The 57,671-nt window shown below is 73.6% G+C and carries 34 protein-coding genes and 1 pseudogene (1 of these 35 running past the window's edge); 17 read left to right on the top strand and 18 right to left on the bottom strand.

The genetic code is table 11. The annotated features are described in order from the left end of the window. Together NQO67_RS36320 and NQO67_RS36315 are read right to left on the bottom strand one after the other, a co-directional pair. Positions 1-264, bottom strand: the 5' end (the start) of a protein-coding gene (locus NQO67_RS36320; RefSeq protein WP_255954720.1) for an ABC transporter substrate-binding protein. Its footprint begins 1,068 nt before the window's first position; only the first 264 of its 1,332 coding nucleotides appear in the window; the start codon lies at positions 262-264; the stop codon falls past the left edge of the window. Between the two features lie 2 nt (positions 265-266). Further along, positions 267-1,628, bottom strand: a complete 1,362-nt coding sequence (locus NQO67_RS36315) for a cellulase-like family protein (RefSeq protein WP_255954719.1) — start codon at positions 1,626-1,628, stop codon at positions 267-269. Positions 1,629-1,955: 327 nt separating this feature from the next. Here NQO67_RS36315 and NQO67_RS36310 point away from each other — a divergent pair, with 327 nt between their 5' ends. The 3 genes from NQO67_RS36310 to NQO67_RS36295 all read left to right on the top strand — a co-directional run bounded on the left by NQO67_RS36310 (position 1,956) and on the right by NQO67_RS36295 (position 7,947). Next, positions 1,956-4,025, top strand: coding sequence for a glycoside hydrolase family 2 protein (locus tag NQO67_RS36310; RefSeq protein ID WP_255954718.1), 2,070 nt, complete (start codon positions 1,956-1,958; stop codon positions 4,023-4,025). After that, entirely contained in the window at positions 4,012-6,576 is a 2,565-nt protein-coding gene (locus NQO67_RS44010; RefSeq protein ID WP_305126700.1) for a discoidin domain-containing protein, read from the top strand. The genes NQO67_RS36310 and NQO67_RS44010 overlap by 14 nt, the downstream gene beginning before the upstream one ends. Before the next feature lie 174 nt (positions 6,577-6,750). Next, a complete protein-coding gene (locus NQO67_RS36295) occupies positions 6,751-7,947 on the top strand; it encodes an endonuclease/exonuclease/phosphatase family protein (RefSeq protein ID WP_255954717.1) in 1,197 nt (398 codons plus the stop codon). 211 nt (positions 7,948-8,158) lie between these two features. On the opposite strand, the gene NQO67_RS36290 is transcribed toward NQO67_RS36295, so the two are convergent. From NQO67_RS36290 to NQO67_RS36270, 5 genes are all read right to left on the bottom strand, one after another. Then, complete coding sequence (locus tag NQO67_RS36290) at positions 8,159-8,482, bottom strand: Rieske (2Fe-2S) protein (RefSeq protein WP_255954716.1); 324 nt, start codon at positions 8,480-8,482, stop codon at positions 8,159-8,161. 2 nt (positions 8,483-8,484) lie between these two features. Beyond that, positions 8,485-9,759, bottom strand: coding sequence for an NAD(P)/FAD-dependent oxidoreductase (locus NQO67_RS36285; RefSeq protein ID WP_255954715.1), 1,275 nt, complete (start codon positions 9,757-9,759; stop codon positions 8,485-8,487). Positions 9,760-9,761: 2 nt separating this feature from the next. Next, a complete protein-coding gene (locus NQO67_RS36280) occupies positions 9,762-10,184 on the bottom strand; it encodes a Rieske (2Fe-2S) protein (protein WP_255954714.1) in 423 nt (140 codons plus the stop codon). Positions 10,185-10,359: 175 nt separating this feature from the next. Beyond that, entirely contained in the window at positions 10,360-11,079 is a 720-nt protein-coding gene (locus tag NQO67_RS36275) for an iron-containing redox enzyme family protein (protein ID WP_255954713.1), read from the bottom strand. A 158-nt stretch (positions 11,080-11,237) separates the two neighbouring features. Beyond that, positions 11,238-12,917 (bottom strand): hypothetical protein, encoded by a 1,680-nt coding sequence (locus tag NQO67_RS36270; RefSeq protein WP_255954712.1) that lies wholly within the window; start codon positions 12,915-12,917, stop codon positions 11,238-11,240. A gap of 300 nt (positions 12,918-13,217) precedes the next feature. Between NQO67_RS36270 and NQO67_RS36265 the strand changes: the two genes are divergently transcribed. Together NQO67_RS36265 and NQO67_RS36260 are read left to right on the top strand one after the other, a co-directional pair. Continuing rightward, positions 13,218-13,787: a RidA family protein gene (locus NQO67_RS36265; protein WP_255954711.1), complete on the top strand. Its 570-nt coding sequence runs from the start codon at positions 13,218-13,220 to the stop codon at positions 13,785-13,787. Continuing rightward, positions 13,784-15,331 carry an MFS transporter gene (locus NQO67_RS36260; RefSeq protein WP_255954710.1) on the top strand — a complete coding sequence of 516 codons (1,548 nt, stop codon included), beginning with the start codon at positions 13,784-13,786 and terminating at the stop codon, positions 15,329-15,331. Before NQO67_RS36265 ends, NQO67_RS36260 begins: the two co-directional genes overlap by 4 nt. Here NQO67_RS36260 and NQO67_RS36255 read toward each other — a convergent pair. Continuing rightward, on the bottom strand, positions 15,282-17,018 hold the full coding sequence (locus NQO67_RS36255; RefSeq protein ID WP_255954709.1) for a helix-turn-helix domain-containing protein: 1,737 nt from the start codon (positions 17,016-17,018) through the stop codon (positions 15,282-15,284). The genes NQO67_RS36260 and NQO67_RS36255 overlap by 50 nt on opposite strands. Before the next feature lie 211 nt (positions 17,019-17,229). Between NQO67_RS36255 and NQO67_RS36250 the strand changes: the two genes are divergently transcribed. The 9 genes from NQO67_RS36250 (at position 17,230) to NQO67_RS36210 (ending at position 28,106) form a co-directional block, all read left to right on the top strand. Continuing rightward, the gene (locus NQO67_RS36250) at positions 17,230-18,624 is read left to right on the top strand and encodes an aldehyde dehydrogenase family protein (protein WP_255954708.1); all 1,395 of its coding nucleotides are present in this window, start codon (positions 17,230-17,232) and stop codon (positions 18,622-18,624) included. After that, positions 18,624-19,073, top strand: coding sequence for a GlcG/HbpS family heme-binding protein (locus NQO67_RS36245; RefSeq protein WP_255954707.1), 450 nt, complete (start codon positions 18,624-18,626; stop codon positions 19,071-19,073). The genes NQO67_RS36250 and NQO67_RS36245 overlap by 1 nt, the downstream gene beginning before the upstream one ends. 774 nt (positions 19,074-19,847) lie before the next feature. Then, positions 19,848-20,912 carry an Lrp/AsnC family transcriptional regulator gene (locus NQO67_RS36240; RefSeq protein WP_255954706.1) on the top strand — a complete coding sequence of 355 codons (1,065 nt, stop codon included), beginning with the start codon at positions 19,848-19,850 and terminating at the stop codon, positions 20,910-20,912. Then, complete coding sequence (locus NQO67_RS36235) at positions 20,909-21,823, top strand: polysaccharide deacetylase family protein (RefSeq protein WP_255954705.1); 915 nt, start codon at positions 20,909-20,911, stop codon at positions 21,821-21,823. Before NQO67_RS36240 ends, NQO67_RS36235 begins: the two co-directional genes overlap by 4 nt. Beyond that, entirely contained in the window at positions 21,820-23,145 is a 1,326-nt protein-coding gene (locus NQO67_RS36230) for an MFS transporter (protein WP_255954704.1), read from the top strand. Before NQO67_RS36235 ends, NQO67_RS36230 begins: the two co-directional genes overlap by 4 nt. Continuing rightward, the gene (locus NQO67_RS36225) at positions 23,142-24,029 is read left to right on the top strand and encodes an SDR family NAD(P)-dependent oxidoreductase (RefSeq protein WP_255954703.1); all 888 of its coding nucleotides are present in this window, start codon (positions 23,142-23,144) and stop codon (positions 24,027-24,029) included. Before NQO67_RS36230 ends, NQO67_RS36225 begins: the two co-directional genes overlap by 4 nt. After that, the gene (locus NQO67_RS36220; protein ID WP_255954702.1) at positions 24,026-25,051 is read left to right on the top strand and encodes a ketopantoate reductase family protein; all 1,026 of its coding nucleotides are present in this window, start codon (positions 24,026-24,028) and stop codon (positions 25,049-25,051) included. The genes NQO67_RS36225 and NQO67_RS36220 overlap by 4 nt, the downstream gene beginning before the upstream one ends. Next, positions 25,048-26,244, top strand: coding sequence for a M20 family metallopeptidase (locus NQO67_RS36215; protein ID WP_255954701.1), 1,197 nt, complete (start codon positions 25,048-25,050; stop codon positions 26,242-26,244). The genes NQO67_RS36220 and NQO67_RS36215 overlap by 4 nt, the downstream gene beginning before the upstream one ends. Positions 26,245-26,408: 164 nt before the next feature. Then, the gene (locus NQO67_RS36210; RefSeq protein WP_255954700.1) at positions 26,409-28,106 is read left to right on the top strand and encodes a right-handed parallel beta-helix repeat-containing protein; all 1,698 of its coding nucleotides are present in this window, start codon (positions 26,409-26,411) and stop codon (positions 28,104-28,106) included. Positions 28,107-28,272: 166 nt separating this feature from the next. Here the strand turns inward: NQO67_RS36210 and NQO67_RS36205 are convergent. The 4 genes and pseudogenes from NQO67_RS36205 to NQO67_RS36190 form a co-directional block, all read right to left on the bottom strand. Then, positions 28,273-28,779, bottom strand: a pseudogene (locus tag NQO67_RS36205) (class I SAM-dependent methyltransferase); the annotation flags it as partial. A 38-nt stretch (positions 28,780-28,817) separates the two neighbouring features. After that, positions 28,818-29,249: a TIGR03668 family PPOX class F420-dependent oxidoreductase gene (locus NQO67_RS36200; RefSeq protein ID WP_255954699.1), complete on the bottom strand. Its 432-nt coding sequence runs from the start codon at positions 29,247-29,249 to the stop codon at positions 28,818-28,820. Next, positions 29,249-30,073 (bottom strand): LLM class F420-dependent oxidoreductase, encoded by an 825-nt coding sequence (locus NQO67_RS36195; protein ID WP_255954698.1) that lies wholly within the window; start codon positions 30,071-30,073, stop codon positions 29,249-29,251. Before NQO67_RS36195 ends, NQO67_RS36200 begins: the two co-directional genes overlap by 1 nt. A gap of 163 nt (positions 30,074-30,236) precedes the next feature. Next, positions 30,237-31,472, bottom strand: a complete 1,236-nt coding sequence (locus NQO67_RS36190; RefSeq protein WP_255954775.1) for an ROK family transcriptional regulator — start codon at positions 31,470-31,472, stop codon at positions 30,237-30,239. Positions 31,473-32,084: 612 nt separating this feature from the next. Here NQO67_RS36190 and NQO67_RS36185 point away from each other — a divergent pair. Together NQO67_RS36185 and NQO67_RS36180 are read left to right on the top strand one after the other, a co-directional pair. Then, positions 32,085-33,611, top strand: coding sequence for an APC family permease (locus NQO67_RS36185; protein WP_255954697.1), 1,527 nt, complete (start codon positions 32,085-32,087; stop codon positions 33,609-33,611). Next, positions 33,608-34,543, top strand: coding sequence for an ROK family protein (locus tag NQO67_RS36180; RefSeq protein ID WP_255954696.1), 936 nt, complete (start codon positions 33,608-33,610; stop codon positions 34,541-34,543). The genes NQO67_RS36185 and NQO67_RS36180 overlap by 4 nt, the downstream gene beginning before the upstream one ends. A gap of 153 nt (positions 34,544-34,696) precedes the next feature. On the opposite strand, the gene NQO67_RS36175 is transcribed toward NQO67_RS36180, so the two are convergent. Then, positions 34,697-35,266, bottom strand: coding sequence for a hypothetical protein (locus NQO67_RS36175; protein ID WP_255954695.1), 570 nt, complete (start codon positions 35,264-35,266; stop codon positions 34,697-34,699). A gap of 301 nt (positions 35,267-35,567) precedes the next feature. Between NQO67_RS36175 and NQO67_RS36170 the strand changes: the two genes are divergently transcribed. After that, on the top strand, positions 35,568-36,674 hold the full coding sequence (locus NQO67_RS36170) for a CapA family protein (RefSeq protein ID WP_255954694.1): 1,107 nt from the start codon (positions 35,568-35,570) through the stop codon (positions 36,672-36,674). Between the two features lie 77 nt (positions 36,675-36,751). On the opposite strand, the gene polX is transcribed toward NQO67_RS36170, so the two are convergent. The 5 genes from polX to NQO67_RS36145 all read right to left on the bottom strand — a co-directional run bounded on the left by polX (position 36,752) and on the right by NQO67_RS36145 (position 57,452). After that, on the bottom strand, positions 36,752-38,479 hold the full coding sequence (gene polX, locus NQO67_RS36165; protein ID WP_255954693.1) for a DNA polymerase/3'-5' exonuclease PolX: 1,728 nt from the start codon (positions 38,477-38,479) through the stop codon (positions 36,752-36,754). A gap of 68 nt (positions 38,480-38,547) precedes the next feature. Next, positions 38,548-40,149 (bottom strand): condensation domain-containing protein, encoded by a 1,602-nt coding sequence (locus tag NQO67_RS36160; protein WP_255954692.1) that lies wholly within the window; start codon positions 40,147-40,149, stop codon positions 38,548-38,550. Continuing rightward, positions 40,146-54,635 carry a non-ribosomal peptide synthetase/type I polyketide synthase gene (locus tag NQO67_RS36155; protein ID WP_255954691.1) on the bottom strand — a complete coding sequence of 4,830 codons (14,490 nt, stop codon included), beginning with the start codon at positions 54,633-54,635 and terminating at the stop codon, positions 40,146-40,148. The genes NQO67_RS36160 and NQO67_RS36155 overlap by 4 nt, the downstream gene beginning before the upstream one ends. A 174-nt stretch (positions 54,636-54,809) precedes the next feature. Further along, positions 54,810-56,297, bottom strand: coding sequence for an MFS transporter (locus NQO67_RS36150; RefSeq protein ID WP_255954689.1), 1,488 nt, complete (start codon positions 56,295-56,297; stop codon positions 54,810-54,812). Between the two features lie 126 nt (positions 56,298-56,423). Beyond that, positions 56,424-57,452 carry a glycoside hydrolase family 113 protein gene (locus NQO67_RS36145; RefSeq protein ID WP_255954688.1) on the bottom strand — a complete coding sequence of 343 codons (1,029 nt, stop codon included), beginning with the start codon at positions 57,450-57,452 and terminating at the stop codon, positions 56,424-56,426. Positions 57,453-57,671 lie beyond the last annotated feature (219 nt).

Below are 57,671 nucleotides of genomic sequence, written 5' to 3'. Positions count from 1 at the left end.
GGCATGCATCTTCTGGTAGCCGCCGGACGTGCTGGCGGGCACGATCTGGAGCTCCACCTGGATGTCCGGGTGGGCCTTGTTCCAGACGTCGACGACGTTCTGAATGGGTATCCAGGTCCAGAAGACCAGCTTGACCCGCTGACCGGGGCCGCGCCGGGTCTGGGCGCTCATCCGGACGGCACCGGGGGACTCCGCGCAGCCGGTGAGGGCGGCCGGCGCTGCGGACGCGGCGCCCCATGCCAGGACCGTTCTTCGCTTGGGCATGTTCACCTCCGTACCTCTCCTTGTCGGTCATGAACTTCGGCGCCCGCAGCCGCCCCCGTGATGCGGGCGTTCACCCGGCGCATCCAGGCCGCGTCGGTGCGCCACGTCGGGTGGTGCGGCGCCGCGTTGGAGGTCAGGACGGTGCCGTGGAAGCCGGCCGCCAGGCAGCGGTCGACGACGTACTCGGCGAGGTCCTTGCCGACCGGGTCCTCCTCGAAACGCGCCAGCCGTGGCGTGTAGCCCAGCACGCCCTCGCCGAGCACCGCGGGCACTCCGCGGCGGCGGGCGAGGCCGGCCACGGCGTCGATCCACAGGTCCAGCGTCTGGCGCATCGCCGCACGGTGCGGCAGGTAGTGCTCGTACAGCCACAGGTCCCAGCGGTCGGGGTCCACCCAGTCGTGGACGTAGAACAGCTCGCGCGGGATGCCGGTCGCGGCCAGCTGCCAGGCGTCGTCGGGCCGGTGGTCGGCGAAGGCGGGGGCGTCGGGGCGCAGCATGGCCGCCAGCTCCGGAGTCGGCCACGCCGCCGCGTCCGGTGCCGGTTCGCTGCCGTGACCGAGCCCGACGGCCCGGTACAGCGCGCCCAGCACCCCGTACACGTAGAAGTGGAAGTGCGCCACCTGCGCCTGTTCCGGCAGGTCGGCGAGGTCCAGGGGGTCGGTCTCCGCGATGGAGTAGCTGGCGGGGATGTGCGGATGGCGGGTGCGCAGCAGGTCCAGGGCGCGGGACAGCGGGCCGTGCAGCCGTGCGTAACGGCTCTCGCCTTCGGCGCGTGGCGTCGACGGGTCCGCCGGGACCAGCGCGCAGTTGTCCACCTCGTTGTGCACCTCCACGTAGGCCACCCGGTCGGCGAGGCCGTGCGCGGTGAGGTGGTCCAGGAGCGCGGCGAGCGCAGCGGCCATCGCCTCGGCGCGTTCCGGGCCCGGCACGGTGGCCAGCGCGCGGTGCCAGCCGTCGGTGTCGGCGAAGCACGGGGACTGCTGGTACTCCCAGGAAGACACGATCACCCGGCAGTCGTGCCGGGCCGCGGCCTCGAAGAGGTCGGTGAGCCGGCGCAGGCCGTCGAGCCGGTAGCCGCCGCGCACGTCGTACCAGCGGGTGCGCTGCCCGAAGTCCGCGCCCAGACCGCGGATGTGCACCGCGTCCGGGTCCGGGACGCGCCCGGAGAACAGCAGGAACGGCATGGCGCAGATCCGGACGGTGTTGAAGCCGCGTTCCACGGCCTCGGCGAAGGCCCGGTCGAGGTCTTCGAAGGGTTCGCCGGGCCCGGCCCTGGTGTACCAGCTGAAGTCCCACAGCGAGATGGCGAGTCGGTCGCCGAAAGGGCCGCTGGCCTGGTCGGCGGTCGGGTGGTGCGCGCTCATGTGTCACCTGCCGGGTCGTCACGAAAGGGCATGAGAAGGGGCAAAGCCGAGGGTGCAACCGAGGGCGTAGCAAGGGCCTGACGGGGTGTACGAGAATTACTTTATTACTAATACTTCTTGACAGGGCCCTCTCATGCCCGAATGCTCATGGCGCAAAACACATGCTTCTTCAGGCCCCCCTCGGTGCTCCCTCGGTGCTCCCTCAGCGCTCCTCCGTGCTCCCTCCAAGCCGCTCCCTCCAAGCCGCTCCCTTCACGCCGCTCTCTACGCCACTCTCTTCACGCCCCTCCGCCCACCCGGTCGTCGTGTCGTCCTCGGGGAGGATGTATGGCACTCCGTGAAAACCCCAGCTCAGGTGCGGGTCTGACGCGCCGTCGTGCCCTGGTGGCCACCCTGGCCACGGGAGCGATCGCCCTGCCGGTCCGGCCGCAGGCAGCCCGGGCCGCCGACCGGGCGCCCGATGCCGCCCCGGACGCGCCGGTCCTGGACACGCACCCCGCCACCGAGCCGTCCGGCACCACGGTGCGCCGGGTCGGCGGGATCGGCGTGGTGTTCCAGTACGGCGCCGTGCTGCCCGCCTTCGACGGATGGCGCACCCGCGAACCCACCCGGGACTACCTGGCGCTGGACGGCCGGTGGCGGTTCCGCTTCGACCCGGACGGCACCGGACTCGCGGCCGGCTGGCAGACCCCGGACCACGACGACCACGCCTGGGACCCGATCGCCGTGCCCGGCACGTGGGACCTGCTCGACACCCCCGGCTTCGGGTCACTGGACGGTGAACGGTTCGGCGCGGGCACGGCGTTCACCGACGGATACGCCTGGTACCGCACCCGGGTCCGGCTGCCGGCGTCCTGGCGCGGCCGCCATGTGCGGATGAACTGCCTCGCGGTCGGCTACAGCGCCGAGATCTGGCTGGACGGTGTCCACCTCGGCAAGCACGAGGGCGCCAACTCGCCCTTCTCGCTGCCGGTGCCGCCCGAGGTGGCCACCGGCCCCCGGACGATCGCCGTCCGGGTCTTCCGCCGGGCCGGTTACGTCGACTACACCGCCGTCCCGCCACAGCCGGTCAGCGACGACCACGAGATCCCGTACAAGCCCGTCGACTACTGGCCGTACGCCGGCATCACCCGCTCGGCATGGCTGGAGGCGGTGCCCGAAGTCACCCTCGCCAAGCTGCTGCTGACCACCGCCGACGGCACGCTCACGGCCCACGCGGTGCTGGAGAACCGCACCGCGGCCGACTTCGCGGGGCGGCTGACGGTGGCGCCGGGCCGGGGCAGCGGGGCGGCGGCGGGCACCGTGGAAGCGGCGGTGCCGGCCGGGTCGGCCGCAGTGGTCGCGGTGCGGATCCCGGTACCGCACGCGCCGCGCTGGCAGCCGTCCGACCCGCGGCTGCTGACCGCACGCGCCACTCTGACCGGCGCCGGCGGCCAGCGGGTCGACACGCTCTCCGGCGGCTACGGGGTGCGCGAGGTGTCCGTGGTCGGCTCCGAACTGCGGCTGAACGGCGTGCCGCTCTTCCTGAAGGGCATCAACTGGCACGAGGAGACCGCGGCGCACGGTCGCGCCATGACGCCGCACGAGTACGACGCCGAACTGGCCCCCGCCCTCGACCTCGGCGTCACCCTGCTCCGCAACTGCGTCTACAACCGCCACCCGTACGCCTACGACTGGGCCGACCGGCACGGCGTGACGATGCTGGACGACATCGACACGATGTGGCTCAACACGGCCCAGCAACGGCTCCAGACCGAGCAGTACGGGCTCGCCCGCGCCCTCGCCCTGACCATGGCCTGGACCCAGCACAACCATCCCTCGGTGATCCTGTGGGGACTCCAGAACGAGTCCGAGATCGACCCCGGCGGCGCCCCGGTCTACCGTGCCTGGCTCGCCGACCTCAAGGCGGCGATCCGCTCCGTCGACCTGGCCGCCCGGCCGGTGACCTGGGCGTCCTCCAGCAGCAACGACCCGGCCTTCGACCTCGCCGACGTGATCGGGTTCAACGAGTACTTCGGCTACTTCTACGGCGCCGACGCGGACCTCGGCACCACCTTGGACGCGGTGCACGCGAAGTACCCGGACCGGCCGATCCTGATCACGGAGAACGGCACCTGGTCGATCGCGGGCACGCACGGCCCGGACACCACCGAGGGCACCGAGGAGTGGCAGGCCGCGTCGCTGCGGGCGCACTGGTCGCAGGTGAGCGAGCGCGCCGCGTTCGTGGCCGGCTACACCTACTGGCTGCTCAAGGACTACAAGCAGCGCGCCGGTTACAACCAGGAGTACAACGGCGTCTCCGTGATGGGCCTGACGAGCTTCGCCACCCGCCGGCCCAAGCTCGCGTACGACGCCTTCCGGCAGGCCGCACCGGGAGCACGACATGAGAAGGGCTGAGAACGACATGACACGGCGCCGTCGCACACCCCGGATCCCCTCCGTACTCGTGATGCTCGCGGCGCTCGCGGCCGGTCTGCTCGGCGGTCCCCCGCTCGCCGGCCCCGCGGTCGCCGGTCCCGCGCTCGCCGGTCCCGCGCTCGCCGGTCCCGCCGAGGCCGGCGCCGGTGCCGGCGCGGGTGCTGCGGCCGACCCCGTCCGCATCCCGGTCGACGGCGCCGGTCCCGGCCGGGTCTTCGACGGGGTGGGCGCGATCAGCTCCAGCTCCTCGAAACTGCTGTACGACTACCCCGAGCCGCAGCGCAGCCGCATCCTGGACGCGTTGTTCCTGCCGCACCACGGGGCCTCGCTCCAGGTGCTCAAGGTCGAGATCGGCGGTGACACCAACTCCACCGTGACCTCCGAGCCGAGTCACGAGCGCACCCGGGGCGCCGTCGACTGCGACCGCGGCATCGAGTGGTGGCTCATGCAGGAGGCCCACCGGCGCAATCCCGCGATCCGGTTCGCGGGACTGATGTGGGGCGCGCCGGGCTGGTTCGAGGGCGGACTGTGGTCGCACGACCAGGTCGGCTACACCGTCGACTGGCTGGACTGCGCGGCCCGGCACGGCCTGGACATCGGGTACGTGGGCGGGGTCAACGAGTCGTACACCCCGCCGCCGTCCGCCGCGTTCTTCAAGGACCTGCGCAGGGCGCTCGCCACCGCCCACCCGGAGACGAAGATCGTCGCCACCGACGAGCACGTACCGCCGGACTACTTCGCAGCGGCCACCCAGATGAAGGCCGATCCGGACTACGCCGCAGCCGTGGACGTACTGGGCGAGCACGACGTGTGCGTCTGGCGCTCGCTCTACCAGCACTGCCACGCCAACCAGGACGCCCTGGACAGCGGCAAACCGCTGTGGAACAGCGAGCAGAGCACCCAGACCGCGCACGACGGCGCAGGACCGCTGGCGCGCGCCATGAACCGCGACTACCTGGACGCCCGGATCACCGGCAACCTCAACTGGGCCCTGGTGGGCGGCTTCTACGGCGACACGGCGACCGGCGGCACCGGCCTGCTGCTCACCGAATGGCCCTGGTCGGGCCGTGTCACCCGGTCGGCCAGCGTCTGGGTCGACGCGCAGACCACCCAGTTCACCGCACCGGGCTGGCGCTACCTGGACCAGGCCAGCGGATACCTGCCCGACGGCGGCAGCTACGTCACGTTGCACGACCCCGCGACCGGTGACTACACGATCGTGGTCGAGACCCTGGACGCGACCGCCACCGACACCGCGCGCTTCGACGTCTCCGGTGGGCTCTCCGACGCCACGCTGCACCAGTGGTCCACCGACCTCACGTCGGACGACGACGCCGACTGGTTCGTGCGCGGCGCCGACGTCCGCCCCCACGACCGCGCCTTCACGGCCACGTTCCGACCAGGCCGCGTCTACACCCTCAGCACCACCCGCGGCCAGCACAAGGGAGAGCTGCGCACGCCCCCGGGCGTCGACGCCGACTCCCGTCTCCCGCTCCCGTTCCGGCAGGACTTCGAGCACCTCGACCGGACCCGGATGGCGCCGTACTTCCTGGACCAGCAGGGCGCGTTCGAGGCCGCGCCGTGCCGTGCCGGGCGCCCCGGCACCTGCTACCGCCAGGTGATCACCACCCCGCCGCTGAAGTGGCACGCCGGCGGCAAGCAGCCGACCAGCGTGGTCGGCGACCCCCTGTGGTGGGGCGACTACGAGGTGGCCGCCGACGCTCTGCTCGAACAGCCCGGTGCCGTCGAAGTGGTGGGCCGGATCGAGAACTACGACGCCGTGTCCACCTCCGGCTACCACTTCCGGATCGACGACAGCGGCGCGTGGAGCGTCTACACGGAGGACAGCACCGGCAAGGACACCACCCTCGCGTCCGGCCAGGACGCCGCGTTCGGCGTCGACCGGTGGCACCGGCTGGCGCTGTCCTTCCACGGGGACGCGATCGTGCCCTCGGTCGACGGCCGGGCGCTCGGCACGATCCACGACAGCACCCACAGCTCCGGCCAGGCGGGCATCGCCGTCCCCTCCTACCAGCACGCCGAGTTCGACGACGTCACCGTCACGGCCACCGCGCCACAGCCCCGTCTCGTGCCCCGCCAGGAGATCACCGCCACCGCCAGCAGCGAGCACGCGGGCGTCTACCAGCACCACCGGTACCTGGCGGCGTACGCGGTCGACGGCGTCGTGGAGAACCAGTGGAAGAGCGACTTCGACCCGAAGGCCGCCCTGCCGCAGTCCCTCACGCTGGACCTGCACCGCACCCGCACGATCGAAGGGCTGCTGTACAAGCCGCCGTTCACCGCGGGCGGCGCCCCCGACGCCATCACCGGATACACCCTGTCGGTGAGCCGGGACGGCACGCACTTCACCGACGTCGCCTCCGGCGTCTGGCCGTCCACCACGGCCACGAAGACGGTGCGGCTACCGAGCCCGCAGGACGTCCGGTACGTGCGGCTCACGGCGGCGTCCAGCACGTCGGGCAGCGCGGCGGCGAGTGAGGTCGGGGTGCTGGTGCCGGCACCGAAGTGACGCGCCCCGACGCGATCGACGCACCGGTGCGCAGGCCCGACACCGTTACGTCGAGGCGCTCTTGACCGCGCGCGTGCCGGCGCGACACACTGCCGCGCCGGCCCGCGGAGCCGGTGCCGCGCCGACCCGTCGCGCGGGCACGCGGAGTTCGATGCACGGCGAGGGGAGACGTCGGTGACCGATGAACGAGGCTCGAACGGACTGGCGGCGGTGCTGAGCCGCGCCACTGCCCTGCTGGCGGTGCTCGCGCTGGCCGCGCTCGGACTGGTGGCCACGCCGCTGGCCACCCCCGCCGGCGCGGTCACGGCGACCTCGTTGAAGGTCCTGGACTGGAACGTCCAGGGCGGCCAGGGCACGGACGGCGTCATCGACTTCGACCGCATCATCTCGGTGATCAAGCAGGAGAACCCGGACGTCATCACCCTCCAGGAACTGCACGACAACAGCAACATCGGCGGGGACAACCAGTGGCAGCTGCTGCTCGACGCGTTCCCCGGCTACTACGCCCACTACGCCCGCAGTGACGACAACGCCTACGGCGGCTCGGCCGGCAACCTGATCGTCAGCAAGTACCCGATCCTGGAGAAGCTGACGTACCTGCTGCCGCAGTACCCCGCCGACACCACCGCGGTCCGCCGCAGCCTGGGCGGCGCCCGGATCAACGTGGGCGGCACCGACGTGCGCATCTACACCACCCACCTCTCACCGGGGCTCGGCACGGAGGCGACCGAGCGGCGCAACCGGCAGGCGCAGGCCGTCATCGACAAGATGCCCGCCGACCTGATGGCCACCCCGATGCTGCTCACCGGCGACTTCAACGTCCGGCCCGACGACGAGATCCGCCCCTGGTTCGCCGCGGCCGGCTGGCTCGACGCCTGGACGCAGGTGAACGCCAACACCGGCCCGGACTCCCAGACCCACCCCGGCGACGGCGACGACGCCCGCATCGACTACACGTACGCCACGCCCGCGTTCGACGTCACCAGCGCCCACACCGTCCAGACCAGCGCCTCCGACCACCTGCCGGTGGTCACCCAGCTGACGGTCCACTCCACCGCCGTCGACACCGCGGGCGTCGCGCTCGCGGGCACCGCGTCGCGTGCCGGCGCGGCCCACGTCACCGGCTACACGGACGGCAGCGTGGCGCTGCGGGTCTGCGACGACCTCGCGGACGGTTGGGGAGTACGCGGTTATGTCTCGACGACGTCGGGCGGGACGGCCGTGCTGACCGGGGCGGATGGCGCGTACGCGGACAAGTGCGGGACGTTCCGGGCGGCTGCCGGGACGGCTACCGCGCCGTATGTGCGGGTGTGCCTGTATCAGGGGACCACGGAGAAGGACTGCGCTACGGCGCACGCGACGCGCCCCTGAGGGGCGCCGAAGGCGCTTGATGAGGGGCGCGGGGAACTGCGCGACCGGCCACGACGCGACCTTGCAGGTCGCCACCGGCCTAAAGGGGCTGATTCCGTCGTGTCCGGACCTCCCCCACTCTCGACTTCGCTCGAGCGGGAGGTACCCCCATGCCGGTGGCCGGTTGCTCGCGCAGTTCCCCGCGCCCCTATGGGGCGCCGTCGCCGGCGCGTTACGGCGCTTCCGGGGCCTCGAAGCCCACGAAGATCTCGCCGGCCACCTCACGCGCCGGGTACACCCGGATCGGCTTCACCGCCGGAGGCGACAGCGGCTCACCCGTCGCGTAGTCGAAGACGCTGCCGTGGCAGGAGCAGAGCAGGCCGTCCTCGGTGACCTTGCCGGAGGAGAGCAGGCAGGCGAGGTGGCTGCAGTAGTTGGTGCTGATGTGCACCTCGCCCTCGAAGCGTGAGACGGCCAGCTCCAGGTCGTCCAGGAAGAAGCGCCGCACGACGCCCTCGGGGACCTGTCCTGAGCGTGCCAGGCGGTGGAACTCCATGGTCAGTTGCCTCCCACCGGCACGGCGCCCGCGTCGGCGTCGGCGTCTGCGCCGGTCTCGTCGAGGAGTTCCGCCAGCTCCACGTCCTCGTCGGCGAGCAGCCGTGGATCGGGCGCCGCGCCCCGGGCGAGCAGCTCCTTGACGGCGAAGACGTCGCCGCCGCGTTCGACCGCGAAGGCCGCGGTGAGGACGTCACCGTCCAGGTAGAAGGCGATGAAGTCGCGCTCGTCGAGGGAACCGCGCACCACGAGCCGGTCCCAGCGGGCCGCGTGGCCGCAGTGCTGGAGGTTGAGGCCGAACTGGTCGGACCAGAACCAGTGCGGCTCGTCGTGGACGGCGCTCCGGCCCAGGATGTTCTTCGCGACGACCATGCCCTGCTTGGTGGCGTTGTCGAAGTGCTCGACGCGGATCCTGCGATCGTGCCGGGGATGGTGCTGGTTGGCCACGTCGCCGGCCGCGTAGACCGCGGGGTGGCTGGTGCGGCAGCCCTCGTCGACCAGGACGCCGTCGGACACGGCGAGCCCCGACCGCCGGGCGACGTCGGTGTTCGGCACGGCGCCGACCGCGACCACCACGGCGTCGCCCTCGACGCGCAGCCCGGCTTCGGTGGTGACGACCACGCCGTCCGCGCTCTCGTGCACCGCGCTGACGGTCTGCCCGGTGTGCAGCTCGACACCGCTCGCACGGTGCAGGCGGGCGCAGAAGCCGCCCATCTCGCTGCCCAGCACCTGCCCGAGCGGCACCTCGGCCTGCTCCAGGACGACCGGGTGCACCCCGGCGGCGAGCGCGGTGGACGCCACCTCGGACCCGACGAAGCCGGCGCCCACGATCACCACCCGGCCACCGGGGCGCAGCAGCGCGCGCAGCCGCAGCGCGTCGTCCAGGCCCCGCAGGTGGACGACCCGCTCGCCGTCCACGCCGGGGAGCCGGCGGGCCCGCGCACCGGTCGCGAGCAGGAAGCGGTCGCCCGGGACACGGGTACCGTCGGCGAGTTCCAGTGCGCCTTCCGAGGTGTCGATACGGTGGGCCGCGGCGCCCAGACGGAGCTCGACGCCGTGGTCGGCGCACCATTGCTCGCTGAGCACGCAGACGTCCGCAGGCTGCTGCTCGCCGGCCAGCAACTCCTTGCTGAGCGGGGGCCGCTGGTAGGGCGCGTGGGGCTCGTCGCCGACGAGGACGATGCGCCCGTCGAAGCCCCGGCGGCGCAAGGTACGGGCCGCGACGGCCGCGGTCTGGCCCGCGCCGACGGCGACCACGGTCTGGGGGATGTCCTGCATGGTCACTCCTGAACGGGCTGAACGGGCTGAACGTGTTGGACGTGTTGGACGGGTTGGACGGCGGTCTGGGGAGCCCTTGACGGCACGGGCTGCGCGGCCGCGGTGGCGGCCGGGGCGGCGGGCTCGGTCCGTACCCAGATCCGGCCGTCCGCGACGCGCACCGGGAACCCCGGCTGGCACTCCGGGCGGTCGTCGGCCTGCCCGGTGCGCAGGTCGAAGGCCCACTGGTGGCCGGGGCAGATCACCCGGCCGTTCAGCAGCGTGCCGCGGGACAGCGGCCGGCCCTTGTGGACGCAGGAGTCCTGGAAGGCGAACACCTCGCCGTCGTCCAGGAACAGCGCGATGCTCGTGGCGCCCGCGGTCACCAGTTTCTTCTTGCGCCGGGCCAGGTCCGCGAGATCGGCCACGTGCACCCAGTCGGACATGTACTCCTCCGGTCCTTCGCACCGGCTGCGGCGCCGGCTCGTTCGGGGCTGGGTCGCCCGGTGACGGGACGGCGGCGGACCGGCCGGGACACCCGCGACCGGCCGGTCCGCCGCCGTGCACGCACCGTTCCAGGGCTGTCGTCGACGGGCCGTTCAGGGACCCGTCGACGAGGCCCTAGGCGGCGAGCGTCTCCAGGTCGGGGCGTACGTAGTGGTCGTAGAGCGCCTGCGTGTAGGCGAAGCGCATCTCCGCGCCCCAGCGGACGAACTGGAGGCAACGCTGCTGGAGCTGCGGGGTGTCGGCGTGGTCGAGCACGATCTGGTAGCCGCGCTCGCCGTGCACCACGTCCGAGGTGATGTGCAGCTCGAAGAACTCGATCTCGTCCTCGCTGAACCCGTAGGTCTCCCGCAGCGGGACGATCTGCTTCTTGTAGATGCTGGGCACCTGCGACTCGAGGCCGACGACCAGGGCGGCGGTCGCCACCACGAAGTGCTCCCGCATGGCGACGGCGTAGCACCAGGACTGGAGGCCGCGGGTGACCGCGTTCATGTTCGAGGGGTCCTCGATCCGCTCCCGGGTGGTGCCGCAGGCCTCCGCGAACCGGATGAGGAGGTCGGTGTGCCGGATGTCGGCCAGCTCCTCCTCGTACATGTTCTGGAGCGTGAAGTCCTTGGCGCCGGTGAATTCGTCCGGCGTGTTCCCGTAGATATAGCCGAGATAGTCGGCGAACGGGCCGACGTAGTGGTAGTGGTTCTCCGCCCAGCGGGCGAAGTGCTCGCGCTTGAGCCGACCTTCCGCCCATGCCAGGCTGAACGAGGCGTTCTTGGCCTCGCGGCCTTTTATGGCCTCCTCCAGAGCGGTACGGAATTCTTCCCGTGACAGGAGCTCTGCCATCTCCGGCCGTCCTTCCATGACGTGAATTCCCGGTGCTGTGGTTCAAAAGTAGGTCGCGGCGCCGATTGATTGGATGGCGGTTGTGCACAGCGTGCCGGGACATCTCTGTGCACAGTGCCGTGCGGGTGCCGTGCCGGCGCCGTGCGGGACGGGCGTGCTCAGAACAGCAGGGTGGACAGCGCGGCCGAGGCGGCCAGGCCCGCCAGCACGGGCAGGAAGCAGAACCGCACCACCTCCTGCACCGGGACCCGGGCGACACCCGCCACGGCGAGCAGCGAGGACCAGGCGATGAGCACGCCCCCGCCGGACCAGATGGTGCCCATCTGCCCGACCGCGGCGAGCGTCGCCGGGTCGACGTGCGCGCCGGGACCCAGCGCACCGGCGAGCGAGCCGGTCAGCGGCAGCCCGGCGAAGCCGGAGCCCTCCAGGCCGGTGACCATGCCGATGAGCAGGATGGCGAACGCCATGAAGAAGCCGTTGTCCGGGATGACGTGCTCGACCTTGGTCACCAGGTCGAACAGGAACGCCGGCGGAGTGCCGTGGGATCCGGCGATGGTCCGCACGAAGTCCGGGTTGCCGAGGAAGAAGAAGCCGGCGATCGGCACCACGACACCCATGGCCTTGAACGCGAACACCAGCCCGTCCACGACGTGCTCCGCCGCGGTGGTGAGGCCGTGCGCGCCGTCCCGGCTCAGGGCGGCGGCGAACAGCAGCAGCATGGCGACGCCGCCCACCAGTCCCGCCGTGTCGTCGCTCGGCACCTCGGGCACCGCGTCGGTGAACTTGCCCAGCAGCATGTAGACGACGATGCCGGCGAACGCGACCGGTACGAGCAGCGCGAACGCCTGGGAGCGGCGCACCGGCTCGCCTCCGGCGCGTGGCACCGCCGTGCCGCCGGACACCCCGCCGGACGCCCGGCCCGCCGCCGCCCCGGCCTCCTGCTGCTCGTCGTCCGCGCCGCCCGGCGGCGGGCCGAGCAGGGTGGCGGTCGGCGGTGCGCCGTCTCCGGCGGACGCCGCGGCTGCCGTGCCGGCTGGCGTACCGGACGTCGTACCGGTGGCCGCCGCCTCGCCGGCGGCGGCCTTGCGTGCGGTGGACCTGATGATCCGGCGGGACCCGCCTGAGCCGGCCATCGCCACCTCGTCAGCGCCCTCCACGGCGACGCTCGACGCGAGCCAGCGCTCCTCGTTGTCGTCGCTGAGGGGTACGAACGTGCGGCGGCCCTTGAGGTACACCAGGCCCAGCGCGACGATGCCGGTGATCAACGAGAGCACCATGGCCCGGTCGGCGACCGCTGCCGTGCTGGTCCCGGCGGCCTTGGCGGAGAGCCCCGGCGCGACCTGGATCACGTAGTCGCTGGAGAGCGCCATGCCCTGGCCGGCGATGGCGATCACGGCGGCGGAGCTGAGCGGGGGCAGCCCGGCGCGGATCGCCGCGGGCAGCAGGATCGCGCCGATCAGCGGAACGGCGGGCGTCGGCCAGAAGAACGCGCTGATGCAGTAGGTGACCACGGCGATGGTGAAGAAGGCGCTGGTGCCGTTGCGCATCAGCCCCCGGAACGGCCGGACCATCCGGTGCTCGGCGCCGAGCGCGCGCAGCGCACCGAGCAGCGCCGTGATGAGGGCGATGATGAGGAAGATGCTGAAGAGTTGTGAGGCGGCGGTGAGGCTGGCCGAGAAGATGGCGGTCAAGCCCTTGATCAGGCTTCCGCTGTAGACCCAGGCGGTGACGAAGGTGGCGAGCACGGCCGGGACGACGACGTTCTTCCGTCCGACCATCACGCCGATGATGACAACCACACCTGCCAGGTACGTCCAGTGCGCAGCAGTGAGTTCCACGTCCGCACTCCCTACCCGGCCCCCGGGGTGGCCCCAGGGGCCGACGTCAAGTTGATTGTCCGGCATGCTGACGAGCCGCGCTGCCACGCCACAGAGGAACAGTGCACATTGTGCGGGAGTCTAATTGTGCAGAGTGCGCCCTCGTGATTCCCCGGGTTTCCGTCGCATTTCCCTCCCATTTCCGCGCACACGCTGCGGAGTTGCGGCGCCTGTGAATTGTGCGGGACGCCCATGCATCCGCGTCCTTTCAGGTCATCGTGCACATGGTTCACGGCTGAACTCGACCTGGATACTGGACGCATGGAGTCGAGTACGGATATGCGGGGGAGCACGGACGGGGAAGTCGGGCCCGGTGGCGCGGCGACGGGGCGGGGCGGTCCGGCGGCGGGACGTGCCGCGCCGCGGCCCCAGGGCGCCTACACCGCCGCCGTCGTCGACGGCCCGCTGGCCTTCACCGCGGGCATGACGCCACGCGTCGACGGCACGCTGGTGGCACGCGGCCGGGTCGGCGCCGAGCTCGATCTGCCGGCCGCACGGGAGGCCGCCGGCCTCGCCGCCCGCAACGCCGTCGCGGCTCTCGTCGCCGCCCTCGGCGACCCGGGCCGGCTGCGCCGTTTCCTGCGTATGACGGTGTACGTGGCGTGCACCGACGACTTCCACGACCTGTCCGCCGTGGCCGACGGGGCGTCGCAGGGGCTGGTGGCGGCCTACGGCGACCTGGTGACGGGGGACGGCGCCGGACCGCCGGACCCGGATCCGCGTGCCCCTGGCGTCCCGCTGCCGGTGCGTTCCGCGATCGGGGTGCGCACCCTGCCGCAGAACGCGCCCGTCGAGGTCGAACTCACCGCCGCCGTGCGGGCCGAGCCGTGAGCGGCGCCGCCCGCAGCGCCGGCTGGGCCCTGTTGCCGCTGCTCACCGCCACCGTCACCACCACGATGGCCAACACCGTGGTCAACGTGCCCATGACCGCGATCCTCGGCGAGCTGGGCGCCCCGCTCAGCCGTGGCGTGCTGGTCGCCACCGCCTTCACGGTGACCCTGGCGGCCCTCATGCCGCTGTCCGGCTGGATCGGCGACCGGCTGGGCCGGCGCCGGGTGCTGTGCGGGGCGATGGTGTGCATGATCGTCGGCTCGGTGGGGGCGGCCACCGCGCACGGCCTCGGGCAGCTGGTCGCGTTCCGGATGCTCCAGGGGCTCGCGGCGGCGCCCGTGACACCCGTCGTGATGGTGCTGGTGGTCCAGGTGCTGGGCCCGCAGCGGCGCGGCCGGGCGATGTCGTTGTGGGCGGCGGCCAACGGCGCCGGGCAGGCGCTCGGGCCCACCACGGGCGGGTTGCTCGCCGCCGCCCTCGGCTGGCGTGCGGTGTTCTGGCAGATCGTGCCGCTCAGCCTGCTGGTGCTGGCCGGCAGCCGGCTGCTGCCCGCGGACCGGACGAGCGGCCGTGCGACGGATGGCGCGACGGACCGGACGACGGGGCGGACGCCGGGGCAGGCGGTGGACCCGGCGAGGGGCCTGCCCCGCCTCGACTGGCGTGGCGCGCTGCTGCTCACCGTCGGGGCCGCGTTGCTGATGGCGGCGACCTCCGCGGTGCCCACGCTCGGCGTCGGCTCGCCCGCCGTGTGGGTCGGGGCGGCGCTCGGCGTGGCAGGTCTTGTGGCGTTCGTGGCGGTCGAGCGCGGCAGGGCCGATGCGTTCCTGCACCCGCGGCAGCTGGTCGAGGTCCGCTATGTGCGCTCGTCGTTCGGGGTGTTCGCGCAGATGTTCGTGCTGGGGGCCACGCTGCTGGCGGTGCCGGTGTACCTGGTGCGCACCCACGGGATGTCCACCGGCGGCACCGGGCTCGCCATGCTGGCGCTGCCGCTCACCATGGCCGTACTGGCGCCCGTCGCAGGGCGGACGACGGAGCGGTTCGGCGGCCGGACGGTGATGCGCTGCGGGCTGCTGGCGCTGCTCAGCGGAACGGGCCTGCTGGCGGCCATGACCGGAGTGCGGGGAGGTCTGCCGCCACTCGTCGGCGCGCTGCTGTTGACCGGTGTGGGGATCGCCTTCGTGCAGACCCCGGCCGCGACCGGTGCGTCCCGCTCGACCGCCGGCCGCACCGGTGCCGGCCTCGGCGTCTTCAACCTGATCCGGTTCTGCGCGATGGCGCTCGGATCCGCGTGCGTGGCGCTGCTCGGCACCCGCCCGGAGCAGCTGGTGGTGGTGTTCACCGTGTGTGCCGCGGTGGCGCTCGCCTCGTACGCGTTCACCTATGTGGGCACCGACCCCGTCGACCCGCCGCCGGCCGGGCACGACCACGCGCGCCCGGCGGCGCGCCGGGGGGCGGCTCCGGGGCGCGGCGGGCTCGCGACCCGGGCGACGGGCCTCAGGCCGGCGGGGTCAGTTCCGAGCGGAGCACCTGGAGGGAGTCGTTGAGCGTCTGGATGCGGTGCGCCAGCCACACCGTGAACTGGGTCTCCGCGGAGCGCACGTCCATCTGGAGGGCGCGGGAGGCGCGTTCCAGCTTGTAGAGCATGGTGTTGCGGTGCAGCTGGAGGCGGCGCGCCGCGGCGTTCAGGTTGCCCGACTCCGCGATGTACGCGAGGACGACCTGTTCCAGGTTGCCGGTCTGCCCGTCGGCCCGGCGCAAGGGCCCCAGCACCTCGGCCGCGAACGCCTGCGCCTGCGCCCCGGCCGCCGCCTCCTCGATGGCGGCGAAGACCCGCAGCTCGTCGTATCCGCACACCTCCGGCACCTGCACCCGGCGGGACAGCTCCAACGCGATCCGCGCCTCCCGGAAGCTGGCCGCGACGCCCGCCGCACCGTCCGCGGCCCGCCCGTGCGCCACCTGCACGTCCGTACCGGTGCGCTCCGAGAGCACCCGGAACACCGCCCGCCCCAGCCGCCGCAGCTCGCCCTTCTCGGCCGGCGCGGCCAGCTGCGCACCGGCACCAGCGTCACCGGCCGCCACCTCCCGTACGAGCACCAGCAACTGGCCGACGTAACCGGCGATGGTGAACCCCTTGCCGGCCACGCCACGCGCCGCCATCACCGCGCGCTGCACCTGCTGCGCCCGCGCCGGACCGAGCGGGGGCAGGGCGGCCACGAAGACCGCGTGCCGCGCCCCGCAGTCGAACCGGTGGTGCCGGGAGCGGGCCTGGAGCGCGTGCGCGTCGCTGAACCGCCCGTGCACGAGGGTGTCGAGAAAGTCGTCGCGCGAGCGTTCCTCGGCCTCGGTGACCGAGCGCTGCCGCAGGATCTCCGACGCCACCAGCGGCGCCCCCTGCTCGACGATCACCCGGTGCTGCGCCAGGTCATGGGGGTCGGGCGGCAGCGCGGACTCGATCACCGCGACGCTGCCGTAGGCGTCGCCGGCGACGCTCACCGGTGTGCTGACGACATGCACCCGGCCGCCCCAGGGGGCCACCACCACGGCGTCCTGGGCGGTGGGGTGGTGGCGGCCTTCCGCGGGCCGGCCGTCCTGCTGCCCGTGCAGCACCCTCGCCAGTTCCCGCCACTGCTGGTCCGTCGCGCCGCGGTCCCGCTCGGCCCGGGCGAGCGGCTCGCCGTCCTGGTCGAGGATGAGCACGGTCGCCCCGGACAGCGTGGACATGGCCTGGGCGAGCGCCGGCAGGCCGGCACCGGAGGCGAACACCTCGCCGAGCGTGCGGTGCACCCGCACGCTGTACTCCAGCACATGGGCGGTGCCCGCGATGGCCTTGACCGCCACCAGCCGCCCGATGACGTGGTAGTCGGCCTCCGGCGCCAGGCGCACCAGCGGCAGCCGCGCGCTGTCCGCCGCCCGCATCACCGGGCCGAGGTCGACGTCGGCACCGCCCTGCGTCCGGGCGAACAGCACGGCGGCGCCGCGCCGGGCGAGCGACGTCAGCAGCGTCTTCGGGTCGCCGGCCGCGGCGACCTCGGCCGCGGCCGCGTACACCGCGATACCCGCCAGGTCCTCCTCGTCCGGGGCCTGCCCGACCGGCGTCGGCGCTATCTCGGACAGCGGCAGGCACCAACTCACCCGCCTCCGCAGGCCGGCCTTGCCGCCCAGCAGCCGCCCACGCAGCACCGGCTCGCCCAGCAGCGTCTCGACCGTCACATCGGAACCGTCTTGTGCCATCTGCCTACATCCTCCCGCGGCGAAGGTGCGGTTTGTACGAAGCCGCTGGGGCCGGGCGCCCCAAAGCTGGGTGGGGAGGACGAGCAAACCGGTCAGCGTGTGGCAGACGGCGCCGGCGCCCGATCGATCGGACCAGGAGGCCCATCTTGTCGAGAAAACGACTTGTGCGCCAGAGGGCGACAACCAGCGGCCAGCGGACGGTGGTGGTGTCATGAGGTCCACCAATCCGGCCGCCCCGTCCGAGGTGGTCACGGAACTGCCTGCCACCACCCCGCGACAGGCCGCGGAAGCGGTGCGCGCGGCGGACGCCGCCTGGGTCGACTGGGCGGCTGCCACCGCGGGCGAGCGGGCCCGTGCACTGCACGGCGCCGCCCAGGAACTGGCCGCCGACGCCGCGGATCTCGCGCTGCTGATCTGCCGGGAGGAGGGCAAGACGCTCGGCTCGGCGCGGGGGGAGGTCGCCAAGACCGTCGAGCAGTTCCGGCTCGCGGCGCAGCTCGCCTTCCTCGTCGAGGGCAGCACGTATCCCCGCGAGTCCGCGGGCGCCGCGTCCTGGACGCTGCGGGTGCCACTCGGTGTCGTCGTGGCGGTCACCCCGTGGAACTTCCCGATCTCGCTGGCCGCCCGCAAGATCGCCCCGGCGCTGGCCGCGGGCAACACCGTCGTGTTCAAGCCATCACCGGTCACCCCGGCGGTCGGTGACCGGCTGGCCGCCGCCTGCCATCGCGGCGGGATCCCGCCGGAGGTACTGCACGTCGTGCAGGGCGACGACCCCGAGGCGATGCAGGCCCTGGTGGGGGCGCCCGAGGTGCGCGCCGTGTCGTTCACCGGCTCGGACGCGGTGGGTGCCGCGCTGCGCCGCACCGCGGCGCCCGGCGCCCGGTTGCAGCTCGAACTGGGCGGCCACAACGCGGTCCTGGTCTGCGCGGACGCCGATCTGCCGCGGGCCGCCAGGGAGGTGGCCGGCGGCGCCTTCGGGCTCACCGGCCAGGTCTGCACGGCCACCGACCGGGTCTTCGTCGCACGGCACGTCCTGGACGAGTTCACCGCCCTCCTCGGCGAGCAGGCGGCCAAGCTCACCGCCGGCCGCGGCGACGACCCGGGTGCCGACGTCGGCCCGGCCGCGACCGCCGCCCAACGGGACCGGCTCACCGCCCTGCTGGACTCCGCAACGGCGGCCGGCGCCACCGTCGCAGGCCAGGCCGCGCTCGCGCCCGACACCGACCCCGACGGGCACTGGGTGCTGCCCACGGTCCTCACCGGAGTGCCCGCCGACCACCCGATCAACACCCGGGAGATCTTCGGCCCGCTGCTCTCCGTGCTGCCCGTCGACGACACCGACCAGGCCGTCACCGCCATCAACTCCGCGACGAACCGCCTGGTCACCGCGGTACACACCACCAGCCTCGGCACCGCAGGACGCTTCATGCACCGGGCACGCTGCGGCATCGTCAAGGTCAACGAGCGCACCACGGGCAACGGCGTCGCGCCGCCCTTCGGAGGCTGGGGCGCCGCCAGTTCCGGAGCCTTCCCCGAGGGCGGCCGCGGCGCGCTGGACTTCGTCACCGACACCAAGACCGTCTACTGCGACTACCAGGAGAGCTGATGTACTCCGTCTTCCGTCTGACCCTGGAGGATGCCCTGGTCATGCTGGAGGCCGCCGAAGCGGAGGCCGCCCGGATCGGCGTCAAGCAGACCATCTGCATCGCCGACGACGGGGCCCACCCGATCGCGCTGCACCGCATGACCGGCGCCCGCCTCACCGGCGTCGAGATCGCCATCGCCAAGGCGTTCACGGCCGCCGGCCACCAGCGCGCCACCCACCTCTTCAACGAGACACCGAACGGGCCGGCCCTCCCCGGCAACGAGGCGTTCGGCATCCAGCACATGCACCCGGGCCGCTTCGCCGCCTTCGTCGGCGGTTTCCCCATCGTCCACGAGGGCGAGGTGATCGGCGCGGTCGGCGTCAGCGGCGGCAACGGTGCGCAGGACAAGGCGGTGGGGGCGGCGGCGCTGGCGGCGTTCGAGGCGAAGGTGGCGGAGCGGTCCGCCTGACCGGTTTCCCGGCAGGCGGGGCCCGCTTGCGCGGTGCGGTGCGCCGTGTGCCGCGGGTGCTTTCATTACCGGGCCTGCGGCCCGGGCCCCGGTCGATGGTGCCCCTTCGGGTGGTGGTGATCTGGCGGTTTCGTTGGGGTTTGTCGCGCAGTTCCCCGCGCCCCTTTTTTCGGCGCCGCGCGTCGAATGGCCGGCTCGCTGCGGGGCCGCGTGTGCCGTGTGCCGCGGGTGCTTTCATTACCGGGCCTGCGGCCCGGGCCCCGGTCGATGGTGCCCCTTCGGGTGGTGGTGATCTGGCGGTTTCGTCGTGGCTTGTCGCGCAGTTCCCCGCGCCCCTTTTTTCGGCGCCGCGCGTCGAATGGCCGGCTCCCTGCGGGGCGGCGTGTGCCGTGTGCTGCGGGTGCTTTCATTGGCGGGCCTGCGGCCCGGGCCTCGGTCGATGGTGCCCCTTCGGGTGGTGGTGATCTGGCGGTTTCGTCGGGGTTTGTCGCGGAGTTCCCCGCGCCCCTTTTTGCGCGTCGCTCGGCGAACGGTGGCCCCGTCCACCTCGAAGGGGCGCGGGGAACTGCGCGAGCAACCCACGACCGGCCCGCTGCCTGGACATGACACGGAACAGCCCCGTTCGCACCCGTAGGTGCGGGCGGGGCCTCGTGCTTTCTCCGGGGGACCGGTCGACCCTCGGTGCCCGTGAGCGGCAAATCACTTGGCTGTGGTGACGGAAAATGTCATGGATAGACTTGCCATGGTCGTTCTCGGACATCCATGCTGTCTCGCATGCAGACGTCGAACGGGCTGGACCCGCTGGATCGGGCGATCATCGCGGCCTTGCAGCTGAACGGGCGGGCCACCTGGAACGAGGTGGGCCGGCACGTCGGTGCGGAGGCGCGCACGGTGATGCGGCGGGCCGGGCGCCTGGAAGAGGCGGGTCTGCTGCGGGTCATCGGCGTCGTCGACGTGCTGCGGTGCGGGCTCGGCGTACCGGCCCTGGTGCGCTGCCGGTGCCGGCCCGGTACCGCACCGGAGGTGGCCGCGGCGCTGGCCGGGCGCCCGCAGACGCGGTTCGTCGCCGCGGTCGCCGGCAGCACCGACTGCGTCGCCGAGCTGGTCGTGCCCGATTACCAGGATCTGGGGGAGGTGATGGGCGGCGACCTCGGGGAGCTTCCCGTGGTGGAGACCGAGTCCCTGCCCGTCATGCACACCTTCACCTCCGCACACGACTGGGACCCCGGCATCCTCGACGGGACGGCCGTCGAGGAGCTGCGCATCGCGGCCCCCGGGCCGTTCGAGGACCGCTACTGGGAGCAGGCCCCGGAGGAGCTGGACCCGCTCGACCTGCGGATCGTGCGCGCCCTCGGCGAGGTGGGGCGGATGCCGTTCAAGGAGCTGGCCGAGCGCGTCGAGTGCAGCGAGCGGACCGCGGCCCGCCGGGTGGAGTCGATGGTGGAGCGGGGCTGTCTGCGCTTCAGGACGCTGGCCGAGCCCGCGACCCTCGGCTACGGCGTGGAGTTCATGCTCTGGCTGGCCGTGGAGCCCGGCGAGCTGGACCGCGCGGGCACCCTGCTCGCCCGGCACCCCGGCACCAAGTACCTGTCCGCCACCACGGGCCGCTTCAATCTCGTCGGCCAGATCGTGCTGCGCCACTACGGCGAGCTGTACGCGTACACCACCCAGGTCGTCGGCGGCCTGCCCGGTCTGCGGGCGAGCGACGTGACGTTGCAGACCAGGGCACTCAAGCGGGCCTGGACCCCGACGCCCACCGCGGGTTCCGAAGGCCGGCCGTCCGGGCACGGCCCCCTCCCTCCGCCGGCCACGAGGAAAGACAAGGAAGGCGACCGATGACGCACACCGAACCGCACCCCTGGCAGTGGGACGAGGCCGTCTGGCGCGGCCATGTGCAGGCGATCCGCGCCGGGCGGCCGCTGCGCCCGGCGCACTGGCCGGGCGGGGCGCGGGTGGCCGTGGCGCTGTCGTTCGACTCCGATCACGAGACCATCCCGCTGCGCGACGGCGAGACCCGTCCAGGGGCGCTCGCGCAGGGCGAGTACGGCTCCCGGGTCGGGGCGCCGCGCATCCTGCGGACGCTGGAGCGCCACCGGGCGCCGGCCACGTTCTTCATGCCGGCCGTCTCGGCGCTGCTGCACCCCGACGAGGTGCGCGCCTACGCCGCCGCCGGGCACGAGGTGGCCCTGCACGGCTGGATCCACGAGCGGAACATGCTGCTCGACGAGTCCGTCGAGCGGGAGCTGGCACACCGCGCCGCAGAAACGCTTCAGCAGCTGTCCGGGCGTCGCCCGGTCGGCCTGCGCACGCCGTCCTGGGACTTCTCGGACCACACCCTGACGATCTCCCGGGAGCTCGGCCTGCTCTACGACTCGTCGCTGATGGCCGACGACGACCCCTACGAGCTGGTGCAGCAGGGCACGCCCACCGGGATGGTGGAGATCCCCGTCGAGTGGATACGCGACGACGCCCCCTACTTCATGATGGACCGCTACGGCGCCCTGCGGCCCTACACCCCGCCGCGCGGCGTGCTGTCCATCTGGCGGGACGAGTTCGACCAGGCGCTCGCCGAGGGCGGCGTCTTCCAGCTGACGCTGCACCCGCACATCATCGGCCACCGCTCCCGCATGGCCGTGCTCGACGAGCTGCTGCGGCACATCACCGCGCACGACGTCTGGTTCGCCACCCACGAGCACCTGGCCAGGTACGTCCTGGACCACGCCGCCCCGGCGCAGGAAGGGACGACATGACCGCGCACCGCACCGCCCCGAACCCGGCCACCGCGCAACCGTCGGACGCAACCGGCACCCGGCTGGGCCCTGCCCGCCGCCGGGCCATCGTGGCCGGGGCCATCGGCAACGCCGTCGAATGGGTCGACTGGGCCGTCTACACGACCTTCTCGACCCTCTTCGCCGGCCAGTTCTTCCCGTCCCACGACGAGACCACCAGCCTGCTGTCGACCCTGCTGGTCTTCGCGGTCGGCTTCGTGATGCGCCCGATCGGCGGCGCGCTGCTCGGTGCCTACGGCGACCGGCACGGCCGCAAGAAGGGCATGACGCTCACCATCTCGCTGATGGCCGGCGCCTCGTTGCTGATCGCCGTCTGCCCGCCGTACGGGGTCATCGGGGTGGCCGCGCCGGTCGTGCTCGTCGTCGCCCGGCTGGTGCAGGGGTTCTCCGCCGGCGGCGAGTTCGGCACGTCGTCGGCGTTCCTCATCGAGTCGGCAGCGCCGCGCCGCCGCGCCTTCGCCGGCTCCTGGCAGCAGGTGTCGGTCGGTGCCGGAGCGCTCATCGCCTCCCTGATGGGCACCGTGCTGACGGCGCTCCTGGGGGAGCAGGCCCTGGAATCGTGGGGCTGGCGCATCGCCTTCGGCGTCGGCGGGCTGCTCGGCCTGGTCGGGCTCTGGCTGCGGCTCAACGTCCCCGAGACCGACTCCTTCCGGCGCCTCGCCGCGTCGGACGGCACCCGGCGCAACCCGTTGCGCAGCATGCTCGTCGACCATCCGCGTGCCGCCCTGCGCGTCGTCGGCATCACCGTCGCCGGCACCCTCATCTACTACGTGTGGGTCAGCTACATGCCGTCCTACGCGCACATCGAGACCGGAGCGCCACTCAGCCGCGCCCTGCTGGCCAACACCATCGCGCTGGCCGTCTTCCTGGTCCTGCTGCCCTTCGGGGGGCTGCTCTCGGACCGGCTGGGCCGCAAGCCCACGCTGACCGCCTTCGCCGCCGGCTTCCTGGTGCTCGCCTGGCCCCTGCTGCACCTGCTGTCGGCGGGCTTCTGGACGCTGCTGGGCATCGAACTGGTCGGGATGGTGTTCATCGTCGGCTACTCGGCGAACTGCGCGGTGATCATGGCCGAGCAGTTCCCGCCGGAGGTGCGCACCACCGGCATCGGCCTGCCCTACGCGCTCGCTGTCGCCCTGTTCGGCGGCACCGCCCCGTACGTCACCACCTGGCTGAGCACGCACGGCCACCACGACCTGATCTGGGTCTACGTCGCCGCGGCAGCGCTGGTCGGCGTCGTCGTCTACACCACCATGCCCGAGACGAAGGCGAAGGAGCTGACATGAGCGAGCCGGGCCACGTCCTGGTGACCGGTGCGGCGAGCGGGATCGGCGCGGCCGTTGCCGACGCGTTCGCCGCCGCCGGGCAGCGGGTGACCCTGGTCGACCAGCGGGCCGCGGAACTGGCCGCGACGGCGGCCGGCGTGCGGCGGCGGCACGGCGTGGAGGTGCTGGACCTCGTCGCCGACCTGGCCGACCCGCAGGAGGCCGAAGCGGTGGTGGGCCGCGCCGCGGACGCCGCGGGCCCGGTGACCGCGCTGGTCAACGCCGCCGGCATCTACCCGGCGGTCCCGCTGCTGGAGATGACGCACCGGCTGTGGGACCGCGTCATGGACGTCAACGTGCGGGCGGCGCTGCTGACCACCGTCGCCTACGCCCGCGCCCGGGTCGCCGCCGGGCTGCCCGGCGCGGTCGTCAACATCAGTTCCGGGGCCGCGGTGCGCGCCCGGCCCGGCGCCGCGCACTACTGCACGTCCAAGGCCGCGCTGGAGATGCTGACCAGGTCCTGCGCCGTCGAGTTCGGCCAGCACGGCATCCGCGTCAACGCGGTCAGCCCCGGCTTCGTCACCGTGGACTCCACCGCGAACCCGGTCACCGAGGAGTACGCGGCGGCGGTCTCCGCCAACCCCCTGGGCCGCCGTGGACGCCCGGACGACATCGCCGGCGCCGTGCGCTGGCTCACCGGCGACGAGGCCGGCTGGGTCACCGGGACCGTGCTGCGCGTGGACGGCGGCGCCACCGCCGGCACCACGGCGCTACCGCTGCACTGGAGCGGCCTGACCGACGTCCAGCAGGCCTCGCTGCCGTCCGACGTCCAGCAGGCCGCCCCGCCGTCCGACGCCCAGCAGGCCTCGTCGCCCTTCGACACCACCGAGGAGAACCCCCTATGACCAGCCGTCAGTACACCGTCATCGGCGGCGGCGCGATCGGCGGCACCCTCGCCTTCCACCTCGCCGGCGCCGGGCACGACGTGCTGGTCGTCGACGCCGACGAGGCCCATGTCGCCGCCCTGAACGAGCGCGGTCTCACGCTGCGCCGGCCGGACGGCGACCGCACCGTCCCCGTCACCGCGCGCACCCTGGAGGAGGCCGACGGGCCCTGGCGGCGGGTGCTGCTGTGCGTCAAGGCCGGCGCCACCGACACCGCCGCCCGCTGGCTCGCGCCCCGCCTCGCCCCCGACGGGTTCGTCGTCTCGCTCCAGAACGGCCTCAACGAGGAGCGGATCGCCGCACACGTGGGCACGGAGCGCACCGTCGGCGCGTTCGTGAACCTCTTCGCCGACGTGGTCGAGCCCGGCGTGGTGCGGGACGGCGGGGCCGGCGCCCTGGTGGTGGGGGAGACGGACGGCCGGATCACGCCGCGCGTCGAGGAGACGGTGGCGGACCTCCAGGCGTGGGGCCCGGCCCGCGCCACCGGCAACGTGGCCGGCCATCTGTGGGCCAAGCTCGGCTTCGGCGCGATGCTCACCGCGACCGCCCTCGTCGACGCACCGATGGCCGACGTCATCGACGCCCGCCGGCCGCTGATGTACGCCCTGGCCGGTGAGGCCTTCGCCGTCGCCGGTGCCCTGGACCTGACCCTGGAGCCGTTCGACGCCTTCGACCCGGCCGCCTACCTCCCCGCTGCCGACCCCGCGGCGCGGGCCGCAGCCACCGACCGTCTCGTGGCCTGGCTGCGCACCCAGCCCAAGGACCGCAGCGGTATCTGGCGGGACATCGCCGTGCGCAGGCGGCCGGCCGAGGTCCCCCACCACTACCGGCCGGTGCTCGCCCTTGCGGAACGGCACCGGGTCGCCGTCCCCCTGCTGACGGCGCTGCTGGAGCAGCTGGCCGCCGTGGAGTCCGGCGAGCGCGCCATGAGCGAGCACAACCTCACCGACCTGGAGACGGCATGCGGCACGGCGATCCGATGACGACCCCCGACCCGGCCCAGGAAACCCCGGTCACCGCCCTGCACTCCTGGCTCACCGCCCACCACGACGACCTGATCGACGACGTGGCACGCCTGGTGCGCCGGGAGACGCCCAGCGACGACAAGGCCAGCCTGGACCGGGGCCTGGACGATCTGCTCGCGTGGCTGACGTGGCGCCTCGGCACACCGGAGTCGGCTCGCCGGATCGACGGTGGCCCGCACGGCGACACCGTCGTCCACCACTACGCCGGCACCGGGGCCCCCGTGCTGGTGCTCGCCCACTACGACACCGTGTGGCCGCTCGGCACGCTGCACGAGCGGCCGTTCACCGTGGCGGACGGCCGGATGACGGGACCCGGCGTGTTCGACATGAAGGCCGGCCTGGTCCAGGCGGTGTGGGCACTCGGCGCGCTGCGGGCCGCCGGCCTGCCCGCGCCACCCGTGCGCCTGGTGCTGGGCGGCGACGAGGAGATCGGCTCCCCCGCCTCCCGTCCGGTGATCGAGGCCGAGGCCGACGGGGCGTGCGCGGCCCTCGTCTTCGAGGCGGCTGCCGGCGGCGCTGTGAAGACGGCCCGCAAGGGCGTCGGCCTGTTCCAGGTCGAGGTGTGCGGCGTGGAGGCGCATGCCGGGCTCGACCCGGCCGCGGGTGCCAGCGCCGTCGACGAACTGGCGCGGGCCGTCATCGCCCTGCACGCCCTGACCGATCTCTCCGCCGGGACCAGCGTCAACGCGGGCGTGGCGCACGGCGGCACCCGCCCCAACGTCATCGCCGGACGGGCCAGCGCCGAGCTGGACGTCCGGGTGGCCAGCGAGACCGAGGCCCGCCGCGTCGACGCCGCCCTAGCGGCGCTGCGCCCGCACGACCCCCGGGCGTCGGTGACGGTGCACGGCGGCTGGAACCGGCCCGTCATGGAACGCCTCGACGGCACCGCCCGGTTGTACGCGCTGGCCCGTGACGTGGCGGCGCACCTGGGCGTCGACCTCGCCGAGTGCGCGGTCGGCGGCGCCAGCGACGGCAACTTCGCGGCGGCGCTGGGCCTGCCCGTACTCGACGGCCTGGGCGCGGTCGGCGACGGCGCCCACGCCCGGCACGAGTACGCCGAGACGGCGGCGCTGGCGGAGCGGGCGGCGCTCGCGGCCGGGGTGCTGAACGCGCTGGCCACGACGGGCCGGACGGGCACCGGGGCGGCGTGAGAGGCGGGCGCGTACGCGTGGGGCGCTCGAGTCCTGAACCTGCTCCGCCACCGGTCTGGGTCGCATGCGGGCTGTGAAACCTTTCAAACCTCTGGTTGTCTGGGTGTCGGCGGGAGGAGGTCCGAAGGACTTACGGCATATCTCACCAGAAGGTGGACACAACCATGTCCATACCGAACCGGGCACCACGCGCAAGGGCCGTACTCGGTCACGCCGCAGGCCTGCTGGCGGCGCTGGCGCTCACCGCCGGCGCCGCGCTCACCGCCGCCGCCACGCCCGCCGCGGCGGCCACGGGCACCACCTACTACGTCGACTGCTCCGGCGGCGCCGACGCCCGCGCCGGCACCTCGCCGGACACCGCGTGGCAGAGCCTCGCCAAGGTCTCGGCCACCACCTTCCAGCCGGGCGACAGCGTCCTGCTGAAGTCCGGATGCACCTGGACCGGCCAGCTGTGGCCGAAGGGCTCCGGCACCACTGCGGAGCCCATCACGGTCGACTCCTACGGCTCCGGCGCCCAGCCCGCGATCGCCGGAGGCGGCCGGGTCGCGGACGCCGTGAAGCTGTTCAACCAGTCCTCCTGGACGATCCGCGGCATCGACGTGAGCAACATGGCACCGGCGACGGGCACGCCCGGTGCGAACCTGGCCGACCTGCGCGGTATCCATGTCACCGGCGACGACTCCCAGCGGCTCGGCCACGTCCTCGTCGACGGCGTCACCGTGCACGACGTCACCGGCGAGGTGAACTGGATCGGCGGGGACACCGCGGACGACGCCACCGGCGTGCACTTCCAGACCGGCTGGGACCGCTCCAAGAAGACCGGCGGCATCGTCTTCGACACGACCGTCCCCGACCCGGCGAACCCGCCCGCGACGCCCACCACCCTCGACGACATCACCGTGCAGCACTCCACGATCAGCAACACCTCGTTCGCGGGCATCGTGGTCAAGCAGTACACGGGAGACGCCCCGTCGGCGACCGCGACCGGCTGGGGCACCCGCACCTCGGCCTCGGACGCGGCCTTCGCCCCGCACACGAACGTCTCGATCCACGACAACTTCATCAGCCAGGCCGGCACCGACTACGGCTGCAACGGCGTCTACCTCACCGACGTGCGCCACGCCACCGTCGACCACAACGTCGTCCACCACGCCGGCACCTCCGGCATCGAGACCTACTTCGCCGACGACGTCACCATCCAGCACAACGAGGTGTACGGGACGGTGAAGAAGGCCGGCGGCGCCGACTTCAACGGCATCGACGCCGACAAGGCGACCACGGCGGTCACCCTCCAGTACAACTTCGTGCACGACAACGGCGACGGCATCCTCTTCTGCCAGTTCGCCTTCGGCGACGTCACCGCGCGCTACAACATCGTCGCCCGCAGCTCCCGGTACCCCCTGTACCTGCACTCGGACAAGGCCGCGACGGCGCTGATCCACAACAACACCGTCTACAACGACAACGGCGGCACGTCCCTCGTCTACGGCTACGGATCCTCGCTGGCCGCGCACTACACCCTGCGCGACAACGCCCTCTACTCGACCACGGCAGGAGCCGCCCTCACCACCAGCTCCACTATTACTTACGACACCGACTTCTACGGCGGCGCGACCCTGCCGATCCCGTCCGGCGACACCCATGCGGTCAAGGGCGAAGCCCGGTTCGCCGCCCCGTCCGTGTCCGGCCCCTACGGCACCGCCGACACCGGCCCGCAACTGGACACGGCGCTGGGCTGGGCCCCCACGGCCGGTTCGGCACTGATCGACGCCGGCGCGACGGTGACGGACAACGGCGGCGTCGACTACCGGGGCACGAGCCTCTACCACGGCGCACCGGACATCGGCGCCGTGGAGTACTGACCGCACCCCGCTGTGCCGCCCGCCACCCGGCCCACCTCGCCGGCCGGTGGGCGGCCCGGTGTGCTGCCGGGGGTTTCGCCGTCTCAGGCAAGCGGCTTGCGGTAGCGGACGTACTCGTTCTGCCGCCGGTCCTGCCCTGGCGGGCCGTCCGGCATGACCGGACGAGCTACTTCTCGGGCTGGCCGTCCGAGCCGGTGGCCGGCCCTGGTGCCGCCACGACGAAGAACAGGAAGGTGGTCTTGGTGGAAAGGTCGTGGAAGCCGTCGGGGAACAGCTCGCGGGCGGCCGGGTCGGGCTGCGGCTCGCTGATGGCGGTGAGGCGGAAACCGGCGGTGGTGAAGGCGTCGGTCATCGCGTGCAGGGGCTTGCGCCAGAACCTCATCGGGACGGACTGCCCGTTGAACCTCCAGTCGAAGGTGTAGCTGGTGGTCGCGAAGTAGTCGGGCCGCGGCTCCTCGAACGTGTAGGCCACGAACGGGTGATCCACGGACGCGATCAGCCGGCCGCCGGGCCTGAGCACGCGCCGGAACTCGGCCAGCGTCGGCCCCCAGTCCGCCAGGTAGTGCAGCACCAGCGAGGCGACCACGTCGTCGAACGCGCCGTCGGCGAACGGCAGGCGGTCGCGCAGGTCGACCACGTGCAGGGCCACGTCGTCACCGAGCCGGCGCCTTGCGGGGCCGTCGTCCTAGGCCCCTGGTGAGGCGGCCGCGGCTATGACGCCCGCCATCCGGTCCACCGTGTGACCCGGACCTCCACCACCTCGCCGGTCGGTGGGTGCCCGGCGTACTGCTGCGGGTACTTCCGGACGAGCAGCTCCACGTGGTGCGCGGCGGGCGCGGACTCCTCGGCGGGCGGGAGCACCCGGGCCTGGCCGTCCGCGCGTGCCCACCACAGGCGGTCCCAGTCCTCCTCGTAGTCGTCGGCGAGCAGGCAGACGGCCGGGTTGGCACGGATGTTGGCCAGCCGCTTCAGCCGGGTGGAACGCTTGGGCTTGTGGTCGACGGCCATGATCACCAGGTCGCCGGTGACCGCGAAGACCACCGGCACCAGGTGCGGGACGCCCGCCGCGTCGGTGCTGGCGAGGCGGGCGACGCGGGATGCCGCGAACCGTGTCCGTGCCTCGGCCGCGGTCAGTGCGGGCATCAGCCGAAGCGTGCCGCGACCTCGGCGAAACGGTCGAGATGCGTCAGGGCGGCGGGCTCGGGGTCGGAGGGCAGGTAGAACAGCACCCGTTCCACGTTCAGCTGTGCATAGCGCTCGATCACCTCGGGCTTGTCGGGCACCGCGTAGACCGTCACCGGGACCTGGCGGCCGGCCAGGTCCCGCAGGTCCTGGATCATCGGGCCCAGCTCCTCGGGCGGGAGGCTGTTGGCGAGCCAGGCATCGCCGAGTTCGGCGACCCGCGGGAAGGCCCCGCTGCCGCCGCCGACGTAGATCGGCGGGTGCGGCTGCTGCACCGGCTTGGGCCAGGCGTAGACCGGGTCGAAGTCGACGAACTCGCCGTGGAACTGGGCCTGCTCCTTCGTCCACAGCTCCCGCATCGCGCGCAGGCGCTCGGTGACGAGCCGGCCGCGGGTCGCGGGGTCGGTGCCGTGGTTCGCCATCTCCTCGCGGTTCCAGCCGACGCCGACACCGAAGACGGCACGCCCGCCGGAGATCAGGTCGAGCGACGCCACCTCCTTCGCGGTGTGGATCGGGTCGCGCTGGTTGACCAGGGCGATGCCGGTGCCCACCAGCAGCCGCTCGGTGACGGTGGCGATCGCGGACAGCGCCACGAAGGGGTCGAGCGTGCGGTAGTACATGTCGGGCAGTTCACCACCGCCCGGATAGGGCGTCTCGCGGCCGGCCGGGATGTGGCTGTGTTCGGCGATGAACAGCGAGTCGAACCCGCGGTCCTCCAACGCCCGCCCGAGGGGGACCGGCCGGATGCTCTGGTCGGTGATGAAGGTGGAGATCCCGAACTTCATACGGCTCCTTTTGCCACGGCTTCCGTTCCCCGGCGGCGCGACCTGCCGTGATCCATTGTCGATGCCGGGAGACGAGGGCGGGCGTTACGGCACGCCGCGTCCTGCCTGTCGCCGACGGCGACCGCGCATGAGGCGCAGCGGGCGCCTCCAGGGCAAGACGCGCCTACCCGTGGGTGCGGGTGTCGAACACCCGCTCCCGAGCGGCTTCCGCGGCCATCGCCACCGCCCCCAGCAGCACCGCATCGTCCCCGAGCGACGACGACACGACCCGCGGCCGGAGCGGCGTCAGCTCGCGCAGCGCCTCGCGCAGCGGTGCGAGCAGCAGGTCGCCGTTGCGGCCGACGCCACCGCCGAGCACGACCAGCTCCGGATCGAGCACCGCGGCCAGCGCCGCGACCGCGTGGGCGAGGCGGACGGCCTCACGTGCCACGACGCGCCGGGCGGTCGGATCGTCGGCGCGCGCCGCCGCGAACACGTCCTTGGCGGTGCGCGTCGTATCCGCCGGCATCCCCATGGCGTGCGCCAGGCGCACCACGGCGCCGGCCGAGACCGCGTCCTCGAGCGAGCCACGCGGTACCGTGCCGTCCGCCGGCTCGCCGGCCGGCGGCGCCGCCTCGGCCGGCTCGGGCAGCGGGAAGAGCGGCAGGTAGGCGATCTCGCCCGCCGCGCCGCGGCCCCCGGTCAGCAGCTTCCCGTCGGAGACGATGCCGGCGCCGAGGCCGGTGCCGACCCAGAGGTAGGCGAAGAGCCGGGTGCCCTGCCCGGCGCCGCGCGCGTACTCGCCGAGCGCGGCGAGGTTGGCGTCGTTGCGTACGTCCAGGCCGGTGCCGAGTTCGGCGCGGAGCCGTTCGAGGAGCCCGCTGCGGCCCCAGCCGGGCAGGTTGACCGCGTACCGCACCTGGTGCGTGCCCGGGTCGGTCACGCCGGGGCTGCCGACGACGGTGTGCACCACCTGCTGCCAGTCGAGCCCCGCCGCAGCGGCGACCGCGCGGGCCAGCCGGGCCGCGTCCCGCACCATCGCGTCCGCGGTCCGGGCGGTGTTGGGCGCGTCCCGGCGGCCGACGACCGTGCCGTCCAGGTCGGCCGCGGCGACGCGCAGCCAGCGGCGGCCGACGTCCACGCCGATCACGTAACCCGCCCTGGGGTCCGCCTCGTAGAGCACGGCGGCCCGGCCGCGCCCCCGGCCGCGGGCGACCTCCCCGGTGCGGCGCACCAGGCCGGCGCGCTCCAGGCTGGCCAGCGCCGTGGAGACGGTGGGCTTGGACAGGCCGGTGGCGCGGGCCAGTTCGGCGCGCGAGGTGGTGCCGGCGGCGCGCAGGGCGTCCAGCAGGGTGCGTTCGTTGAAGCTGCGCAGGACACCGCGGTGCCACGGTCGTGCGGCCGGCACGGGCGGCCGCACGCCGCCGCCGGACGCCTCGTCCGCCGCCCTGCCGCCGGGGACGGCGCCCCTCGTCCCGGTCGGAGGCGCTTCGCCCCTCGTCCCGGTTGCGGGTAGGCCGTCCGCCGGCCCGGTGACGGATGCGCCGTCCTCGGGCCCGGTGGTCGCCCTGTCGCTCCCGGGTCCGGTGGTCGCCCTGTCGCTCCCGGGCCCGGTGGTCGCCCTGTCGCTCTCGGGTCCGTTGGCGGGCTTGTCGTCCTCGGGCCCGGTGACGGATGCGCCGTCCTCGGGTCCGGTGGTCGCCCTGTCGCTCTCGGGTCCGGTGGCGGGCCCGTCGTCCCCCGGCCCGGTAACGGGCCCGTCGTCCCCGGTCACCCCGCTGCGCATCGTCCCCCTGGCCGCCGTTCCGTGTGGTGCGTGTGGCCTGCGTAGCGGCCGCGCGCGAGGTCCAGGTTACGAGACGGGGAGTGCGGTGGCGGTGTGGGGCGGGTCGGGTCCGCCGGTTTGGGCCGGACTGTTGACCTGATTTTGTTAAGCACCTTAACTTGATGCTGGACGGGAGGACGCTTCCCGTTCTTCCCTTGACGACGATGTCTTGGCGGTGCGCTGCGGCAGCCGGAGGAGGTGGGCTCGATGGCCGGTACGGACGGCAGGGCCGATGGCGGGTCCGGGACGACCGATCCCGGGTTCGTGCGACGGATCGGCCCGTTCCAGGCGAGCGCGATCAACATGAGCCAGATGGTGGGCGTCGGCCCGTTCATCACCATCCCGGCGATGGTGCTGGCCTTCGGCGGCCCGCAGTCGGTCATCGGCTGGGTCGCGGGCGCCGTCCTCGCCCTGACCGACGGGTTGATCTGGGCCGAGCTGGGCGCCGCGATGCCCGGCGCCGGCGGCTCGTACATCTATCTGCGCGAGGCGTTCCAGTACCGCACGGGGCGGCTGATGCCGTTCCTGTTCACCTGGACCGCCATGCTCTTCATCCCGCTGATCATGTCCACGGGCGTCGCCGGCTTCGTCCAGTACCTGACGTATCTGTGGCCGTCCATGAGCAGCGGGCAGGGCGATCTGGTGGGCCTGGCGATGTGCCTGGCGGTCGTGGTGCTGCTGTGGCGGCGGATCGAGTCGATCGGCCGGCTCGCCACCGTGCTGTGGCTGATCATGATCGTCAGCGTGGCGTGCGTGATCATCGCCTCCTTCACCCACTTCCACGCCCATGACGCCTTCACGTACCCGGCGGGCGCCTTCGCGCTCGGCACCTCCAAGTTCTGGCTGGGCTTCGCCGCCGGCCTGACCATCGGCATCTACGACTACCTCGGCTACAACACCACCGCGTACCTGGGCGCCGAGGTCAAGAACCCCGGACGGGTGATACCGCGGTCCATCGTCCTCGCGATCGGCGGCGTGATGGTGATCTACCTGCTGATGCAGATCGGCACGCTCGGGGTGATCAACTGGAAGGACATGATCGACCCGGCCAACCCGGCGTCGCAGTCGGTCGCGGCCGTGGTGCTGGAGAAGGCGTGGGGGAAGACCACGGCGGACGTCATCACCGTGCTGATCCTCATCACCGCCTTCACCTCGGTCCTCGCCGGCCTGCTCGGCGGCTCCCGGGTGCCCTATGACGCGGCGCGCGACAAGGTCTTCTTCCGGCAGTTCGGCCGGCTGCACCGCAAGCACCGCTTCCCGGTGCTGGGCCTGGTCAGCATGGTGGCGATCACCGCGGCGGCATTCCTGATCAGCCGCCATGTGGGCACGTCCGAGAAGACCCCGCCGCTGACCGTGCTCATCACCCTGCTCACCACGACCATGGTCATCGTGCAGTCCTTCGCGCAGGTCGCCGCGGTGACGGTGCTGCGCAGGAGGCAGCCCGGGCTGCACCGCCCCTACCGCATGTGGCTCTATCCGCTGCCGAGCCTCGTCGCGCTGGCCGGCTGGCTCACCGTCTACGTCTTCGCCGACAAGAACAACCCCGGGCTGCACCCCATCGAGTGGTCGCTGGCGTGGGTGGCGCTGGGCGTCGTCGCGTTCCTGGTGTGGGCCCGCGTCGAACACGTCTGGCCGTTCGGACCGAAGGAGATCCGCGAGGACTTCCTGGCCGGCCCTGCCGGCGCGTCCGGGCAGCGGCCCGACACCCCGCAGGCCCCGCAGGAGATCACGTGAACGACCGGCCGACGGACTTCGTGCTCGGCATCGACGTCGGCGGGACCAAGGTCGCCGTCGCCACCGCCGACCTGCGTGGTCGCATCCTGCGGCAGACCAGGATCGGCACCGAGGCCGCACGCGGCGCACGGCAGACCGTGGACCGCGCCCTGCACACCGCCGAGCGGCTGCGTGGCGAGACCGCGGCGGCGACCGGCGGGCGCTGCCTGGGTGTCGGCGCTGCCAGCCCCGGCGTCGTGCACGAGGACCGGGTGCTGCTGGCCCCGAACATCCCCGGCTGGGAGGACCTGTCCCTGCCCGCGCTGCTGCGCGAGGGCCTGGGCATCGATCGGGTGGCCGCCGCCAACGACGTCAAGGCAGGTGGCCTCGCCGAGGCCCGATGGGGTGCGCTCCGCGACGCCGACCCCGGCATCTACCTGAACGTCGGCACCGGCCTCGCGGCGGCCCTGATCGTCGGTGGCCGGGTGCTGGGCGGCGCGCACGACGCGGCCGGTGAGATCGGCTACCTGCTGCGCGGCCCCGCCGACACGGCGGGCGTCGCCTCGGGGCGCGCGCCGCTGGAGGAGTACGTCTCCGGCATCGGGCTGGCCCGCCGCGGCGCCGAGCTGCTCGGGGGCGCGCCGACCGCCGCCGACCTGTTCGCCTCGACCGACGCGCGGGTGCAGGCGCTGGTGAACGAGGCGCTGGACCAGCTCGCGGTGCACGTCGCCAACCTTGCGACCGTGCTGGATCCGCAGCGGATCGCGGTGGGCGGCGGCATGATGGCCTCGGGGCGGCGGGTGCTGGCGGCACTGGAGGCGCGGGTGCGGGAGGCGGTGCCGTTCCCGCCGGAGGTGGTGGCCAGCGTGTTCCCCGACGACTCCGCCGTGCGGGGGGCGTTGGCCGTGATCCTCGACGACGTCGGGGCGGGGGCGGCGGCCCGGACCCGGTAGGCGCGCCCGGCGCGGCGGCGCACCCGAGTGGTGCGTGTGGTGCGTGACACGGGTGACGGCCTGCCGCGCGCCGCCCGCCACGGGTTCCGTGACGGGCGGCGGATGCGGGTGGGGCGTTGCCGCCCGCACCCCTGCCGGCCGTGCTGCGGCGGTTCAGTCGATGGAGAACTGGCCCTCGAAGGTCGCCTCTTTGAAGCCGCCGAAGGGAATGTGGAGGGTGCACTTCCCGGCGCCGCCGAACAGGTCGGTGGTGTAGGAACTGCTGAAGGTGTGGCCGGTGAAGAGGCCGGACGTGATGGTGCCGGAGATGGCCACCAGGGGCCCGACGTTGTGGCTGAACTCCAGCTCGACCGTGCTCTGTACGACGCTGCCGTCCTCGAGGACCCAGGTGATGGTCCCGGTGCCGCTTCCGGTGTCGAAGCCGCCGGCCTCGCAGCTGATCACGACGCCCTTGAAGTCGGCGCTGAGGCTCGCGGCACGGATGCCCACACCGCTGTTGTCGTCGCAGGTGCCGGTCTGCCCGTCGAACATGATGTGCTGGGGGAGCGGGAAGAGCTGGACGCCGGGGCTGAAGCGCATCTGGCCGACCGACTCGCACGAGACGGTGACGCCCGGATCGGCCTCGGCGGTCGCCGGCGCGACCAGGGCGAGCCCGGCCGCGAGACCGGCCACCGAGAAGGCCGTCGCCACACGGCGGGCGAGAGCGTGGACAGCAGTGGTCATGAGGATGCTCCTTCGGGGGAACGGGGGAACGGGGGACCGGCGGCGCCGGTCCGTGACGAGTGATCACGCAAGGCATTGCATAGCGTATGCAAATAATCACGATGTGTGATCAACGACGCGCCGGGTGCACGTTGCATGAAACGCCCTGGTGGCGCCGGTCGCGTGACGCGTCGGACGACGTTTCGAGACGCTCCTCTGCCGGGCGCCAGCGGGCTCCGACACTGCACGGCCGCAAACGGTCGCAACAACCGTGGCGGCCGCACCCGCCCACCACGAGCCACGCCGCCCGTACCGTGGAGGGGTGGACGGTGGCACCGTCACCCTGTTCGTCTGCGGTGACGTCATGCTTGGCCGGGGCGTCGATCAGATCCTGCCGTGCCCGGGCGATCCCGAGCTGCGGGAGATCAGCGTCCGGGACGCGCGGGGCTACGTCGAACTCGCCGAGGCGGCGAACGGGCCGATCCCGCAGCCGGTCGACTTCCGGTGGCCGTGGGGCGAGGCGCTGGCGGCCCTGGACGAGGCGGAGCCCGACGCCCGGGTGGTCAACCTGGAGACTGCCGTCACCGACGACGGCGGCTTCGCACCGGGCAAGGGCGTGCACTACCGCATGAGCCCCGCCAACCTGCCCTGCCTGGCCGCCGTCCGCCCGGACGTCTGCGTGCTGGCCAACAACCACGTCCTCGACTTCGGCCGGCGCGGTCTTGGCGACACGCTCGACGCGCTGGCGGACGCGGGGCTGCGGACGGCCGGTGCGGGGCGGGACGGCGCGGCGGCGCGGCAGCCGGCGGTCGTTCCGCTGGCCGGTGGCGGACGGCTGCTGGTGTTCGCCATCGGGATGATGACCAGCGGAATCCCTGTCGACTGGGCCGCCACGGCGACACGCTCCGGGGTGGACTTCGCGGCCCGGCCGGCGCCGTCCGTCGCCACGGCGCTCGCCGGGTGGCTGCGGGCGGTGAAGCGGCCGGGTGACATCGTGGTCGCCTCGGTCCACTGGGGCGCCAACTGGGACTGGGACGTCTCCGCCACCGACGTCCGCTTCGCCCACGCCCTCGTCGACGCGGGCGTGGACCTCGTGCACGGCCACTCCTCGCACCATCCGCGCCCGCTGGAGGTCTACCGCGACCGGCTCGTGCTGTACGGCTGCGGTGACCTCGTCGACGACTACGAGGGCATCGGCGGCCACGAGGAGTACCGGGACGAGCTGCGGCTGCTGTACCTGGTGTCCGTGCGGCCGGACAGCGGCCGGCTGGCCGGGGCGCGGATGGTGCCGCTGCGGGTGCGGCGGATGCGGTTGGAACGGGCGGGGCGAGCGGACGCGGACTGGTTGCGCGGGGCGCTCGAAGGAGGCGATCTCGGTACGCGGATCGTCCGCGGCGCGGACTGCGCCCTCACGCTTCGGATGCCGTGAGCCGCCCCTGGGTCCTGTCGTCAAACTCCCGTCGTTGCCCGAAGGGCCACCGGGCAGACGGGAGTTTGACGACGGGCCTAGGCCGCCCGGGCCTTCCGCAGGAAGCGCCGCAGCCTCGTCAGGGGCCACGTGTTGATGACGTCGCCCGCGGTGAGCCAGCCGCGTTGTGCCGTGCCCACCCCGTACCGCAGCTGGCCGAGGTGCGGGACGGCGTGCGCGTCGGAGTTCACCGCGAACACCACGCCGAACTCCTTGGCGCGCAGGATGTCCTCGTCCCCGAGGTCGAGCCGCTCCGGCTGGGCGTTGACCTCCAGCGCGGTGCCGGTGCGGGCGCAGGCCGCGAAGACCTCGTCCCAGTCCGCGTCGACACCGGGCCGCTTGCCGATCCGGCGGGTGGTCGGATGGCCGATGATGTTGACCCGCGGATGCTCGCAGGCCCGCACGAGACGCTGGGTCATGGCGCGCCGGCCGAGCCCGAAGTGCGAGTGCAGGGAGGCCACGCAGAGGTCGAAACCGGCGAGGAACTCGTCGGGCCAGTCCACCTCCCCGTCCGGGCCGATGTTCAGCTCCGTGCCGTGCAGCAGCCGCATGCCGCGGTGCGCGCGGTCCAGCGCCCGCACCCGCGCGCGCTGGGCCAGCGCCTTCTCGTCGGTCATGCGCTGCATGTACAGGTCGGGCGCATGATCGGTGACGGCGTAGTAGCGGTAGCCGCGCGCTGCGGCGGCGCTCACCATCTCCTCCAGCGGGGCCAGCCCGTCGGTGAGGTCGGTGTGGGTGTGCAGATCGCCCCTGATGTCCCGCTCGGTCACCACGTCGGGCAGCTCGCCGCGCAGCGCCGCCTCGATCTCGCCGCGGTCCTCGCGCAGCGTCGGGGGGATCCACGGCAGTCCGAGCCGGGCGTACACCTCCTCCTCGGTACGGGACGCCACCGACCGTCCGCTCTCCATCTCGAACAGTCCGTATTCGGAGAGCTTCAGCCCGCTGCGGACGGCGATGGTGCGGGTGCGGATGTTGTGCGCCTTCGAACCGGTGAAGTACTGCAAACCCGCGCCCCACGAGTCCGGCGGCAGCACCCGGAGATCGACCTGGACCCCCTGCACCGTGCGGATCGACGTCTTCTTCCGGCCGTGCGCGATGACCTCGGCGGTGGTCGGCAGCTCGCCGAGCGCGGCCATGAACGGGTCCGACCGCTCCGCGGCGACCAGGACGTCGATGTCGCCGACGGACTCCTTCACACGGCGCAGCGAACCCGCGTACGTGCACTGGACGCAACCGGTCAGCCGGGACAGCTCGGCGACGATCTCCTCGGCCGGGTCCATGGCGATGTGCAGCGGGATACGGCTGCCGGCCTGCGCCATGAGGTCGATGCCGTGCTGGAGGTTCTCCTGGGTCTTCCTGCCGAAGCCCTTCAGGTCGTGCAGCCGGTCGGCCCGGATGGCCTCGGCCAGCTCGGCGACCGACGAGACGTGCAGCTCCTCGTAGAGCGTCAGGGCCTTCTTCGGGCCCAGGGTGGGGATCGTGATCAGCTCGCGTACCCCGGCGGGGATGGCCGCGCGACGCTCCTCGACGACGTCGATCGTGCCGGTCCTCAGATACTCGACCACCTTGTCGGCGATCGACCTGCCGACGCCGGATATCTCCCGTAGCTCCTTGGCGTCGAGGCGGGAGACATCGCCGGGGTGGCCGCCGATCGCACGGGCCGCCTTCTCGTAGGCGCGCGCCTTGAAGGCGTCGCCTCCGGTGATCGCGATGAGGTCGGCGTACTCCTGGAGGACCGCCTCGACCTCGTCATTCGACCGGGCCACGCCCTTGAGTGTAGGAGGCGGTATGTCCGGTACGCCACACGGGCCGAGCATGATCCATAAGGCGGGCGCTAGTCCGCCACCTGCACGTACTCGCCGAGCAGCGCCGTGTAGTCGGTGGCCCAGCGTTCGGCGGTCGCGTGGCTCACGCGGTCGCTGTTGTGGAGGAGCAACAGCTCGATGCCGTCGGCGTCCGGGGTGAGCGTCAGGCAGAGGTCGGTCACGGAACCGGCGATGGGAACGTCGCGGACCTCGGCCGTCAGCCCCGGCAGGTCGAGCACCGGAACCCCCTGGCTCTCCATCACGATGACGGCCTGCGGGAAGCCGGGCCCGTGCGCGGGCCGGGCGTCCGCGTGGTCCGCGACGACCATGGCGAACGGGTACTCCTGGTGGTCGGCCGCCGCGAAGAAGGTCCGGGCGGCGGCGTCGATCGCGGCACCGATCCGCTCGCCCGCGCCGGAGACCGCGCCGGCACCCGCGGCCGCGCCGGCACCGTCACCGGCGGTGTCCGCCGTGCCCAGCCGCAGCGCGATGTTGTTGGTGAACATCCCCACCAGCGGCTCGTACTCGTGGCGTATCCGGTTGGCGACGTTGGCGGCCACCACCACCTCCGGCTGGCCGGTGAGCCGGCACAGCAGCGTGCCGTAGGCACTCAGCAGCACCGTGAACAGGGTGGTGTTCCGCGCCCTGGCGAGCGCCGCCAGCCGGTCCGCCAGCTCCCGGCCGACCCGTCGCGCCACCATGCCGCCCTCGTCCGACGACCGGTCGGGGTGCTGCCGGACGCAGGGCAGGTCCAGGGCCATCGGCGCACCCGCAAGGGCCTGCCGCCACCACGACCGCAGGCTGTCCAGCCGGGCCGCCGACAGGTGGGCCGCCATCCGGCGGGCCGCTTCGACGTAGGACACGGCGAGCGGCGGCAGGCCCGCCGCCGCGTCGGTGGGCAGCGCGGGCGCCGGCGTGCGCAGCGCCGCCGCGTACAGCGCACCGAGGTCGGACAGCAGGACGTCGAGGCCCCAGCCGTCGACGGCGAGATGGTGGACCACCAGGGCGAACGTCCAGCGCTCGGGCCCGGTGCGCAGCAGCGCGCCCCGCAGCAGTGGCGCCGTGGACAGGTCGAACGTCGCCGTCGCCTGCCCGTGCAGCCACTCCCGGGCCCGTGCCGCACGCTCCTGCGGCGGCGCGTCGCGCAGGTCGGTCACGCCGAGCTGGACCGGGACCGGCGGCATCACCTCCTGCACCAGTTCCCCGCCATACCTGGCGAACCGGGTGCGCAGCGCGCCCTGCCGGCGCAGCAGCGCGGTCAGCGCCCGGTTCAGCGCGTCGACGTCCAGCGGCCCGGCCAGCTCGATCCGGGAGGCCACGTTGTACGAGGCGGGATGGTCCGCCTCCGTGTACCTGCTGTGCATCCGGCGCTGGGCGAAGCTGGCGGGGCCGGTGGACTCCGGTTGCGGCTCGCCGGCGTGCGCGGCGAGGTGGCGCAGCAGGTCCGCCTTGTGCCGGCCCAGCAGCGTGAGCAGCTCGTCCGTGACGGTGCCGGCCGGCGCGTCGTAGTGCAGCGCGCCGCCGTCGGCGGTGAGCCGGACGTCCAGGAGACCGAGACGGGCGAGGAGCGTGGGGAGGTCGCGGACGTCGGGGGCGCCCGTGGCGCTGGAGGGGAGGTCGGCGGTGGTCACAGGGTGCCCCTTACACGTCCGGCGGTGGGGACGGTGCTCTCGGTGGACTCCGCGGGCGGGGCGGACGCGGTGGGCGCCACGGGGGTGGCGGGCGCCACGGGCGCCGGTGCCACTGGCGTGCCGGCGGCCCGGTCGTCCTGACGCTCCAGCAGTCTCGCCGAGCCGCGGATGGTGGGGTTGCGGAAGAAGTCCAGCACCGGGAGTTCGACGCCGAGTTCGGCGCGGACCCGGTTGAGCAGCCGGACCGCGTTCAGCGAATGGCCGCCGAGCTCGAAGAACGAGCGGTCCACGGCGATCCGCGGCAGGCCCAGCTCGGCCGTCCACAGGCTGTGCAACCGCCGCTCCAGGTCGCTCGCCGGGGGCGCATCGGCGGCCCCGGCCGTGAAGTCCGGAAGCGGCAGGGCCGCGTAATCCACCTTGCCGTTGGCGTTCAGCGGCAGGTCGGTCAGGAAGACCCAGGTGCGTGGCACCAGATAGGCGGGGAGCACCCGGGCCAGGTCCATGGTGATCCGGTCCCGTACCGCGCGTTCGGACGCGGCGCCGGGCACCCCGTCGGCGAGCACGACGTAGCCGACCAGGTCGGTGCGCTCGCCGGCCGTCGCGGGCGCGACGACGGCGGCCTGCCGCACCCACGGCAGCCGCCGCAGCAGCGTCTGCTCGACCTCGCCGGGCTCGATGCGGTGGCCGCGCACCTTCACCTGGCGGTCCGCGCGGCCCAGGAACTCCAGCTGGCCGTCGTTGCGACGGCGCACCAGGTCACCGGTCCGATACGACGGGCCCCTGAGCCGTGCGCCGGAACCGACCGGTGCCTGGACGAACCGTTCACGGGTCTCCTCCGGCCGGTCCACGTACCCCGCCGCCACCTGCACCCCGCCCACGTACAACTCGCCCTGCACGCCCACCGGCACCCGGCGCAGCCCGGCATCGAGCACCAGCGCGTACGTACCGCCGACCGGGCGGCCGATGGGCGGCACCCCGGCGGGTCCGTCGGCACGCCCGGCACCGCCTGCGATCGCCGGCTGCGTCGGGACCTCGGTCCAGGTGGAGGCGATGGTGTTCTCGGTCGGGCCGTAGATGTTCACGAGCCGGAACGGCGCGCCGGCCGGGGCCCAGCGGCGCAGCCGCTCACCACCGGTGATGAGCAGCCGCAGCGCGCTGCCGGCCGGCCACTCGAGCGCCAGCAACAGCTCGGCGAGCGAGGTGGTGAAGAAGGAACCGGTGATCCGCTCCCGCACCAGCCAGTCGCGCAGCCGCTCGGGGGCGGCGCGCACCGCATCGGGCACCGTGTGCACGCTCGCCCCTGCCGTGAGGTGCGCCCACAGCTCCAGCGCGGAGGCGTCGAAGCCGGGACTGGAGATCCACGAACCCCGGTCCTCGGCCACCGTGCCGAACTCGCGGTGATGCCAGTCGACGATGTTGGCGAGCCCACCGTGCCGGAGGGCGACGCCCTTGGGCCGGCCGGTCGAACCCGAGGTGTAGAGCACGCAGACGGTGTCGTCGGGCCCCGGCCTGTGGTCGTCGAACGGTACGCCGCCGTCGGCGCCCGCGTCGTCGTCGGCGCCCACCACGTCGTCGACGCGCAGCACGCGGACGCCCCTGTCCAGCAGGTCCGGCAGGGCCGGGAGAGCCGGCGGTTCCGCTGGGCCGGCTGGGTCCGCCAGGCGCGGGAGGTCCGGCAGCCCCGTCTGCGGTGCGCCGCCGGGACCGTCCGCACCGCTTCCGGTCAGCAGCACCGACGCACCGCTCTCCCGGATCATGTACGCCAGCCGGGCGGCGGGATGCGTGGGGTCGAGCGGCAGATACGCGGCGCCGGTGCGCAGCACGGCCAGCAGGGCGACGGCGGCGAGCGGGCCGCGCGGCAGCAGGACGCCGACCACGGCACCGGGGCCGCAGCCCGTCGTCCGCAGCCGCCGGGCCAGGACGGCCGAACGGTGCGCCAGGTCGCCGTAGCCGAGACGGGCACCGTCCTGCGCCACGGCGAGCGCGCCGGGCGTGGCCGCGGCGGCCCGCAGCACCCGCAGGTGCACCGGCTCGCCGGCCGTGCCGCCGCGGTGCGCGCCGGTGTACGGGGGGCTGGCCTCCGCGGCGGCCACCAGGGCACGGTCGGCCGGGGTGAGCACGTCCTGGGCGTCCTGGGCGTCCTCGCTCGTCGTAGCGGCTGCGGAGGATGGGGTGAGTGCCCGCTCGGGATGCGTCACGCCCGCGGTGAGCGTCAGCTCGAAGTAGTCCAGGAAACGTTGCGCGCTGGCGGCTTCGAACAGGTCGGTGCTGTACTCCAGCCGGCAGCGCAGCCCGTCGTCGAGATCGGTCAGGAAGAGCGTCAGGTCGAACGGTGCCTTCTGGGTGGGCACCTCCAGCGCGGTGGCGGTGATCCCGGGCAGGTCGATCACCAGCGGTGCCTCGGTCTCGTACTCGATGCACACCTGGACCACGGGCGAACGTCCCGTGTCCCGCTCCGGGTTCAGCTCCCGCACCAGCACCTCGAACGGCACGTCCTGGTGCTCGTAGGCGTCGAAAGCGGTGGCCCGAGCCCTGCGCAGGGCTTCGGCGAAGGTGCCGGCGCCGCTCAGGTCGGTGCGCAGCGCGAGGGTGTTGACGAAGAAGCCGACCAGGTCCTCGGTGCCGGCCGGGCGGTTGGCCACCGGGGTGCCCACCACCAGGTCGTGCTGGCCGGTCAGCCGCTGCACGGTCGCGTAGAAGGCGGTGAGCAGCACCATGAACGGCGTCGCGCGCGCACGCCTGGCCAGCGCCCGGACCTGGTGGGTGAGCGCGGCGTCGAGCCGGGCGTGCACCGAGCCGCCGCGGCCGGTGGCCACCGGCGGCCGGGGCCGGTCGGCCGGCAGCTCCAGATACGGGGGCGCACCGGCCAGCCGCTCACGCCAGTGGGCCAGGCCCCGGCCGCCCGCCTCGCTGGCGACGGCCGCCCGTTCCCGTGCCACGTACGCCCGTGCGTCGCCGGTGTGCGCCGGCAGCCGGGCGGGACGGTTCTCGACGGCGGCCGTGTAGTACTCGGCCAGGTCGCGGGTGAGCACGGCGGCCGAGACGCTGTCGAAGACGATGTGGTGGGCGGTCAGGACGAGGACGTGCCGTTCGGGCGAGCAGCGCAGCAGCCGGGTGCGCAGCAGGGGCCCGTGCGCGAGGTCGAAGCGGTGCGCGTTCTCCTCCTCGGTGATCCGACGCAGCGCCGTGTCCTGGTCCCGGTCGGCGACGTCCACCAGCTCCGGGCCGTCGTACGGCGCGTCCGTCACCACCTGGCGCGGGCCGTCGGGCGTCTCGCGGAACACCGAACGCAGCGCCGGGTGGCGGGCCACGGCCAGCCGCAGGGCGGTGCGCAGGGCCGCCACGTCGAGAGGGCCGTCGAGCCGGACGGCGGCGCACTCGTTGTAGGTGGTGCGGCCGGGGTGCATCCGGTCCAGGAACCACAGCCGTTGCTGGGCGTAGGAGAGCGGGGTGCCTTCCGGGTCCGGGTCCTCCGGGCCCCGGTTCGGGTTCGGGTTCGGGCTCAGGCTCGAGTCCGGGGCCGCGCTGTCGCCGGCCGGCTCCTGGTAGCGGCGGCGCAGCGCGTCCAGGTACGGCAGCCCGGCATGGGCCTGCTCCGGTGTGACCCCGAAGTCGACGAAGCACGCGATCTCGTCGACGCCGGCGGCGAGCAGCGCGTCCACCACGGGGACGGCGCTGTCGACGGTGCCGATCAGGGCGCGGTCGGCGCAGTACCGCTCGTAGGCGCGCGCGAGCAGGAACTCCAGGTCCTCCTCGGGCGTGTTCGCATAGTCGATCTCCAGGCCGAGGCTGTTGGAGACCTGGCCGAACAGGGAGAGCGAGGAGCGCATGTAGCGGCTGAACGCGGGCAGCGCCTCCGCCCGTGCGCGCGCCAGGTCGGCGCCGAGATAGCTGTGCACGAGCACGACGACGCGCCCGGCGGCCGGGTCGAGGCCCGCCGCGGCCCGCTCCTTCCGGTACAGCGCGACGTGCGCGGCCAGTTCGTCGACGGACTGCGTCATCAGGTTGGTGATCACGCCGATGTCGTGGCGGGCGGCGGCACGGTAGCTGTCCGGGTTGGACACGATCGCGGTGTAGAACGGCGGCATCTGCTGCACCGGCCGCGGGTACAGCCGCACCCCCACCGCGTCCCCGTGCCCGTTGCGGCCCGGCACCTCCTCGCCCCGCCACAGCCGGCGCACCGTGTCCAGGTGCTCGTACATGACCTCCTTGTGCCGCCCGTACGTCTCCGGCCGCAGCACGAAGTCGTTGGCGTGCCAGCCGCTGGCGCACCCGATGCCGACCCGGCCACCGGAGAGGTTGTCGACCACCGACCACTCCTCGGCGACCCGCACCGGATGGTGCAGCGGCAGGACGGCGCAGCCCGCGTTGATGCGGATCCGGTCGGTCTCGCGGGCGAGCGCGGCGCCGAGCACCGACGGGTTGGGGAAGACCCCGCCGAAGGAGTGGAAGTGCCGCTCGGGCAGCCAGACGGCGTGGAAGCCGTGCCGGTCGGCGTAGCGCGCGGCGTCCAGGACGATCGCGTATTTGTCTGCGTGTCTGTCCTGGTCCTTGCCCCCGTCCTCGTGCGACTGGTCGTCGTCGCGCGGGTAGTCGCCGAAGAAGTACAGGCTGAAGTCGGGCGCGTCGGGCGCGTCGGTGGCGCGCGGTGGGGTCGCGGGTTGCGGGGACGGACTGACGGATGGCGCGGAGGGCGCGGAGGGCGCGGATGGCGCGGTGACCGGTGGGTTCGGGACGGTGACCGGCGGGTTCGGGGTGCCGGGGCGTGGGCCGGGTGTGGCGGGGACGTCGCGTGCGGGCTCGTAGGGGGGAACGGGGCGCGGGGCGCCCTGCGGGGCGAGGTAGCCGCCGCGGCGCAGGTCGAACAGGGCGTTGCGGACGGCGTGCACCAGGAACGCCACGTCGTCCTCGGTGTGCGCGGTGGACAGGAAGAAGTTCCGCCATTCCCAGACGTAGACGCCGCGCAGCAGCAGATGGTGGAAGAACAGCTCCAGGTTGCCGCGGTACTCGAAGCGGAACAGCGAGCCGAAGCGGGCGACGCGGACGGGGAACTCCTCGTCCTCGAAGAACCGGTTGAGGGTGTCCACGAGCCGTGCGGTGGTGGCGTTCAGGCGTTCCTGGAGGCCGGGGCCCGCTTCCTTCAGATGGCCGAGCACCGCGTGCGCCGCCGCCATCGCCACCGGGTGCTGGATGTAGGTGCCGCCGAAGAACGTGGTGTCCCGCGGCGGGCGGCTGTCGTCGCCGTACCTCCAGAAGCCGCCGTCGATCCCGTCCATCAGATCGGCCCGCCCGGCGATCGCGCCGATCGGATAGCCGCCGCCGATGCACTTGCCGTACGTGGCGAGGTCCGCGGTGACACCGAAGACGCCCTGCGCGCCGCGCGGGTGCGGGCGGAAGCCGGTCAGCATCTCGTCGAAGAGCAGGACGCTGCCGTGCCGCCGGGTCACAGCACGCAGCCGGTGCAGGAACTCCCGCGGTTGAAGCCCCGGATACCGGCTCTGCACCGGCTCGACGAGCACGGCGGCGACCTGCCCGGCGAGCCCGTCGATGACGTCCAGGGAGGCGTTGGCACCGTACTCCAGCACCACCAGGTCGCCCACCGCACCGGCCGGGATGCCGGAGGACACGGGCACCGTCTGCCGCCGGCCGTCGACCGTGACCGAGCGCCCCAGGACGTTGTCGGCGTGACCGTGGTAGGAGCCCTGGAACATCACGACCGTGTCCCGGCCGGTGGCGGCGCGGGCCAGCCGGATGGCCGCGGAGTTGGCCTCCGTACCGGAGTTGGCGAACGCGACCCGCTCGAAACCGGTCAGCTCCGCGAGGAGTTCGGCGGCCCGGCCGGTCTCCTCGCCGCGCGGCCCGAGCCGCAGCCCACCGGACAGCTGGCGGCGCACCGCCTCGTTCAGGAAGTCCGGCTCATGGCCGAAGAGGAGCACGCCGAAACCCATGGTGATGTCGACGTAACGGTTGCCGTCGACGTCCTCCAGATGCGCACCGTAGGCCGCCCGCGCCGCCAGCGGGTACTGCAACTCCTTCGTGGCGCTGCGGAACCCGACGACGGCCCGGCTGTCCGCGAGCACCCGGCGGTGGCGCTGCGCGATCTCCTTCGACGTGGCGGTGCGCGCGTTCAGCCGCCGCGTCAGATCGTCCAGATGGGCGCGCTGCTGCTCGGTCAACGTCCCCGCCGCCATTCCGGACGAACGGGCGACGGTGACCCGGGGGCCGTGCAGGGCGGGGGAGGAAGAGGCCGGAGGTTCGGCGGCGGTGGGCGCGGTGCCGGGAGAGGGGGGTGCCGGGGACGTGGGGAGTGCGGTGGGCACGGGGTCTGCGGGGGGTTCGGTCCGCGTGGTCGGGGGGACGGCCGGTGAGGCCGGAGCCGGCGTGCCGCCCAGCGCGGTGAGCTGGTGGTGCATCAGCTGGGAGAACCCGGCCATCAGCTCCAACTGCCGGTCCACCAAGCGGGCGACGTCGCCGGTCAGGGGCGCGGTGGCCGGGGATGCGGCGGCGGGGGTGACCGGGGGGACAGGGGAGATGAGGGAGGCCGAGGAGGTCGGTGAGCCAGAGGAGACGGGGGAGGGCGAGGAGATCGGGGGCGGGGGCGTGTGTTGTTCGCGTGGCGTGGGTGCGAACGTCGCCGGCGTGACCGTGGGCGCGGGGGGCGCCGGCTGGCCCGGGGCGGGCGAGGCGTCCGGTGGGGTGGGCGTGGCGTCCGGTGGGGTGGGGTGGCCGGTGGCGTCCGGCGCGGCGCTCGCGGCTTCGGACCGAAGCTCCGCCGCACGCTCCGGTGTGATCCGGTCGGTGATCAGGGCGGTGAGCTGCTCCGGGCTGTCGGCGTCCTCGAACAGCTCGCGCATCGCGATCCGCACCCCGAAGGCCGTCTCCAGGCGCCGGATCATGTTGATCAGGAGCAGCGAGTCCGCGCCGAGGTCGAAGAACGCGACATCGGGTGCGACCTCTTCCACGGGCAGCGCAAGCTGGTCGGCCGCCAGCTCCCGCACCCGTGCCAGCACGACATCCGGCAGGAGGTCGCTCGACTCGGCGGCGGGAGCCTCAGGAACGGCGGGAACCTCGGGAGGCGCGGAAGCCCCGGGAGCCGCAGGGGCCGAGGGAGTCGCGGGTGCGTGCCGGGTGCTGTCGTCGATCGTCATCGGGGGGCCTCCGGCCGGCGCGGTGGGAGCGGCGGCGCTGATCCAGTAGGAGGTGCGCTGGAAGGGGTAGGTGGGCAGGGGGGCGGGGCGGCCGGGATCGTTCGGTGGGACGAGCCCGTGCCAGTCGGGTTCGAAGCCCCGGCCGTACAGCTCGGCGACGGCCCGCAGCAGCCCCGCGGTGCCTGCCGTGCCACGCGGCTGCGAGGCGAGATGGTCCGCGTCGGGCAGCGCGCGCCGCCCGATCCCGGTCAACGTGGCGTCCGGGCCGATCTCCAGGAAGGTGCCGGCGCCCTGTTCGACGCACCGGTCCAGCACGGCCGCGTAGTCGACGCGCTCGCGTGCCTGGCGTCGGAAGTACTCCGCGTCCGGCAGCCATCCGACGGGCAGCACCGTGCCGCCCAGGTTGCTGACCACGGGGATGCGCAGCGGGGCCAGGCGGACCCCGGCCACATGGTCGCGGAACTCCGCCAGCATCGGTTCCACCAGACGGTGGTGGAACGCCCGGTCGCCCGGCAGCGTCCGCACCGCGAGCCCCGCCGCCTCCAGCAACCGGACCGCCTCGGCGACGTCGCCGGGAGGGCCGGCGAGCACGTGGCTGACGGCGCCGTTGACCACCGCCAGCGCCACGCCGGGCACCTCGGCCACGACCTTGTCCACCGTCGCACGGTCCCCGAGCACCGCCACCATCGCGCCCGGCGCGCAGCGCTGCTGCATCAGCCGGCCGCGTATCGCCGTGAGATGGAGGCCGTCCTCCAGGGAGAGCGCGCCCGCCGCGGTGAGCGCCGCGTACTCGCCGACGCTGTGCCCCGCGAGGAGGTCAGGGCGTATGCCGAGCGACTCCCAGAGCCGGAGCAGGGCGGACTCGAAGGCGAACAACGCGGGCTGGGCCCGGTCGGTGGACCAGGCCCGGTCCGGGCTGGAGGTGCCCTCCTCGGCGAGGAGGGGTGCAATGAGTGAGCTGCCCCAGGTGTCCTGGTACAGCTGCTCGCAGGTGTCCAGCACCTCGCGGAAGACCGGGAACCTGCGGTGCAGTTCCCGAGCCATGCCGCTGCGCTGGGCGCCCTGGCCGGTGCAGACGAACGTCAGGCGGGGGTGGTCGCGGGGGGTGGTGGCCCGCACCCAGCAGGGGTGCCCCTGGGGGGTCGTGGCGGTCTGCGGGGCTCGTCGTGGCCGGTCGCTCCCCCACTGTCTTGAGGACGTGGGAGGTACCCCCAGTTCCCCGCGCCCCGTCTCGGGCGCCTTCGGCGCCGCGTTCGCCACGAACTCATCCAGTGCCGCGGCCAGTTCCTCCGTCGTCTCGCCGAATACCGTCAGCCGGTGCTCGTGGTGGGTGCGGCGTAGTGCGGCTGTGGTGAAGACGTCGCCGGGCAGGGGCGGGGGAGTGGTGCGGAGGCGGGTTCGGTAGGCGGTGGCGAGGTCGGTCAGTGCCTGCGGGGTGCGGGCGGAGAGGGGGAGCAGGCCGGGGCCCGTCGGGTGCGAGGGGCGGTCCGGGGTGGGGGACGGGGCCGGGGGCTCCTCGATCACCACGTGGGCGTTGGTGCCGCCGACGCCCAGCGAGCTGATGCCGGCCCGGCGCGGGGCGTCCCCGCGTTCCCAGGCCCGTCCGGACGCGGAGAGCACGAACGGGCTGCCGTCCAGGTGCAGCGCCGGGTTGGGGCGGTCGAAGCCGGTCAACGGCGGGATGCGACGGTGCCGCAGGGCCAGCACCGTCTTGATCAGGCCGGCGAGGCCCGCCGCGGTGTCCAGATGGCCGATGACCGGCTTCACGGAGCCCAGCGCGCAGTAGGCCCGCCGGTCGGTGCTCTCCCGGAACGCCTCGGTCAGCGCCTGGAACTCGATCGGGTCGCCCAGCTCCGTCCCCGTGCCGTGCGCTTCGACGTACTGGACGGTGTCAGCGCCCACGCCGGCCGCCCGCAGCGCCTGGGCGACGGCCCGGCGCTGTCCCGCGACGCCCGGCGCGGTGAAGCCCACCTTGCCGGCGCCGTCGTTGTTGACGGCCGAGCCGAGCAGCACCGCGTGCACGGTGTCGCCGTCGGCGAGCGCCCTGTCCAGGCGCTTGAGGAGGACGGCGGCCACGCCGTTGCCGCCGACGGTGCCGTCCGACGCCGCGTCGAAGGCCCGGCAGACACCGGTGCGGGACAGGATCGAGCCGGGCACGTGGAGGTAACCGGCGTGCTGCGGCACATGCACGGCGGAGGCGCCGGCCAGCGCCAGTTCCGTGTCGCCGGTCAGCAGCGACTGGGCGGCCAGGTGCACCGCCACCAGGGCGCTGGAGCAGGCCGTCTGCACACCGACCGCGGGGCCGCGCAGCCCCAGCCGGTAGGCGACCCGGCTGGCGGCGAAGTCGGCCTGGTTGCCGATGGCCAGCTGGAGCGCGGTCACCGGATCGCCCAGGTCCTGGGTGGGCACGAGGTTGTGGAGGAGATACGTCTGGAGCGCGTGCAGGCTCATGCCGGTGGCCGCGTAGACGCCGACCCTGGTGTCCCCCAGGGGGCGGGCGTAACCGCCGTCCTCCAGGGCCTGGTGACAGATCTCCAGCAGCAGCCGCTGCTGCGGCTCGATCGTCGCGGCCTCCCGGGCGCTGATCCCGAAGAACCCGGCGTCGAAGAGGTCCACGCCCTCCAACGCCCCGCCGACCGGCACCCGGTCCGGCCGGGCACGCTCCGTCTCGCTCACCCCGGCGGCGGCCAGCTCCTCCGCGGTGAAGGCACGCACCGCACGTTCACCGGATTCGATGAGCCGCCAGTAGGCGTCCAGGTCGTCGGCACCGGGGAAGCGGCCCGCCATGCCGATGATCGCGATACGCCGGTCGTCGGGGACGGCCCAGGGCGCCCCGGCCGGTGCGCCGGCACCCTGCACCGCGGCGTTCGGGTGCGTCGCGGTGCCGGCAGCGGCGCGTTCCCGAGCCGCCTCGGCCTCCGTACGGCTGAGGTGGTCGATCAGCTGGACGGCCGTGGGGAACTGGAAGAGCAGCGTGCGGGGGATCTCGTGGCCCAGGGCGCGTTCGATCCCGGCGTGCGCCCGGAGCAGCTGGAGCGAGCCGAGGCCGCTTTCGTAGAAGGCCCGTCGCTCGTCCACCTCGTCCCCGGCCGCGTCCGCGAGCGCGGCCAGCACCAGGCGGCGGATGCCCGCGGGGTCGTGAGGCGGCGGGCTGTCGGGTGGTGGGGCGGGTGCGTGCGGCGCGGGGGTGGGTGACGCGAGGGTGGGTGGCGTGAGGGCGTCGGCGGGCGGGGTTCCGGTGGTCCGGGTGTCCGCCGGCGCGGGGCTCCGGTGTCGTTCCGCCGTGACGGGGACCGTCCGGCCCCGCGCGTCCCGCAGCGGCGGCAGGGTCTGCCGGTCGGCGCCGTGCACCACCACCCGCTCCAGCGCCGCCGGGCGGTCGGGTCGGAGCAGGCCGCGCAGTGCCGGTGCGGTCTCGTCCAGGCCGACGAAGTAGCCGCCGGGCGGCTGCGCCAGCACCACCCGGGCCAGATCCCGCCCTTCGGCCGCGGTCAACGGCAGCATGCCGCGCCGGCGGGCCAGTTCCTCGTACGGGTTGTCGCGGTTCATGCCGATCCCGCTCCACAGCCCCCAGACCACGCAGTGGCCCGGCACGCCCTGCGCGGCGAGCTGGTCCCCGTACGCCTCCAGGAAGCGGTTGGCCGCCACGTAGGAGGCCGTGGCGGCGGCCGGCGTGAGCGTCAGCAGGGAGGAGAACGACACGAAGTGCGCCCCGGGCCGCTGCCGCACCAGCCCGGCGAGCCGCACCGCCCCGACGGTCTTGGCGCTCACCACGGACCACCACTGCTCGGGGTCCTCCTCGGCCAGCGGCCGTGCACCGTGGGCGCCGGCCAGGTGCAGTACGCCGTCGAGCGGCCGGCCCCAGGCACGCTCGGCCTCCTCGACGGCCGCCGCCAGGGCCGGGCCGTCGGTGACGTCGACGGCGCGGTACGCGACCTCGCCACCGGCCAGTGCGGTGAGCCGGCGCAGCGTACCGGCCGCGTCGGACCCGGGGCCGTCGCCCGCACCGCTGCGTCCGCGCTCGTCGTCCGGACCGTCGTCCCGCTCGACGTGGAGGGGCGTACGGCCGAGGACCAGCAGCCGCAGCCGGAAGCGGCGCAGCAGCCCGGACAGCACCTCGCTCCCGACGCCGCCCAGGCCACCGGTGACGACGAGACAGGAACCGTGCGCGAACAGCGGCGAAGCCGGCTCGGCGCCGCTCGCCGCCCGCGGGACCACCTTCGCCAGGCGCCTGAGGTAGGCACGGCCGGAGCGCAGCGCGATCTCCGTGGCCGGCACCCGCAGCCCCGCGTCCGAGGCCTCCGGAGGCGGAGTGCCGTTCGGGAGGGTGGCGACGGCCGTGCAGAGCGCGGCGGCGTCCGTGTCCGGGTGCTCGCCGGGCAGGTCGACGTGGTGGACCTCGGCGTCCGGCCACTCCAGGGCCAGGCACTGGGCCACCGCGGCGCTGAGCGCCCCGGGGCTGCCGACCGGTTCGGCACCGGTCACCCGGTGCACGCCCCGGCTCACCGTCACCACGCGCGGTGCGCCCCCGCCGTGCGCCCCGTGCGTCTGCACGGCGAGGACCAGCGCGGTGCTCGCGCCGGTGAGCAGGGACGCGAGCCGGTCGTCGGGCAGGCCGTCCGGTACCGGGGCGGTGTAGCCCGCAAGGTGCAGCAGCGCGGTCGGCGTTCGACCGGACGCGTGCAGGGCGGCCCACAAGGCGTCCCAGTGGTCCCGGTCGGCCAGGTCGACGGTGTAGCGGTGGGGGCCCTCGCACGTGTAGCGGGCGCCGGCGCGCACCACGACGGAGTCTTCGAAGGCGCCGCCGTGGCGGGTCAGAGCGTCGGCGAGGCCGAGGTCGTCGGCGATGACGAGCGTGGCGGCGGGGTCGAGCCGCGCCACCGGCAGCGCCGCGGGCCCGGCCACCGGCTCCCAGACGGCGCGGTGCACGGCGTCCGGAACGGTACGGGCACCGCCCTCCGCGAGGTCGAGGGCGTGCAGCACGTCGTCGAAGGCACCGTCCAGGAACCGGCCGCGTATCGCGGCGCGCTGGATCTTGCCGCTCGTGGTCCTGGGGAACGCGGCGGCGCCGACCGGCACGACCCGCCACGCGGACAGCTCGAAACGGCGCGCGAGCTCGGCCCTGACCCGGCGCACCGCGTCGACCCGGGCGGCGGCGCCGCGCTGCACCGCGGACCCGGCGTCCGGTGCCGCGTCGTCAGCCGGCACGAAGAACACCACCAACTGCTCGCTGCCCGAGTCGGCCTCGGGCACCCCGCAGGCGGCCACCGAACCCGCCGTCACTCCGTCGAGCGCGCCGACCACGTCCTCCAGCTCATGGCAGAGGTAGTGGTTGCCGTTGATGATGATCACCTCCTTGCGGCGGCCGGTGATCACCAGTTCGCCGTCATGGAGGAAGGCCAGGTCGCCGGTGTCGAACCAGTCCGTGCCACGGAACGCCTCCGCGTTCGCCGCCGGGTTGCCCAGGTAACCGGGCGTCACCCGGCCCGAGGCGACCTGGAGCCGGCCGACCCGGTCCTCGGGCAGCACCCGGTCGGCGTCGTCGCAGATCCGGAAGCGGGTGCCGAGTGCCGGCCGGCCCATGCCGAGGAACGTGGTCCGCTCGGTGGCGGGAACCTCCGCGCCGGTCCACTCCAGCGTGCCGGTCAGCGACGCCTTGCGGACGTGGTGCACGGCGCCCGGCGCGGTGAACCGCTTGTAGGCGATGGCGGTGCAGGTCTCCGCCATGCCCCAGGCGCACAGCATCGCGTCGGCGGCCAGCCCGTACGGGGCGGTCGCCGCGAGGAACTCCGTCACCACCGGCAGCGTGCACTGTTCACCGGCGTTGATGAGCGACCGCACCGACGACAGGTCCCACCGGCCGGCCGGCTGCGGCCGGTTGCGCAGCGCCTCGGCCACCAGCCGGTAGCCGAAGTTGGGCGACCAGGAGTGCGCGGCGCGGTGCTGGTCGAGCAGGTCGAGCCAGTGGAACGGGTCGGCGACGACCGACTCGGTGGGCGCGTGCACCGCCGTGCAGCCGAGCACCGTGTCCCGCAGGTGGAACATGACCAAGCCGCCGACGTGGTCGAGCGGCAGCCAGTTGACGGTGGTGTCGTCGGGCCCGCACCCCTGCGCACGGGCGCCCGCCACGTACTCCAGTACGCCGCGGTGGGTGATCTGGATGGCCTTGGAGTGGCCGGTGCTGCCCGAGGACAGCTGGAGCAGCGCGGCGTCCGCCGGGTCGGCCGCGTGTGCCGGCACCGTGGCCGGTTCGGTCCGCTCCAGGAGCGCGACGTCCAGCACGCGCACGCCGATCATCGCGTAGCGGTCGGCCATCGCCTCCACGCCCGCCACCGCGGTCCCACCGCCGATCACGACGGGCCGGTCCAACGACTGCCAGGCGTGGTGGAGCTTGTCGAGCGTGGGCCCGGGGGTCCCGTAGTCGGGCGGCCGGGCCACCGTGACCGGCAGGATGCCGCCGAGCAGGCAGGCCCACAGGGCAGGGAAGTACTGATCCAGGGACGGGACTTGCAGGATGGCCCGGTCACCGGTGCGCAGGCCCGCCGCGCTGAGGCCGGCCAGGATCCGCCGTGCCCGCTCGAGCAGTTCCGGATAGGACAGGAAGACGGTGTGGTCCGGCGCCGGCACCAGGTGCAGGCCCCGCTGCGGATACGCGGCGGCGGTGCGGAGCAACGCCTCGGGGAGGGTACGCGGACCGTCGGGGTCCGCGGGTAGCGCCGGACCGCTGCTCAGCGCCTGCGGCGGCGCACCGACTGCCGTCGGGGGAGGGGAAGGGGCATGGGCAGGAGAAGGGGCAGGGGCGGGGGCGGGGGCGGGGGCCGCTGCGGCCGTCGGCCTGGCGGGTCGGGCCGCGTCGGCGGCCGATAACGCCTCCTCGGATAGCGTCCGCGCTGGGGCGGTGGCCGAGCCACGGGGGAGGGGCACGTCCGCCAGGGCCGGCGGCTGCGGGTCGAGGCCGGCCAGATGGAGCCGGCCCGGAGCGCGGACCGCCGGGGCGAGGGCCACGTCGACGTCGAGGCCGGCCGCCGCGCACTGCTCCCGGTACTCCCGCAACTCCGCTTCGCCGAGCACCGGCACCGTTGCCAGACGGTCCGTGTCCACCGTGCCGTCGGCCCGCCGGGGCACCTCGTCCACCAGGACCGGAACGACCGCCGTACCGGCCTCCACCGCCGCCGCGGTCAGCCGCCGCTTGAGCCGTGCCACCTCCGCGCCGGGTGCCGGGACGACGAACGCGGCGGGCGGTCCGGACGCGCCCACGGCGACGATCCCGCAGTCCAACACGTCCCGCAGCCCACGCAGCCGAGCCGCGAGCAGGACCGACGAATGGTCGATGGCCATGGTTCCCTTCCTCGTTCGTCGTGGTGCGTCGTGGTGCGCTGTGGTGGGCCGTGATGCGCTGGTGGGCGCGTGGTGGGGCATGTGGTGGGGCACATGGGCGTGCGGGTTTCGCGTGTTGTGCGTGTGCCGGGGTGGCGGGTTCTGCGCGTCGTGCCTTACGTCCGGTCGGCCGGGTCAGTCCACGGCCACCGCCCCGCTCTCCGTTTCCGTGCTCTCCGCCGCGGTGCCGTTCGCTCCAGCGCCCTCACCCGCGTCCCCGCTCCCGTCCCCGTCCTCCGCCATCGCGCCACCGTGCTCAACGGTCAGCGCGCGAACGGTGATCAGGAGGACCAGCAGGGCGAGCGCCAGGGCGATGGCCGTGCCGTGGGCCAGGGCCACCACGGTCAACGGCGTGAGGTGGTCGAGGAGCGAGGCGCATCCCACCGTGCCCGCGCCGAGCGCCGCCGTCTCCGCCATCGCGGCGAGCCCGAGCACCCGGCCGCGTTGCTCGGTGGGCAACGCCTGGAGGCGGGAGTTGTAGACGATCTCCGTGAACCCGTCCGCCAGACCCGCGCCGACGGCGACGGCGAGCAGGGCCGGCAGCGGCAGGCCCGTGAACGCCAGGATGAAGAACCCGGACATCAGGCAGGTCCCGACCGCGAAGGCCCGCTCCCCGCCGGGCCCGCCCTCCTTCTCCCGCGCCCCCGCCCAGCGGGACACCAGCGGTACGCGGGAGACGAGTTGGTGGGCGAGCAGACAGCCCACCGCCCACACCGCGTAGAACCGGCCGACGAAGGCCGCCGCGTGGTCCGCGTCGATTCCGGCGGCGTACACCGGGAGGCCGACCTGGTGGGACGCGGAGCCCATGTTGTCCACCGCCCGCACGGCGACCAGGCACAGCACCACGGGCGCGACCCGTAAGGGAGCGAGCCGCGCCGGCGTGCGACGCCGCCCGCGCAACCAGCGCGCGAGCCGGCCCCGCTCGGCCGCGGCGGCACCTTCGGCGGCTCCCTCGCCCGGTGGGTCCGCCGGCACGGCGCCCCCGGCCGCGTCCTCCGCCGTCCCGTCTTCCGCAGTCTCGTCTTGCGGCGCCGGACGGCCACCCGCCGTCCGCGGCAACAGCGCGTAGGCGGTGGCGGAGCACAGGAAGCTGCCCGCGTCGACCATGAACGCGGACGTGTAGCCGGCCGCGGCGACCACCACGCCGGCGGACGCGAAACCCAGCACCATCGCCACCGAACGCCCCGTCACCAGCAGCCCGTTGGCCCGGACCCGCAGGTCCTGGCCGACGATGTCCGGCACGCTGCTGCGCAGCGCCACGCCGGAGAGGGTGCCGCACCACCCCATGACGGCGGCCAGCCCGTACAGCACCGTGGCGCGCGGTTCGGTGGGCAGCAGCGCGAACGACAGAAGCGCCACCGCCTGCGTGAGGTCCCCCGCGACCATGAGGTGCCTGCGGTCGAGACGCGAGACGAGACGGGAGGCCGCGTACCCGGCGAGGAACGAGGAGCAGATGCGGATGATCAGGAAGATCCCGACGGCGAGCGCGCTGCCGGTGGTCTTCAGGACGAAGAGGTTCAGCGCGACGAGGTTGAGGTAGGAGCCGTACGCCGAGACCGCGTTGCCCGCGACGAGAAGGTGGAAACGCCGTCCCACCCGCCCTGTCATCGACACTGACGACATGTGGCTCTCCCATGGATCCATGGGATCCAGCCCAGCCCGCGCTCCTGGGGGGATCACCGCCCGCATTGGGTGCGATGATATGAACATCTGCGGTCTACGCAAGTAGACCTGTCTGACCAGGGGAAACTAGCTGGCCTGCCTGAGCGCCTCGTAGTGGCGCGCGAGTGCGTGGAACGCCTCCTTCGGTTCCCACGGCATGTCGGGGCGGGTGCGCTCGTCCGCCGGGTACCCGCTCTGCTCGTCGAGCATCTTGACGATGCCGTAGGAGGCGAGGTCGGGGTCCGGTCCGCTCCGGCGGTGCGGGGTGCCGAAACCGGCGAAGCTGAACCAGAAGACGGTGTCGACGCCCTCGCCTTCGAAGATCGGCATCAGGTCGTCCAGGTACCGGACCTGCTCGCCCTCGTCGCGCACCAGGTCGGGCTTGGGGGTGACGCCGTCCGGCTCCATGGCGACGTACCAGCCGGCGCCGCCGTAGTCGCCCGCGCCGCGGAAGGTGGAGCAGCCCACTTCCAGGACGGCGACCGGCTTGCCGTGGCCGAACTCCTTGCGCAGCTCGTCGCGGTAGGTCGCGGCGTTGCGCGCGCTCCGGAAGTGATCCACGCCGACGATGTCGAACGGGCTCCAGTCCACCCCGTCCAGCGGGTTGGACGCATAGCTGACCAGGCCCCCGAAGCGGGCGCGCACGGCGGGGACGAGCTCGCCGAGGAAGGCGTTGACCTTCTTGGGCAGGGGGCGGAGGGCGGCTTCCCGGTCGGGTCCCGCCAGTACCGGAATGCGGTCGTTGAAGATGTCCCCGGGCAGGTAGCCACGGGCGAACAGGCTCAGTTCGCAGCCGGTGACGAGGACGACGCCGGCACCGTCACGGCGGAGCCGCTCCGCCCGTTCCGCGCAGTCGACGAAGTACGGCAGCATCTCCTCGTTCGTCATCTCGCAGGGGAACGGCGAGAACCACACCTCCAACCCGGCCGCCACCGCGTGCCGTGCCGCGGTCTCGATCCGATCGGGGTCGCCGCCCGTGATGCGGACCGCGGTGCAGTTCAGGTCCCGGGCGATGATCCGCATGTCCCGTTCGACCACGTCGGGGTCGAAGACGGGGCGCGAGGTGTCGCCGTTGGGAAAGGTGCCGGTGTCGTAGTGAATGCCTGTGCCGCGCATGACGGGGCCCTCCGGGAGGCTCGGCGGTCGCTTGTGGCACGAGCTTCAAGTCTCCAGCGGCGTCAGGGTCAAGTCGGGGGGGGGCGGGGCGGGGGGGGGGGGGGGGGGGGGGGGGCGGGGGGGGGCGGGGGGGGGGGGGGGCCCCCCCCGGGGCCCCCCCCCCCGGCCGCCCCCCCCGGGGAACCGGCCCGCCCCCCCCCGCCGCCCCGGGGTTGGGCC

Source organism: Streptomyces odontomachi, from assembly GCF_024435355.1.
Classification (GTDB): Bacteria; Actinomycetota; Actinomycetes; order Streptomycetales; family Streptomycetaceae; genus Streptomyces; species Streptomyces odontomachi.
Note: the sequence above shows the minus strand (reverse complement) of the source record. Positions and strands in the feature narration are given on the sequence as shown.

Bases quoted from the DNA above. Each gene is read 5' to 3' on its own strand.
- NQO67_RS36315 (WP_255954719.1), bottom strand. From the start codon at position 1,628: ATGAGCGCGCACCACCCGACCGCCGACCAGGCCAGCGGCCCTTTCGGC.
- NQO67_RS36310 (WP_255954718.1), top strand. From the start codon at position 1,956: ATGGCACTCCGTGAAAACCCCAGCTCAGGTGCGGGTCTGACGCGCCGT.
- NQO67_RS44010 (WP_305126700.1), top strand. From the start codon at position 4,012: ATGAGAAGGGCTGAGAACGACATGACACGGCGCCGTCGCACACCCCGG.
- NQO67_RS36290 (WP_255954716.1), bottom strand. From the start codon at position 8,482: ATGGAGTTCCACCGCCTGGCACGCTCAGGACAGGTCCCCGAGGGCGTC.
- NQO67_RS36285 (WP_255954715.1), bottom strand. From the start codon at position 9,759: ATGCAGGACATCCCCCAGACCGTGGTCGCCGTCGGCGCGGGCCAGACC.
- NQO67_RS36280 (WP_255954714.1), bottom strand. From the start codon at position 10,184: ATGTCCGACTGGGTGCACGTGGCCGATCTCGCGGACCTGGCCCGGCGC.
- NQO67_RS36275 (WP_255954713.1), bottom strand. From the start codon at position 11,079: ATGGCAGAGCTCCTGTCACGGGAAGAATTCCGTACCGCTCTGGAGGAG.
- NQO67_RS36265 (WP_255954711.1), top strand. From the start codon at position 13,218: ATGGAGTCGAGTACGGATATGCGGGGGAGCACGGACGGGGAAGTCGGG.
- NQO67_RS36255 (WP_255954709.1), bottom strand. From the start codon at position 17,018: ATGGCACAAGACGGTTCCGATGTGACGGTCGAGACGCTGCTGGGCGAG.
- NQO67_RS36250 (WP_255954708.1), top strand. From the start codon at position 17,230: ATGAGGTCCACCAATCCGGCCGCCCCGTCCGAGGTGGTCACGGAACTG.
- NQO67_RS36245 (WP_255954707.1), top strand. From the start codon at position 18,624: ATGTACTCCGTCTTCCGTCTGACCCTGGAGGATGCCCTGGTCATGCTG.
- NQO67_RS36240 (WP_255954706.1), top strand. From the start codon at position 19,848: ATGCAGACGTCGAACGGGCTGGACCCGCTGGATCGGGCGATCATCGCG.
- NQO67_RS36235 (WP_255954705.1), top strand. From the start codon at position 20,909: ATGACGCACACCGAACCGCACCCCTGGCAGTGGGACGAGGCCGTCTGG.
- NQO67_RS36230 (WP_255954704.1), top strand. From the start codon at position 21,820: ATGACCGCGCACCGCACCGCCCCGAACCCGGCCACCGCGCAACCGTCG.
- NQO67_RS36225 (WP_255954703.1), top strand. From the start codon at position 23,142: ATGAGCGAGCCGGGCCACGTCCTGGTGACCGGTGCGGCGAGCGGGATC.
- NQO67_RS36220 (WP_255954702.1), top strand. From the start codon at position 24,026: ATGACCAGCCGTCAGTACACCGTCATCGGCGGCGGCGCGATCGGCGGC.
- NQO67_RS36215 (WP_255954701.1), top strand. From the start codon at position 25,048: ATGACGACCCCCGACCCGGCCCAGGAAACCCCGGTCACCGCCCTGCAC.
- NQO67_RS36210 (WP_255954700.1), top strand. From the start codon at position 26,409: ATGTCCATACCGAACCGGGCACCACGCGCAAGGGCCGTACTCGGTCAC.
- NQO67_RS36200 (WP_255954699.1), bottom strand. From the start codon at position 29,249: ATGCCCGCACTGACCGCGGCCGAGGCACGGACACGGTTCGCGGCATCC.
- NQO67_RS36195 (WP_255954698.1), bottom strand. From the start codon at position 30,073: ATGAAGTTCGGGATCTCCACCTTCATCACCGACCAGAGCATCCGGCCG.
- NQO67_RS36185 (WP_255954697.1), top strand. From the start codon at position 32,085: ATGGCCGGTACGGACGGCAGGGCCGATGGCGGGTCCGGGACGACCGAT.
- NQO67_RS36175 (WP_255954695.1), bottom strand. From the start codon at position 35,266: ATGACCACTGCTGTCCACGCTCTCGCCCGCCGTGTGGCGACGGCCTTC.
- NQO67_RS36155 (WP_255954691.1), bottom strand. From the start codon at position 54,635: ATGGCCATCGACCATTCGTCGGTCCTGCTCGCGGCTCGGCTGCGTGGG.
- NQO67_RS36150 (WP_255954689.1), bottom strand. From the start codon at position 56,297: ATGTCGTCAGTGTCGATGACAGGGCGGGTGGGACGGCGTTTCCACCTT.
- NQO67_RS36145 (WP_255954688.1), bottom strand. From the start codon at position 57,452: ATGCGCGGCACAGGCATTCACTACGACACCGGCACCTTTCCCAACGGC.